Below are 57,671 nucleotides of genomic sequence, written 5' to 3'. Positions count from 1 at the left end.
AACAAATCATTGCGCAGACTCAGCGTGAAGGGTTGAGCGAAGCGGACGCCCGTCAGAAGGTCTATATGGTTGACCGTTTCGGCCTGCTGACGGACGAAATGCCGAATTTGCTGCCGTTCCAGAGTAAGCTGGTACAAAAACGCGAAAACCTGCAAAACTGGGACACCGGCGCGCAAAATGAAGCCCTTTCCCTGCTGGATGTGGTGCGTAACGTGAAACCGGATATTCTGATCGGTGTTTCTGGTCAGACCGGGTTGTTCACGGAAGAGATCATCCGTGAAATGCACAAACACTGCCCGCGCCCGATTATCATGCCGCTGTCGAACCCGACCTCGCGCGTGGAAGCAACGCCGCAGGATATCATTAGCTGGACGGATGGGATGGCGCTGGTTGCCACCGGCAGCCCGTTCTCGCCCGTGCAGTGGAAAGAGAAAACCTACCCGATTGCCCAGTGCAACAACGCCTACATCTTCCCGGGCATCGGTCTTGGGGTTATTTCCAGCGGCGCGTCACGCATTACGGATGAAATGCTGATGGCGGCAAGCGAAACGCTGGCGGAATACTCCCCACTGCTACTCAATGGCGAAGGGTTGGTGCTGCCGGAGCTGAAAGACATTCAGCAAGTTTCGCGCGCCATAGCCTTTGCCGTTGGCAAAATGGCGCAACAACAAGGTCTGGCGGCAAAAACCTCGGCCGAAGCGCTGAAGCAATCCATTGACGAAAACTTCTGGGAGCCGAAGTACCGCAGCTACCGCCGTACTTCTATTTAATCTCCGCACCCGGCGCCGCAGTGCGCCGGGTTTTTCCCTGCTGGTAAAACATTCATTTCCCCGCTAAACTCCTTTTCACCCATTAACTTACTGAATATAAAAAAGGAGGCTACTTATGCTGTATTGTGAATTGTTTGACTATTCACATGCCTTTGGCGATCGCGCCAGCTCAAGCGTTATCGGTTTCGTGCTGCGATAACTTCGGCTTGAGCGAAGACAACAATCCCTTCCCTTGGGCTTACCAGGTTATCGTCAGCGATGTTTGACGAGGCACGCTCGTGCCTGTAACTCTTGAGTAAGCAATGAGCACATTACTATCTGCACAATCCATCCGTGTTGAAACGGCGTTTGGTCCGTTATTTTCCGATCTCTCCTTCACCCTGAAAAAAGGCGATCGCCTCGGGCTAATTGGCGACAATGGCTGCGGCAAAAGTACGCTGCTAAAAGTGCTGGACGGTTCGCTGTCGCCGCTTTCCGGCAACGTGACGGTGGCAAACCAGTGCCTGCTGGCGCGCGTTGAGCAACATCTGCCCGATGCCCTGTTATCGATGACGCTGCTTGATGCGGTACTGGCGCAGCTCCCGTCGACGGAGCGCGACAGCCAGCGCTGGCGCGGCGAAGCATTACTGGCCAGCATGGGACTGAGTCCGCAGGAAATCGCCTTAACGGCCGCCACGCTGAGCGGCGGGCAACATACCCGCTTGCTGCTGGCGCGGGCGCTTATCCGCGAACCGGATCTGCTGCTCCTGGATGAGCCGGGCAACCACCTCGATCTGCCCACATTGCTGTGGATGGAACAGTTTCTGCGAAGCTGGTCCGGCAGTTTCGTGATGGTGTCGCACGACGCGGCGTTACTGGATGCGGTGACCAATGGCAGCTGGATCCTGCGTGACCATACTCTGCACAGCTTCGCACTCCCCTGTAGCGCGGCGCGGCAGGCGCTGGAAGCGCGGGATGAGAGCGATGCCCTGCGTCACAAAGCGGAGCAAAAGGAGATCGACCGCGTTACCGCCAGCGCCAAACGGCTGGCCACCTGGGGGCGCGTCTATGACAACGAAGATCTGGCGCGCAAAGCGAAGCAGATGGAGCGCCAGGTTGAACGCCTGAAAGAGAACCAGACCGAACTGACCGAGGGCAGCCAGTGGCGGCTGGCGCTGCATGGCGAGGAACTCAGGGCGGATCGTCTGCTGGAGATGGAACAGCTCGCTGTTCCGCCTGCGCCCGGATTACCGGACTTGTTCCGGGTGCCGGTTGCGCGGCTGAAAAGCGGCGATCGGGTCGCCATTGTCGGGCGTAACGGCTGCGGGAAATCCTCGCTGCTGCGTCTTATCTGGCGGGCTTACCAGCAGGAAAGCGCATCCGGGTTGCGTCTGCATCCCCGGCTGAACGCCGGTTACTACGACCAGACGCTGCATCAGTTGCCGGATGACGCCACGCTGTTTGACGCGCTAGAGCCGTTTGCCCCCACGCCACAGGATCGCAAAATGGCGCTCATCAGCGCCGGTTTTGCCTGGGCGCGTCACGGGCAACGCGTGGCGACACTCAGCGGCGGTGAGCGCTCCAGGTTATTGTTTGTCGGTCTGTCGCTGGCGCACTTTAACCTGCTGATGCTGGATGAGCCAACCAACCATCTGGATATGGCAGGCAAAGAGGCGCTGGCGCAAACGCTGCAACAGTTCAGCGGCGGTGTGTTGCTGGTCAGCCACGACAGAGCGCTTATCAGCAGTAGCTGTAACCGCTTCTGGTTGGTGGAAAACGGTGAACTGAGCGAATGGCATGATGCTGAGGCGGTGTTTGAACGCCTGCGCGAAAGTGTCCGCCACGAGCAGGCAGCGCCGGAGGCGCTTAGCGTCGCCGCTGAGCCAGAGGATATTGATGCCCTTCTGGAGCGGTTAATCAAGCTTGAAACCCAACTGGCAGAAGACCTGGCGCGTAAAGCGAAGCACCAGAAACCGCAACTTCAGGCGCAGTGGCGCGAGGAGATTGCCCGCCTGCAACAAAGGTTGTAGTACCACAGCAAACAGGCGCCGTAAGGCGCCTGTTTTTTAACACCAGCCTGTGCTGCGGGTCAGCAACAGGTGCTGGTTTATTCTTTTCGCGCGGAGGAGACACCTCGGATCGACATCGTGCAGAACCGGCAGAGACTTTTTAGTGAGGACGTCACTCAAAAGCGCAGCCCATGCCAGCAGTATGCAGGCGGTTTCTTACTGCTGCGGTTTTTTCGCTTTCCAGGCCTCCCATGCCTGTTTGATTTCCTGCTTTGCGGTTGCCGCGTCGTTAAAACCGTTCAGCTCCACTTTTTTACGTCCGTCCGGCAACTGTTTGTAAACGCGGAAGAACGCTTCCAGCCGTTGCTGCTCGATTTTAGGCAAATCGGTGATGTTTTTAATGTCGTCATAGGTCGGGTCGATTTTGCTGGCCGGTACGGCAACAATTTTGTCGTCCGTTTCGCCGCCATCAATCATTTTCAGCACGCCAATCGGGCGCAGTTTAATCAGCGTTCCCGGTGCCAGCGGCGCGCGGGTGTAAAAAATCACATCCAGCGGATCGCCATCCCCCGCCAGCGACTGGGTGAGCGAGCCGTAGTTCGCCGGGTAAGCCACCGGCATTGACTGGAAGCGGTCTGCCACGATAAAGCCGGTTTCGGCGTCCGTTTCATACTTAATAATGCCGCCCGCCGGGATTTCCGTTACCGCGTAGAACTCTTCCGGGTTATTTTCCGGCTGCGGAAACGCAAGGATATTGTGTGCCTGAACCGAGGCGGATAAGAGAATGCTGACGGCCAGCAGCTTTTTCACCAGATGCATTGTTAATCACTCTTTTGTTATAGAAAGCAACAATTTGGCGGCAATTGATGACAGTAGCATGACATTGATGCTGCTAACTCTATAACCTTATTAACAGCGTGGTTACTGATTATTTACCCTACCTAAACCAGGGGAAAGGCGCTGAAAGTATTACAGCATGTTGCCCTGCTCTTGAATGTCCCTCCTAAACCATTAATTCTAAAGACGTATATTACGGATGAAGCCATACGCCACACCCGGATCTCAGTTCCATGCCTCATCACAGGAGAAACACCATGAAGGCTGCTGTTGTTACAAAAGATCATCAGGTTGAAGTGACTCAAAAAACATTACGCCCGCTGAAACATGGCGAAGCGTTACTGAAAATGGAGTGCTGTGGCGTTTGCCATACGGACTTGCACGTGAAAAACGGGGATTTCGGCGACAAAACCGGTGTGATCCTCGGACACGAAGGCATTGGTATTGTCACCCAGGTGGCCGAAGGCGTGACCTCGCTGAAAGTGGGCGATCGCGCTTCTGTGGCGTGGTTTTTTCAGGGCTGCGGCCACTGCGAATATTGCAACAGCGGCAACGAAACCTTGTGCCGTGAGGTAGTAAACGCGGGTTACACGGCCGATGGCGGCATGGCGGAAGAGTGCATTGTGGTCGCGGATTATGCGGTGAAAGTGCCAGACGGTCTGGACTCCGCCGCAGCCAGCAGCATCACCTGCGCGGGCGTGACCACCTATAAAGCGGTGAAAGTTTCGCAGATTAAACCGGGCCAGTGGATTGCTATCTACGGTCTCGGCGGGCTGGGTAACCTGGCGCTGCAATACGCCAAAAATGTGTTTAACGCCAAAGTCATCGCCATCGACGTAAATGATGAGCAGCTTAAACTCGCTGCCAGCATGGGCGCAGATCTCACCATCAACTCGCGCAGCGAAGATGCGGCAACAGTGGTGCATGAAAAAACCGGCGGTGCACATGCCGCCGTAGTTACCGCGGTGGCAAAAGCAGCCTTTAACTCGGCTGTTGATGCCGTGCGTGCCGGTGGTCGCGTGGTGGCCGTGGGTCTGCCGCCAGAAGCAATGAGCCTCGATATTCCGCGCCTGGTGCTGGACGGCATTCAGGTCGTTGGTTCGCTGGTCGGTACGCGTCAGGATCTGCACGAAGCTTTCCAGTTCGCCGCCGAAGGCAAAGTGGTGCCGAAAGTGGCGCTGCGCCCGCTGGAAGATATCAACGCCATCTTTAAAGAGATGGAACAGGGCCAGATCCGTGGTCGTATGGTGATCGACCTCCGCCATTAATCACCGGGCATTGCCTATAATCGGGGGGCATTACTGCCCCTTTTTTTCTGACACAGAGGTGCTTATGACCCCCACTATCCCCGGGCTTGAAGTGCTGTTTATCGCCGGTTTCGGCCCCATCCCGCAAAACGTTGCCGACAGCCAGGCGTTTTACCAGCACACCCTTGGGCTGCCGTTGAAACCGATGGAGGGCGCGAGCGATTACCTCGTCGCCGACCACGATGCGCTCGACGGCGCAAAACACTTCGCCCTGTGGCCGCTGCATCACGCCGCCGCGTCGTGCTTTGGCGCAGAGAAGTGGCCGGATTCCCACCCCGTTCCGCAAAGCTGGGTTGAATTTGAAGTGCAGGATTTGGCTACCGCTACCGATGTGTTGGTCAACAAAGGGTATCAACTGCTGGTTGCCAACCGTCTGGAACCCTGGGGGCAGAGCGTCACGCGCCTGCTTGCGCCTGAAGGGGTACTGGTCGGGCTGACCATTACGCCCTGGCTGCGTTAACGCGCTGTCTTAGCGGGGCGTGCCCCGGTTTTGCGCTTTTCTGAAATGCTTATCTCAATTCCTTTGTTCCCTTGTTATAGCGCGCACCGGATGATGAATCCGACGTTAAGACCATAGATAACAAAGGAATTCACCATGCACATCCCTTTTCGCTTGCCGCTGCTGACGGTGCTGATAACGGCCGCTTCCGTTCAGAGCTGGGCGGCACAGACGCCGGTTAAAGGTGGCACGCTAATTTATCTTGAGCAGCAGGCGCACACCAATTTATACCCTCCAGCCGGGGGTTTTTACCCCAACGGCGGCATTCTTAATCAAATCACCGACAAGCTGACCTGGCAGAACCCCAAAACATTGCAGGTGGAGCCGTGGATTGCTGAAAGCTGGAGCACCAACGCCGATAAGACCGAATACACCTTTAAAATTCGCCCGGGGGTGACCTTTTCCGACGGCACGCCGCTTGATGCCAACGCGGTAGCGAAAAACTTCGACACCTACGGCCTTGGCAACAAAGCGCAACGCCTGCCGGTATCGGAAGTGATCAATAACTACGATCACAGTGAAGTGATCGATGCGCAGACCGTTAAATTCTACTTTAAAAAACCGTCGCCGGGCTTCCTGCAAGGCACCGCTACCATTGGCTCTGGTCTGGTATCGCTCAGTACGTTACAGCGTAACTTCGAACAACTGGGCGACGCGCGGCAGATTATTGGTTCCGGGCCGTTTGTCGTCAGCGATGAAAAACTGGGGCGTGAAGTCACCCTCACCGCGCGTAAAGATTATCAGTGGGGGCCGAAAAACCTTACCCAGCAAGGCCCGGCGAATCTTGATGGCATAAAAATTATTGTCACCCCGGAAGACAGTGTGCGCATCGGCGCGTTGCTGTCGGGTCAGGCGGGCTTTATTCGCCAGGTGCAGGCATACGACGAAAAGCAGGCCACCGATCAGGGTTTCAACATTTATGCCGCGCCGACACGTGGCGTGAATGACAGCATAAGTTTCCGCCCCGATAACCCGCTGGTTGCCGATGTGCGGGTCCGCCAGGCGCTGCTGCACGCCACCGACGCTAAACAAGTTGTCGATACCCTTTTCTCGCCTAATTATCCGCAGGCAACCTCTGTGATTGCTCATTCTGCCGCCGGTTACGTCGATCTGCGCGACAAACTGACATTCGATCCGGCGAAAGCGAAGCAATTGCTGGACGACGCGGGCTGGAAAACAGGCGCGGACGGTATTCGCAGCAAAGACGGACAACGACTGGCGCTGGCAGTGTATGAATCCTTGCCGCAGCCGCAAAACAAAGAGGTGCTGCAACTGGTGGCGCAGCAGTGGCGACAGGTTGGCGTGGCGTTGAGCGTAAAAGCCGGCGATGCGGGTAGCCATACGCTGGATAACCTCGACCCGCTGAAAACACCGCTCACTGTTTCCGAAGTCGGGCGTGCCGATCCAGATGTAGTGAAAAGCATGTTCTATCCGGCAAACCGCGACGCGCTGCTGCAAAAAGGTGGCTCCAGCGACAAGGTGAAAAATTTCCGCGACGACAAACTTAACGACCTGCTGGTGAGCATTTCCGCCGAAGTGGATGGACAAAAACGTCTGCAACTGACCGGTGACGCGCAGCGTTATCTGCTGGATAACGCTTATGTGATCCCGATTTTTGAAGAGCCGCAGGTCTTTGCCGGCGCGCCATGGCTAAAAGGCGCAAGCTTTGAAGCCGTAGGTCGCCCGTCGTTCTACGGCGCGTGGATTGAAAAACACTGAGGAGGCAGGCGATGAGCCACTATCTTCTGCGGCGCGCCGGGCAAGGTCTGCTGGTGTTATGGGCCGCGTTTACTCTCTCCTTCGTGCTGCTTCAGGTGCTGCCGGGCGACGCGGTGCTGATTAAGTTTCAGAACCCGGATCTGGGCCTCAGCCCGACGCAAATCGAAGAGATGCGCGTGGCCTATGGCGCAAACAGTCCACTCTGGCAGCAATATTTTCATACGCTGCTTGCCATGGTGCGCGGAGATTTTGGCTATTCGGTGCAAGCGGGTGTGCCGGTCAGCGAGCTTATCGCCAGCAATTTGCCGGACACGCTCCAGCTGGCGCTCCCCGCCTTTGCGCTCGCGGTAGCACTGGCCTTCACGCTGGCGTTTGCCTCCCGACTTCCGGCGCTGCGCGGGCTTAGTAATGCGATTCAGTCTGTTCCGGTGCTGCTGATCTCCCTGCCGACATTCTGGCTGGGGATCGCGCTGATTCAGCTGTTCTCATTTCACTGGCGGTTGATCCCGGTGATTAACCCTTCGCCACTACAGGGGCTGATCCTGCCGATTATTACCGTTGCCATTCCGATTAGTGCACCGCTGGCGCAAATTTTCATGCGCAGTATCGATCAGGTTGCCGCGCAACCCTTTGTTGCGGTAGCACGCGCGAAAGGCTTTAGCGAAACCGGCGTGCTGTGGCGGCATGTGACGGGCAACGCCCTGCTGCCGGTGCTGAACATTGCCGGGTTGCTGCTGGGTGAATTGATTGCCGGGGCGCTAATTACCGAAACCGTGTTTGGCCGTTCCGGCTTAGGCCAGCTTACTCAGCAGGCGGTAAATAATCAGGATATCGCGGTGTTGCAGGCGGTGGTGATGATCTCCGCGCTCGGCTTTGTGCTGATCAACCTGCTGGTTGATTTACTGATGCCGTGGTTTGACCCGCGGCTGCAAACCGTTAGCGGAGGGGCGTTATGAGCCTGGTTGATTACGCTATCGCCGCACGCAAGCGGGTTCCTGTCTGGTCGGGGTTGCGCTGGCAGCCAGGATTATGGCTGGCGTGGACGGTGATTATTCTGGCGGTTCTGGCCGCGTTATTCCCTGCGTTGTTTACCGCGTATAGCCCGACAGAAGGTATCGCCGGCGCGCAGCGGTTGGCGCCACAAGCCGGTCACTGGCTGGGCACCGACCAGCTAGGACGCGACCTGTATGCGCGCATTGTTTATGGCGCGTCGCATTCCCTTTCGGCTGCGTTGGCGGCGGTGGCGATGGGGTTGATTGTCGGCACGCTGACCGGCGTTATCGCCGGAGCGCTTGCCGGACGCGTCGAATCGGTACTGATGCGTCTGGTGGATGTTCTGCTCTCAATTCCTTCGCTGTTGCTGTCGCTGACGGTCATTATTTTGCTTGGCTTTGGTACGGTGAACGCGGCAATTGCCGTCGGCGTGGCTTCGGTCGCCAGTTTTGCCCGCCTGTCGCGCGGCGAAGTGGTGCGCATTCGCCATACCGATTATGTCGAAGCGGCCAGAGGCAGCGGCGGCACCTTTCTGGCCGTGCTGTGGCGACACATTTTACCCAACTCGCTCACAGCGGTGCTGGCGTTCGCCACACTGCAATTCGGCCAGGCGATCCTCGCCCTTTCCACCCTCAGTTTCCTCGGTTACGGCACCCCGCCGCCGGTGCCGGAATGGGGCTTACTGATTGCGGAAGGACGCAATTATTTATCCACTGCCTGGTGGCTGACGACCTTCCCGGGTGTAGTCGTGGTTGTGGTGGTGCTGGCGGTAAACCGCATCAGCCGCCAGTTTAGTGGAGGTCGCGCATGACAGTGTTATCGGTAGAAAATTTACGCGTCAGTTATCGCACCGGGCGAGAATGGCGCGAAGTGGTGCATCAGGTCAGTTTTACTCTCCAGCGTGGTGAAATGCTGGCATTTGTCGGCGAGTCGGGTTCCGGTAAAACCACCACAGCGCAGGCGATTATTGGCCTGCTCGCTGAGAATGCCCGGCGCGACAGTGGCAACATTGTGCTTAACGGCGAAGTGATAAGCCAGTGGTCGGCCAGGCGGCTGAACAGCTTGCGCGGTGCGCGCATCAGTCTGGTGCCGCAGGATCCGGGAAATTCGCTCAACCCGGTCAAAACGATCGGTGCGCAGGTGGCGGAAGTGCTCCATCTGCACAGCAAACTCACTGCCCGACAGCGCGACGCGCAGGTGCTGGCGCTGTTGAGCAAAGTGGGACTTAGCCATCCAGAGCAACGCATCAAACAGTATCCGCACCAGCTTTCCGGCGGCATGAAACAGCGTGTCCTGATCGCCATGTCTATCGCTCTGCAACCGGATGTGATTATCGCCGACGAACCGACCAGCGCGCTGGATGTCACCGTGCAGAAACGCATTCTCGATCTGCTGGACGTGCTACGTCGCGAATCCGGCACGGCAGTGCTGTTTGTGACGCATGATTTGGCGCTGGCCGCCGAGCGCGCCGATCGGCTGCTGGTTTTCCGTGACGGCGACATTCAGGAACAGGGTAAGACGGCGGATATTTTGCGCGCGCCGCAGCATGCCTACACCCGCCAGTTGCTCAGCGATGTGCACGGGCAATCACTGACTATCGCGCCGGTTTCCGGCCAGCCGCACTCCTCACCGGCAATCCGTTTGCTGGATATCGATAAACGCTTTTCGCTCGGTAAAGGCCACACGTTACAGGCGCTTGACGCCGTGAGCTTTGAGGTACGCCGCGGCAGCACCCACGCGCTGGTGGGCGAATCCGGTTCCGGGAAAACCACGCTGGCGCGCATTCTGCTGGGCTTTGAACAAGCGGATAGCGGCAGAGTGATCATTGATGATATCGATGCCACGCAGTTGCGCCCGGAGGCGCACCGGCAACTGCGGCGCAAAATCCAGTTCGTTTATCAGAACCCTTTCGCCTCGCTCGATCCGCGCCAGACGCTGGCGCAGATTATCGAAGAGCCGTTAAAGAACTTTGAGCGTATTGAGAAAGCGGAACGCATGGCGCGCGTGGAGGCCGTTGCCCGCCGGGTCGCGCTGCCGCTGTCGCTACTTGAACGCACGGCGCGGGAGCTTTCCGGCGGGCAGCGTCAGCGCGTTGCGATTGCCCGCGCACTGATCCTTGAGCCAGCCATTCTGGTGCTGGATGAGGCCACTTCTGCGCTGGATGTCACGGTACAGGCGCAGATCCTCGCCCTGCTTCAGCAATTGCAGCAGCAACTGGGTCTGACTTATCTGTTTATCACCCACGATCTGGCGACCGTGCGCCGTATTGGTCACAGCGTCACGGTGCTGCGTAATGGTCGCGTTGTCGAACACGGTCCGGTTGAGCAACTGTTTGCCGCGCCGCAGCACGACTATACCCGCGAATTAATCAACGCCATTCCACATTTTTCACCCGCTACGGAGGAGTTCGCATGACGCGAAAACGCCTGGGCTTTTTTACCCGTCTGCTTGATAACGCCGCGCCGAAAGAGCGCTACCGGCTGGCGACGGAACAGATCCGCCATGCCGAACGCCACGGTTTCGATACGGCGTGGATTGCGCAGCACCATTTCCATGAGCACGAAGGCGGTTTACCGTCGCCGCTGGTTTTTCTGGCGCACGTTGCCGCGCACACTGAACGCATTCGGCTCGGCACTGCCATCATCACTCTGCCGCTGGAAAACCCGCTGCGGGTGGCGGAAGACGCGGCGGTGCTGGACTTGCTCAGCGACGGACGGCTGGAAGTGGGCTTTGGCTCCGGCGGGACGCCGACATCCTTTCTGCCGTTTGGTCTGACGATTAACGAACGTGCGTCAGCCTTTGCCGACGGTCTGCATCTGATCCAGAGTGCGTGGCGCGGGGATTCGCTCACTCACCCGGATAACCACCTCTACCCGCCTGCGCCGCAGCTGGCGGAGCGCGTGTGGATCGCCACCTTTTCGGTGGAAGGGGCTATCCGGGCAGCGCAAGGCGGTCACGGATTGATGCTATCGCGCACCCAACCGCGTCCGGCCGATGAACCCTTCCTGCCGCTGGATGCTATCCAGAACCCGATGATCGATGCCTACCTTGCCGCGCTGCCATCCGGTGTAGCACCGCGAATTCTGGCGTCGCGCACCGCGTTTGTTGCCGACAGCGTTGATTACGCGCTTCACGTCGCCGCACCGGGTCTTACGAAGCAAGCGCAGCAGCACCGCGCGGCGGGCTATCGCGTAAATGGTGACAACGTCACTGATTATATTCAGCAATTTGATGCCCATATCGGTGATGCGAAAACCGTTCTGGATTCGCTCGGCAAAGACAGCGTGCTGGCGCGCGTCACCGATATCTCTTTCCAGGTGCATTCGGTCGAACCTTCGCACCAGGACACCCTGCGTTCCATCGAACTGATCGCCGGGCGGATCGCCCCGCAGATTTTATAAGGAGTGGTTATGGCGTTTACTCAGGACATTCTTGCCGAACTGGCGGAGATCGCCCCCGGCTCTCCTGTGGCTCAGGCGCGTGACACGCGTGATGCCGCAACGCAGCATGCGCAAGGCAGTTACCAGGCGCTGTTTGATATTCAGGAAGAGGCGTTCACCGCCGATGAGCGCTATAGCGTGGCGGCGAAAGTGGCGAAATGGCACAACGCCAATGAACTGGCGGCACACTACGCCGGTTTTGGCCTCGCCGACCCGACTTCGGCACGCTTAACCCCGGCGCTGGAATTCGCCCGCTTACTGACTTTTTCGCCGGTGAAAGCGACGCCTCAGGCGCTCAACACACTGGTTGCCGCGGGCTGGAAGAAAGAGAGTATTGTCACGCTGGCGCAACTGGTTGCATTTGTCAGCTTCCAGAGCCGGTTACTGGCCGGATTGCGGCTGTTAAACGGAAAAACGGTAGCTGACAGCGATATTCCGGTGGTGGCCGGTGCCTGGCACACCAGCGCGAAAACGCAAAGCGGCAAAGCTGCGCCGGTACAATTTACGCAACAGGAATTAGGCTGGGAGCCGTGGCTGGCGGCAAAACCGCTGGCGGAATTCACGCCTGACGAACAGGCGATCCTGGCGAAATTTGGCCATACGGATTCCGACTATTTCCGCCTGCTGGGCCGTAACCTGCCGGTGCTGGAGCAGCGCACCTTAACCGATAAAGGCATTTTCTATACGCCGGGTGGTTTACCGCGTGCGGAACGCGAGCTGGCGGCCACCGCGGCCAGTAAAATTAACGGCTGTATCTACTGCGCTTCGGTCCATGCGCGTAAAACCAGCCAGTTATCGAAGGATGATAATGCCGTGGAAACCTTGCTGGCCGTGCAGCCGGGCGGGATTCTGAGCGAGGGACAATCGACGCGCTGGCAGGCAGAAATTGATGCCGCTGCCGCGCTGTCGGTAACGCCGCCTGCGCTAACGGTGGCGCATCTGGAAAGACTCAATGCTCAGGGGCTGGATACCTTGCAGCAACTGGATCTTATCCAGTCTGCTGCGTTTTTCGCATGGGCGAACCGCTTGATGTTAACGCTTGGCGAGCCGTATTTGCCGTGAGTGATTGACCCGGTGGGCACAAGGCTCACCGGGTGGAGGACGAGTGCTGAACAGCCTGCTGCGGTTGATGCTTTGTTTTTCGGTGACCATAGATCAGAAGCGAGGTCATGGCGGCAAACGTCAGCACCGCTGCCGGTAACGTCAGGTAGCTGTAAGTGAAACCAAACGCAATAATCAACCCGCCAAACCAGGCACCGACCGCGTTGCCGAGGTTAAACGCCATCTGTCCCCCTGCCGCGCCGAGCATTTCACCGCCCTTCGCATTTTGCAGCAGCATGATTTGCAGCGGCGCAGAGAGCGCAAACAGCCCGGCGCAGCAGACAAAACCAAGCGACAACGCCCCCACTTTGCTTTCACCGGCGACAAACAGCGCCAGCATCGCCAGCATAATCAGTAATTCCGTTACCGCCGCGATGCGCACTGGGCTGAATTTCACCGAAAGCCTGCCGCTGAACATATTGCCCAGCACCATACCGAGACCCATCAGCATCATGATCAGTGTCATCGCGCTTTCGCTGAAACCGGAAACATTGACCATAAACGGCTTCACATAGCTAAACCAGGCGAATACGCCCGCGTTGCCGAACATGGTGGCGGCAAAAATCAGCCACGGTTCTGGTTTCTTCAGGAAGTGAAACTGCTCGCGCAGGCGACTTTCGCTGGTATCAAACAGCGACGGCACCCAGGCAATCACCGAGACGATCACCAGCGCGAAAAAGACGGCGATCAGCAAGAAGGTGTAGCGCCAGCTGAACGTGTGTCCGATCCACGTGCCGAGCGGAATGCCAATCAGATTGGCGACGGTCATTCCGGCGATCATCCCGGCTACCGCCATGGTCACTTTTCCCGGCGGCGCGATTTTAGAGAGGATTATCGCCCCCACGCCAAAAATCGCCCCGTGCGGGAAACCGGAAATCAGGCGCGCGATAATCAGCATGGTGTAGGAACTGGAAAAGGTAAAAATGGCGTTACCGACGAGACACAGCGCCACCAGAAACAGCAGCGTGTTTTTCAGCGAAAAGCGGTTCGAAAAGAGCGCCATGATCGGTGCGCCAATCACCACGCCAAAGGCGTAAGCGGAGATCATGTGCCCCGCCGAAGGAATTGAAATGCCGACATTGTTCGCGAGTTCGGTCAACACGCCCATAATGCCGAACTCCGCCATGCCCAGACCAAAGGTCGCAAGTGCCAACGAAAAAACGGTTTTTTTCATACCACTAACCACTTGTTAAAAGTTTGCGACAGGCATTATTGACTATTCATGCCACAGCGACCAGTTGAAATGGCCGGGCTGGCATATAAATCCATGCATTCGGGCAGATTAATGAATAAAGCGCAAAAGGTGGGAAACGCAGGTGTGCGGAAAGATAAAACCGCTCCGAACGGTTATCCGGAGCGGTTTGCAGATTATTTAATGCCTTCGGTGCTCTCTTTTTTTGCTTCCAGACGCTCCACATCGCGATACCAGCGCGGGTGGTGTTTCTGCGCCCAGCGGCGGCTCACTTTCCCTTCAACCATCCCTTTGATGGAGCCTTTCACCCAGAACGCCATATACATATGGATCAGGATAGCGTGCAGCAAAATGATCGCCGAAGTGGCGTGCAGCAGCAGGCTGTAGCGGATCACCTGAATCGGGAAGTAGTGCGCAAAGTACGGGCGCCAGATAATCACCCCGGTTACCAGCAGCACAAAAATCATGCTCATGATTGACCAGAACATCATCTTTTGCCCGGCATTGTATTTGCCGACTTTCGCCACCTTGTGCTCGTTGCCTTTCAGCACTTCGACAATGTTTTTCAGCCACGGCAGATCCTGCTTGTCCGGGATGTTGTGATGCACAAAACGCACAAACATAAACATCAGCGCGAGGAAGACAACCACGCCAAAGAACGGGTGCAAAATGCGCCCCATCTGCGGTGTGCCGAAAGTTTCCGTTAGCCATTGCAGCGTCGGGAAGAAAAACGAAATGCCGGACAGCGCGACCAGGAAAAAGCAGATCACCACCGTCCAGTGACAGGCGCGGTCGATAAACGTGGTGCGCACAATCATTTTTGACTTACTCATGGTGCTCCTCTTCATCGTCATCCACCTCTTTGTTCGGCCCGATGCCGATGTAGTGGTAAATCAGCCCGGCGAAGGTGGCGAGGAAGCCCGCCGCCGACAACGGTTTCAGTACCCCTTTCCACAGGTTGACCGAGGTATCTATCTGCGGATCTTTCGGCAGGTTGTGGTACAGGCCCGGCTGATCGGCATGATGCAGCACATACATCACATGCGTACCGCCCACGCCCTGCGGGTTGTAGATGCCCGCACTGGCATAACCGCGCGCCTTCAGCTTTGCCACGCGCTGCTCGCCAAGCTCCAGCATCTCGGCTTTGGTGCCGAAATGGATAGCGCCGGTCGGGCAGGTTTTCACACACGCGGGCTCCTGGCCGACGCTGACGCGATCGACACAGAGCGTGCATTTGTAAACGCGGTTATCCTCTTTGTTGAGGCGCGGCACATTAAACGGACATCCGGCGATGCAGTACCCGCAGCCGATACAGTTCTCCTGCTGGAAATCGACAATACCGTTGGCGTACTGAATAATCGCGCCCGCCGACGGGCAGGCTTTCAGGCAGCCCGGTTCCGCGCAGTGCATACAGCCATCTTTGCGGATCAGCCACTCCAGTTTGCCGTTCTGCTCGGTTTCGCTAAAACGCATCACCGTCCAGGATTTGGCGCTCAAATCGGCCGGATTATCGTAAACCCCGACGCAGTGCCCCACTTCATCGCGAATATCGTTCCACTCCGAACAGGCCACCTGGCAGGCTTTGCAGCCCACACAGGTGGAAACGTCGATAAGTTTGGCGACTTCCGCTTTGTAATCACGCGCCCGCGGGGGCGGCGTGACCGGGTTGGTGGCGGAGCGTTTCAGAATGTCCTGCGTTTCCATAGCCATTATTTCGCTCCTTTACGCCTTCTCGATATTGACTAAAAACGCTTTGTACTCCGGCGTTTGCGAGTTTGCGTCGCCCACGTTCGGCGTCAGGGTGTTGGCGATATAACCTTTTTGCGCCACCCCTTCAAAGCCCCAGTGCAGCGGAATACCAATGGTTTCCACCTGCTGACCATGAACCTGCAAAGTCCGCAGACGATGCGTCACCACCGCGACCGCGCGAATAAAGCCGCGCTTGCTGCTCACCGTCACGCAATCGCCGTTGGCGATGCCTTTTGCCGCTGCCAGCGTTTCGCTGATTTCGACAAACTGCTGCGGCTGGGCGATGGCGTTGAGACGCGCATGCTTGGTCCAGGTGTGGAAATGCTCCGTCAGGCGGTAGGTGGTGCCGACATACGGGAACTGATCTTTTTTCCCCATCCGTTTGGCATCGTCCTCGAACAGACGCACTACCGGGCTGGAGATCACGTTCGGGTGCAGCGGGTTGGTGCCCAGCGGTGTCTCCACCGGCTCGTAGTGTTCCGGGAATGGCCCTTCCGCCAGCTTGTCGAGGGCGAACAGCCGACCCAGCCCCTCCTGCTGCATGATGAATGGCCCGGTATTGCTGCCCGGCGGCGCGGTGTTGAAGTCCGGGATGTCGTTGCCGACCCACTTCGTCCCGTTCCACTGGATCAGCATCCGTTTCGCATCCCACGGTTTACCCTGCACATCCGCCGACGCGCGGTTGTAGAGCACGCGGCGGTTTAGCGGCCACGCCCACGCCCAACCGAGCGTATTGCCAAGCCCGGACGGATCGGCGTTATCGCGGTTCGCCATCTGATTACCCAGCTCCGTCCAGCTCCCGCTGTAGATCCAGCACGATGAGGCGGTGGTGCCGTCATCGCGCAGCAGCGCAAAGCTATTGAGCAGTTGGCCTTTTTTCGCCAGCAGTTGCCCGTTGGCGTCATAGAGATCCGCCAGCGCGTAGCCGTTGTTCTCTTTCGCCACTTCTTCCGAGTGCGGGTTGTGCGGCTGACGGTAGTTCCAGGACATCTTCAGCAGCGGCTCCGCGCCTTTGCCGCCTTCGGTGCGGTACATCTCGCGCAGGCGGTGGTAAATCCCGGCGAGGATTTCGCCATCGTTCAGCGCTTCGCCCGGCGCGTCCTGGCCTTTCCAGTGCCACTGTAACCAGCGGCCGGAGTTGGCGATCGAGCCATCCTCTTCGGCAAAGCAGGTCGATGGCAGACGGAACACTTCGGTCTGGATATCCGCCGGGTTGACGTCGTTCATCTCACCGTGGTTCTGCCAGAAGGTGGAGGTTTCAGTCACCAGCGGATCGATAACCACCAGGTACTTCAGCTTGCTCAACGTGCTGACCACTTTGTTTTTGTCCGGGAACGACGCCACCGGGTTAAAGCCCTGGCAGATATAACCGTTGACTTCGCCTTTCGCCATCTTGTTGAAGTACTTGATCACATCCCAGGCCTGATCCCACTTCGGCAACCAGTCAAAGCCCCAGTTATTCTCTTTCTGCGCCGCGTCGCCGTAGAACGACTTCATCAGGCTGACAAAGAACTTGGGATAGTTGCTCCAGTAGTTCACCTGGTCCGGCAACAGCGCTTTTGGCGTATTCGCCGCCAGGTACTGCTGTAAATCGGTCTGTTTTTCCGACGGCAGCGTCAGGTAACCCGGCAGGCTGGTTGATAATAGCCCCAGATCCGTCAGCCCTTGAATGTTGGAGTGCCCACGCAAGGCGTTTACCCCGCCACCGGCCATCCCCATGTTGCCGAGCAGCAACTGGATCATCGCCATGGTACGGATGTTCTGCGCACCGACGGTGTGTTGCGTCCAGCCCAGGGCGTACAGGAAGGTAGTGGTTCTGTCCGCCGCGCTGGTTGAGGCCAGCACGTCACACACTTTCAGGAAGTCCGCTTTTGGCGTACCGCAGATGTTTTCGACCGTTTCCAGCGTATAGCGGGCCACGTGCTGTTTCAGCAAGTTCCACACGCAGCGCGGATCGGTCAGCGTGTCATCACGTCTGGCGTAGCCGTTTTCATCAAACTGGTAGTTCCATGAGGTTTTGTCGTACTGGCGTTTTTGCGCGTCGTAGCCGCTGAACAAGCCGTCTTCAAAGGCAAAATCGTCCCGCACCAGCAACGCGGCGTTGGTGTAGTGTTTGACGTATTCGGCGTTGATTTTGTTGTTTTCGATCAGGTAGCGCAGCACGCCGGAGAGGAAAGTGATGTCCGTCCCGGAACGTATTGGCGCATAAATATCGGCAACTGATGCCGTGCGCGTAAAGCGCGGATCGACGACGATCAACGTGGCGTCGTTATTGTTTTTGGCTTCCATCGCCCAGCGGAAACCGACCGGGTGGGCTTCAGCGGCGTTACCGCCCATCACCATCACCACGTTGGCGTTTTTGATATCAACCCAGTGGTTGGTCATCGCACCGCGACCAAATGTTGGAGCAAGACTTGCTACCGTTGGTCCGTGTCAGACGCGCGCCTGGTTATCTACCGCCAGCATGCCGAGAGAGCGCACGAATTTTTGCGTCAGCATGCCGGTTTCATTACTCGCTGCTGAGGCACACAACATGCCCGTTGACAGCCAGCGATTGACTTTTACGCCTGCGGCATTGTTTTCAACAAAGTTGGCGTCGCGGTCGTTTTTCATCAGACGGGCGATGCGGTTAAAGGCGTCATCCCAGCTAATGCGCTGCCATTTGTCAGAGCCTGGCGCGCGGTATTCCGGGTAGCGCAGGCGGTTTTCACTGTGTACGTAATCCAGCAGACCGGCCCCTTTCGGGCACAGCGCGCCGCGGCTGACCGGATGATCCGGGTCGCCTTCGATATGATAGATGGCCTCTTTCGCGTTTTTCGCACCATCGCCCAGGCTATACATTAATAACCCGCACCCCACGGAGCAGTATGTACAGGAATTTCGCGTCTCTTTGGCGCGCAGTAATTTATAATTTCGCGCCTGCGCCAGCGCCATTTCGGGAGCAAATCCCAACGCGGCCGCCGTGGTTCCTGCCATTCCGCCCGCGCAGATTTTAAAAAATTGTCTGCGGCTGACGTCCATTGTTTTCCTCAATTATTGTCTTTGACTGCGGCCGGAAAACTAAACACTCCACGCAGTGAATTAATTGCGGTAAATCAATAACGCCTGGCGCTTGATACCTAATAGTCTCGAGCGTTCTCTTTTCATGACTCGAAAGGAGTAGATGGCATGCGATTCATTTCGTTTAGGCATTCACGCGTGTTATACATTGAGGCTTTGTTTCAGGCGGTTAAGTGCGGTAATGAATAAAAATAAAGCAACGCTGATTGGTTTACTGGCGGTATTACTCTGGAGCACGATGGTCGGTTTTATTCGCGCCGTCAGCGAAGGGCTTGGCCCGGTTGGCGGTGCGGCGATGATCTACACCTTAAGCGGGTTGCTGCTGGCTGTCATCGTTGGTATCCCGGATTTACGCCGTTTTTCAGCTCGTTATCTTATTGCCGGAAGCGTGCTGTTTGTCAGTTATGAACTGTGTCTGGCGCTCTCGCTGGGCTTTGCCGCGACGCGACAACAGGCGATTGAAGTGGGCATGGTCAACTATTTATGGCCGAGTCTGACGATTCTTTGCGCAATATTATTCAACGGTCAAAAAGCCAGTTTATGGGTTATTCCCGGTTTATTACTGGCGTTATTGGGCGTGAGCTGGGTGCTCGGCGGCGAAAGCGGCCTTAATATCTCTGAAATCCAGCACAATATTATCTCCAGCCCGCTGAGCTATGCGCTGGCATTTGCCGGTGCGTTTATTTGGGCGATTTATTGCACCGTTACTACCAAATACGCCAACGGCGCGAACGGCATTACGCTGTTTGTATTGCTGACAGCCGCGACATTATGGGTGAAATTCGCGCTCACACCGCAGCCGGAAATGGTTTTTACGCTGCCGGTTGTGGTGAAATTATTGATGACCGGCATTGCGCTCGGTTGTGGTTATGCCGCGTGGAATATTGGTATTTTGCACGGCAACGTCACCGTGCTGGCAGCCGCGTCCTATTTCACGCCGGTGCTCTCTTCCGCGCTGGCGGCGGTGGTGTTAAGCGCCCCGCTCTCGTTCTCTTTCTGGCAGGGCGCGCTGATGGTGTGCGCCGGATCGCTGCTCTGCTGGTACTCAACCCGCCAGCGCGCGTGATCCGGCCAAACGCTACGCTTTTTCCACTCGCGCCAGGCTAAACCAGATCCCTACCGCCAGCAGCATTAACAGTGCGCTGGCGGTGCTCAGTGCAATGCTGTGCGAACCGGTAAACGCCGTTTTCGCCGCCGAGATGATCCCTTCAGCAAGTGCAGGTGGTGCTTCCTGCGCCAGGCGGAATGCTTCACCAATGGAAGATGAAGCCTGCGCGGCGGTCTCGCTGCTTAACCCCTGCGGAAGCTGGATCGAGGCGGAGAAACTGCGGCTCAAAATCAGCCCAAACACGGCAATGCCCAGTCCGGCGCCCAGTTCGTAAGACATCGCTTCTATCGCCCCGGCGGCTGCCGCTTTCTCTTTGGGCGCTGCGGCCATAATCGCCGCCGTTGAAGCCAGTAACGCGCTCGCCGCACTGAAACCGAGCAGCGCCATCAATACTCCGGCCTGCCACGGCTGGGTGGCAAAATTGGTCGCGGAAAGACCAAGAAAACTCAGCGCGCTGAGCGCCATTCCGCCTGCGGCGACGCGGCGTAAGCCCAGTTTTGACACCAGAACCCCGGCAATCGGCCCGCTAAACCCGCTTGCCAGCATCACCGGCAGCATAAACACCCCGGCGGCAAATGGCGTGAAACCGTGGACAAATTGCAGCTCCTGCGCCATCAGCAGTTCAAAACCGACCAGCGTGACCATCGAGGTGATCGCCATCAATACACCGCTCAAAATCACGCGATGCGTAAACAGACGCATATCGATCATCGGCGTGCTGGCGGCCAGCTGAATGCGGACAAATCCGGTCAGCAAGGTGGCACCAACCAGTAACGTGCTCGCTACGATCCACAGCGGAAGCGTGCCTTTCATTGCCGTTTTGGCACTCCACACCAGCAGTAAGATGGCGACAATTAAGCTCAACGCCTGGTTCAGGTGTAACGGCTGATCGGCGCGGCCCTGCTGGCGCGGTACAAAGCGTGCGGTCAGCGCCATCACGACAATGACGATCGGCACGTTAATTAAAAATACCGACCCCCAGTAGAAATGCTCCAGTAACATACCGCCAATTAATGGGCCGAACGCCGCGCCGCCGGAACCAATTGCCGCCCAGACGCCGAGCGCCGTATTGCGTTGCTGTGCCTGCGAGAAGGTATTACGGATCCCGGCAAGCGTTGCCGGCACGATCATCGCCGCGCCCACAGCTAACAGCGCGCGCGTGGCAATCAGCCAACTGGCGCTCGCGGCAAAGGCCGCCAGTAACGAGGCTGCGCCAAACAGGCCGCTGCCGACAAGCAGCAGCCGCTTAAAACCAATTCTGTCGCCCAGCGCGCCCATCGGCAGCACCATACCGGCCATCACTAGCGAGTAAATATCAATTATCCATAACAGTTCATTTCCGCTGGCATTTAACTCCGCGCTCAGTGTGGGCGCGGCAACATGCAGCACCGTCGCATCAATCGCGACCGGAATATAAACCAGCACAATGATGACCAGCGTTAACCACTGACGAAACATACTCCTCTCCATCGTTTTTTCATTCCTGGACAGATGTCCAGAATCGCGATTCTACGTAAAGTTGAACGCATGTCCAGCTTTTTGTTAAACTCCGTTGACGCTCTATTTAACCGAGGTTGTATGCGCTATCTGAACAAGGATGATCGCCGGGAGGTGATCCTGAAAGCCGCGATGCGCGTAGCGCTGGCGGAAGGTTTTTCCGCCATGACCGTTCGCCGCGTGGCGAGCGAAGCCGGGGTTGCCACCGGCCAGGTCCACCACCATTTCACCTCGGCGAATGCATTAAAAGCCGAGGCGTTTATCCGCCTGATTGCGGAACTGCTGGAGGTGGAAGTAGTACCCGCGACCGCGCCATGGCGCGAGCAGTTGCACGCGATGCTGGGCAGCGATGAAGGCGGTCTCGAACCCTATGTGCATTTGTGGCGTGAAGCGTTACTGCTGGCGAGTAAAGAGCCGGAATTCAAAGGCGCGTACCTGCTGACCATGGAGATGTGGCACGTCAAAGTGGTGCAACTGATTGAGCAAGGCCGTGCGGCAGGTGAATTCACGGATACCGATACGGCGGCAAACATTGCCTGGCGCCTGATGGCGCTGGTCTGCGGGCTGGACGGGATTTGCATGCTGGGCATGCCAGATGTCGATGAAGCTGCCTTCAATCGCCATCTGGCCGTCATGATTGACAACGAGCTCCGTTAAACTTTTTCGCCGTGCAAATCGAAACCGGCCATCACCGTTTCCAGCTGTTGCAGGCTAAAGCCATACTGTGCGTCGTTCACACCAAGCCCAAAGCGCTGTTGCAGCGCGTCATACAGCGCCGGAACATCTGCAAAGGTCACCTCTTCCAGCACCTGACCGTTTTTCCAGTGGGTAAAATGGAAGTTGGTTAACGTCAGTTTGACGCCGTCCGGCAGATGGCGGCACATCAGCAAGTGATGGCGAAAATGGGATGCCGGCCAGTGTGCGGAGTGAAAATTCCCCATGACAAAATCGGCCTGGTACTGCTGACCCATCTCAAACTGATACATCGACTGCCAGCGTTCGTGGTGACGGAACTGGAGCACCCAGTCTTCCCCCTTGCGCTGCAAGCGGTAGACGCCATGCGGCGTGGCCTGCTCAATATCCTCCTGTAAGCGGATTGGCGCGGTCAGTGTCTGCCCGCCAAATCCGACATCGGCGATCCACGGCTCGCCCGCAATCTGCACCAGCAAAATACGGTGCGTGCGCGGTGGCATCTGGTGTGGATTAGCAATCACCACCCGTCCTAACAGGCTGCGCACCGTAAAACCCACCTCTTTCAGCACGCGCTCAAATAGCCCGTTCTGCTCAAAACAGTAGCCACCGCGACGGGCAACCACCAGTTTATGGAAAATCGCCTCATCGCTCAGTTCAATTTCGCGCGGCAGTACCACATCGAGGTTTTCAAAAGGGATAGCGCCGTTGTGATGTAAATGCAGCGCCCGCAGCGTTTCCAGTGAGACATCGGGCGTTTGCTCCCAGCCAATACGGGCCAGATAAGCGGTCAAAAAAGGGGTCATACAGGCTCCTTGCGAATGGTGTCCCGTTGTTATAGCGCATTTTTTTCGCGTTACCGTCGATTTCGTGCCCTCGATTTATCCCTTTGTGCTGCGCTGCATAATGCCGAGCGCGGTGAGCATCAATACCAGCCCGGTGAGCAGCGTCAGTGTTGCCATTGCCATCCCCTGACCTACTGAGCCTTGCTCGAATTGCCGCCAGATAAATACCGCCACGGTTTGTGTGCCCGCCGGCGCCAGCAACAGAGAGGTGACCAGCTCGCGCGAGGCAATGGCGAACACCATTAACATGGAGGCGAGCATCGCCGGGAAAACCAGCGGCAGCACAATCAGACGCAGTGCCTGGAACGCGCTGGCACCGTGAACCCGGGCGGCAGGCTCCAGGTTGCCGCCTAGCTGACGCAGGGCGCTGCCGATATAACGCACCGGCCACGGCAGCAGCAGGCAACAGTAAGAGATAAGCAAAATTGCCCAGCTGTTGTAGGGCGAAACCGGCCAGAAGCTGCGGTTCCACAGCAAAATCAACCCAACGCCAACCACCACGCCGGGCAGCGCGGCTGGCATCAGCGATAACGCATCAATTACCGAGCGCCCTTTTATCTTCTGCATCACCACCAGCCAGGCGGCGCACAAGCCCAGCGCGCCGGTAATCAGTGCCGCGCCGAATGCCAGCGACAAACTGGTGCCCAGCGCGGGTAGCGCATCACCGCGCTGTTCGAACAGCGCCGCAAAATGCTTCATGGTGAGATTATCCAGCGACACGCCGCCGGAAAGCGTAGAGCTAAAGCCGGTGAACGCCATCGATAACCCCGGTAGCACCACGGCGAGAAAACCGACCGCCGCCATCACCAGCAGCACCGGTAAAGTGGCAAAACCGAGTTTCGCCCCGACAAGCTCGGTCGGTTTCCCGGAAACACTAGTGACGTCTTTATCGCCGGTCAGTTTGCGTTGCAGCCACCATCCGCACAGCGCAATGGCGATCAGCACTACCGACAGCAGCGCCGCGCCGGGCAAATCGATCGGCCAGTCGGCGAGTTTCTCTTCGATACCGACCGTCAGCATCACCACACCGGAACGGGTACCCAGCGCGGCGGGCACGCCATACTCTTCCACCGCCAGTGTAAAGGCCAGCAACATACCTGCCGCCAGCGCCGGGGAAAGTAACGGCAAGGTGATATGGCAAAATGCGCGCCACGGCGTGGCGCCATGAACGCGGGCGACTTGTGCCAGGCGCTGCCCGCTGGCAAGCAAACTGCGCGATACGGCAAAGTACACCACCGGGAAGATATTCAGCGTCATCACCAGAATGATGCCGCTCTTGCTAAACAGCAGATTGTTGAGATCCAGCCCGGTGAGCTGCATCAGGTAGCCCTGGGTTTGCAGCACCAGCATCCACGACAGCGCGGCAATATAGGGCGGAGTTAAGAACGGGATCAAAAACAGCAGATCCCACAATTTCGGCCACGGTAAAGTAAATAACCCGCGCGCGACGCCAAGCGGCAAACCAATCAGTGCGCTGCAAAGCGCCACACCGCAGGCTATCTGTAGTGTCCCGCCGAACATGGCCGGCAGTTGCGGCTCTGACAATAAGGCGGGCATGGCGGAAAATGCGCCGCTGAATTTTCCGGCGCTAAAGTGCGGGAATACCGCCTGCAACACAATAAATAGCAACGGCAGCGCCACCAGTATCAGCAGCAGCGCCAGCGTCGCTTGCGCAATCAATCTCTGGTTCACAACGGGTATCCTGAAAGCGGGGTTACCCCCGCAAAGATCGAAAGGATTACTGAGCAAAGAGCGCGTTAAAGCGCTTCAGAACCTCGCCACGTTCACTGGTGCCGCTGCTCTGGGTTGGCAGCACTTTCAGTTCGGTAAACAGCGGGCGTTTCGCTTCCACGTCGGTGCGGGCAGGCATCAGCCAGGCGTCGGCGACCATTTTCTGCCCTTCCGGCGACAGCACATAATCGATAAACGCTTTAGCGTCATCGGCGTGTTGGGTGGTTTTGAGGATCATCATCGGGCGCGGCGCGATAACGGTGCCGCTGGCAGGGAAGATCACTTTCAGCGATTCGCCCTGCGCGATATTGCCATAGGTGACATAGTCGACCGCGCCAAACACCGCCGCTTTCGCCCCTTGCATCACCGGCGTTACCGCCTGGGCGTTCGGGCCGCTCACCACCATGCCGTTCTTTTTCAGCGCCCCGAACAACTGCCATGCGCGGTCGCCCATGCCATTTTGCAGACCGATCAGCAGATCAAGCGAGGCGCCGGAAAGTGACGGATCCGGCGTAGTCACTTTGTCTTTAAAGTCTGGAGATGTCAGATCGTTCCACTCTTTCGGCTCCGGGGTGCCGCTCTTGGTGTTCCAGACAATCCCCAGCGCGGAGATGCCCTGCGCCACATAGTCAGCGCTTTTCAGTGTCTGCGGGACATTTTGGGCATTGGCACTGGTAAACGGCAGCAACCAGCCGCGATGATGCAGATCTTCGGCGGTATCCCACGAGGCAGAAATCAGAATGTCGGCCTGCGGATTGGCCTGCTCGGCTTCGAGTCGCGCCATCACTTTGCCGGTGGTGGCCTGGAAAATATTAACTTTAACGCCGGTTTTTTGCTCAAAGCCGCTGGCCAGGCTTTTTGCCAGCGAGCCAGGACCTGCGGTGTAAACAGTCAGCGCGTGCGCGCTGGAGATCATCATCGACGACAGCACCATGGCTAAAGCGACTCCTTTTTTCACGGACAGTAAGGCTTTCATGCAATTTCCCCTGAGGTTGAAGTAACGGTTCGTACAGATTCAACGGTCCCGGACGCTAAATGCACAATGCGATCGGCAAGAAGCTGTGCTTCGCGGTGGTCATGAGTGACATACACGGCGGTGGTGCCGAGCTGGCGCAGCAGTCGCGCCATCTCAAGACATAAGGATTCGCGCAGCGCGGTGTCGAGATTGGAGAGTGGCTCGTCAAACAGCAGGACGCCGGGTTCGGCGACAATGGCGCGTGCCAGCGCGACGCGCTGCTGCTGCCCGCCGGAAAGGCCTGCCGGTTTGCGCCCGGCAAATTCCGCCAGCCCAACCCTTTCCAGCGCCTGCGACACGCGCTGTTCGCGCTCTGCGCGCGGCACGTTGCGCATTTTCAGCGGGAAAGCGACGTTTTGCGCCACGCTCATATGCGGCCACAGCGCGTAATCCTGAAATACCATGCCGATATCGCGCGCTTCCGGCGGCAGCGTCCAGCCCGCTTTCGCCACCAGGCGATCGCCAAACCAGATCTCACCTTCCGCCGGTTCACTCAGCCCTGCCAGCAAGCGCAGCAACGTGCTTTTGCCGCAGCCTGACGGGCCGAGCAGCGCGACAATGCTGCCAGGTTGAATATGTAAATCGATGTGATTAAGAACGGTATGTGCGCCAAAGGCGTAGGAAACGCCTTGTAAGCGGATGTCTGTGAATGCGCTCATTCACGCCCTCCCGTAACAGAAAGTCGTGACGTACCCGCGGTCTTCATCCGACGGGGCGCATCCACCTGCACAAAAGTCAGGGGAGCAAACATATTGTTATCCTCTTTGGGATTTGATTGCGGCTGACTATAGGCAGCGAATATGACGAAGAAATGACGTCAATATTGCGCATTGATTTTTAACTGAATGTCTAAACTGATAGGCATATTCCCGCACTCACGTCGAAAAGGATCCCCCGTGCGCATCGCTACGATCACCAATTTTGCTTATACCGCGACCGTGGTATTGACGCTGACCTCCGGCGTGGCGCTGTTTATGGCGTCGAATGCGGAACGCGCCGAGCGTGACGCCGTGGCGCAAAATCGCGTTTTCGATACGTTGACGGACGATCTGGAAAAAGAGGCTTATGCGCTGAGCGAACTGGCGCGTGAAGCGGTGATCAAGAAGCAGCCGGAAGTGATTCAAAGCTGGAAAACCCGCCAGCAGCAGGATATCGCTCTGGAAAATCATCTGGTCGCCCTGCGTGACCGTGGCGCTTCCGATGAAGAGTTACTGATCCTGCGCGATGGGCTGTCGACGCTGGACCAACTCGAAGATGAGCAGCGCATCGCCATCGCCGATATCGAAGCCGGGAAAACGGACGAGGCGATGAATCTGTTGTACAGCGCCAGCTATGAAGAGCGACTTTCCGAAGCGGAGTACCGTTTCGCCCACTTCCGCAGCTTGTCGGATCAGCGTGTCCAGAGCGCGATAAGCGAAGCAACCGATCGCTCTTTACGTTTACGCACGTTATCAGAAATTATGGTCGGGCTGACGGCGCTGCTGTTCCTGTTTGTGCTTGGTTTTATTATCAAACACCGCATTTTGCGCCCGGTGGTGACGTTGAGCGATGTGGTTAACCGCCTCGCGACCCAGGATTACAATGTAGAAGCGCCGGTACTGGCGCAGGTGGATGAAATTGGCGATATGGCGCAGGCCATTCGCATATTTCGCGAAAACGGCCTGACCCGGCAGCGGCTGGAACAGGAGCGCGACGCGGAGTGGGCCACGCGCACGTTGCTGGCGCGAATGACGCAACGACTTCAGGGGTGTGATTCTCATAGCGCGATTTTTCGCGTGGTCAGCCGCTTTGCGCCACAAATTATCCCGGATATGGGTGGACGGTTGTTTGTACTTAATCCCCGCACTAAGCGCATGAAGTGCGTGGCGCGCTGGGGGTTGCCGCCGGGCGAAGACGCCCCCTTCCCGGCCGAACATTGCTGGGCACTGAAACGCGGGCAGTTGCATAGTCCCGCCAAAGGTGGCGTTGATATGCCCTGTGAACATATCAAGCCAGAGCTCGCGTCACGCGCGATTTGTGTGCCGCTTAATGCGCAGAATAAAAGCATTGGTTTGCTCACTTTCGATAATTACACGCCGGGCAAAGAGCCGCCCTATATCTACCTTGAGCTGCTGGCGGAAACGCTGGCCCTGGCGCTGGCCAATCAGATCCTGCGCGATACGCTGACGGAACGCGCCATGCATGATTCGTTGACCGGCCTGCTCAACCGCCACAGTCTGGATGAGACGCTGCGCAATATGCTCGACCAGGCGATGGTGGAAGGCACGACGCTGAGCTGTCTGATGGTCGACGTGGATTATTTCAAGAAACTCAACGACCAGTACGGCCACGACGCGGGTGACAAAGTGCTGCGCGAGCTGTCACGGTTGATCACCGAAACGCTGGATGACAACAGTGTTGCGTTCCGTTATGGCGGCGAAGAGTTCCTGCTTGTTCTGCCCGGTGCGGATGAAGTGCAGGCGAAAAAAGTGGCTGAGACGCTGCTGCACAATGTCCTCAATCACCACATGCTGTATGAATCACAGGATATTGGCCCGGTATCGGTTTCCATTGGGCTGGCGACCTGGCCGCGCCACGCGCGCGCGGATAATCTGGTCCGGGCAGCCGACCTGGCGCTCTATCTGGCGAAAGAACAAGGCCGCGGTCAGATTGTGGTGGCAAGGAGCACCGGATAATGCGCCACGTCTTGATTTTGCCGCCTGTTCGGCCATTTAATGGCAGAAACGTTTGCACAGAGGAACCGCTATGAGCTATTTCCGTCCGGTGGCGTTAGAACATGCCAGCCGCCTGCTAAACCACGGTCCGACCATTCTGATTACCAGCCGCGATGAGCAGATCGACCGGCGCAATATCATGGCGGCGGCGTGGTCAATGCCGGTGGAATTTTCCCCGCCGCGAATTGCGATAGTGGTGGATAAAAGTGCCTGGTCGCGCGAGTTGATTGAACACAGCGGCATGTTTGGCATTGTGGTGCCAGGCGTTGCGGCAACGAACTGGAGTTACGCGGTCGGCAGCGTCACCGGTCGCGATGAAGATAAGTTTAATTGCTATGGCATTCCCGCTTTTGCCGGGCCGGTGCTCGGCCTGCCGGTGATCGAAGAGAAGTGCCTGGCGTGGATGGAGTGTCGTTTGCTCCCGCCGACCGCCGCGCAGGAAAAATATGACACGCTGTTTGGCGAAGTGGTTTCCGCCGCCGCCGATGAACGTGCGTTTATCAACGGGCGCTGGCACTTTGATGACGATAAGCTGAACACCATTCATCATCTTGGCGGCGGCACGTTCGTCACCAGCGGCAAGCGCATTACCGCTGGCGAATAACGAAGCATTTACTCAGGCAGCGCCTCGATCCAGTTCATCGCCAGTTCTGGCCAGACCGCTGCCGGCAGGTGTTTTACACCGCGTACGCCAAACCCATGTTGCCCCTTGCTGAACAGATGTAATTCAGTGAGCACCTGATGCGCGTGCAGCGCGTTGAACATCACCAGCGAGTTGGCCACCGGCACCGAAGGATCGTCCGCGGCATGCAGCAAAAAGGTTGGTGGTGTTTGCGCGGTCACATTCTGTTCCGGCGAGTAGTGTTTAATCTGCTCCGCCGTTGGCGTTTCACCAATCAGCGCTTTTCGCGAGCCGGGATGGGCAATCGACTGATCCATTGAAATCACCGGGTAACCCAGCACTACAAAATCTGGCCGTGCGTGCTGGTTATCAATGTCGTCCACCGGTGTGTACACCTCCTCGTCATAGCGTGTTTCCAGACTTGCCGCCACGTGCCCACCTGCGGAGAAACCCATCACACCGATTTTTTTCGCATTGAGATGGCGTGATCCTGCCTGCGCGCGCAAGGTGCGCACAGCACGTTGTGCATCCGCCAGCGGTGCGTTTGAACCTTCGGCGTGACCATCTTCCGGCATGCGGTAGGTCATTACAAACAAGGTGTAACCACGCGCATTGAATGGCGCGGCTAAATCACTGCCCTCTTTATCCAGCACCACGCGTTTATAGGAGCCACCCGGGATCACGAGGATGGCGATACCGTTGGGTTTTTGCGGTTTGTAAACGGTGATTTGCGGCGCTCGAATGCCGGTTACGGCGCGGTCGGGAAGCGCAGGATCTGTACTGCGCTCGGTTAATACAAAACTGACCGGGCTACTTTTGGCGCCTGGCGCATCGCCTTGCGGCCAGACGGGAAAATGCTCTGGTGCGGCAACGGAAGGGTGCGAAAAAAGGAGCAGCGCGAATGTCAGTGAACTGAGTTTCCGGAACATAATCATCTCCATGTCAAAGATGCTTATGTAACATTAACCCGGTAAATGAAATTCGAGCCGCTCCACAGAACAATGTTTTACTAAAAATGAAAACCACTTCAGGGTAGCGCTAACAACAAACCACTAATAAATCGCCACAGGGTTGATGTTGACCTGTGTTGAACCGGTGTACAGCGGTTGGCCAAGGACGAACAAGAATTCCCAAACTTGCTTGCTGACCAGTGGACGTGTATCGATCAACTCCAGGTTGTAGATACCCCGCTTCGCTAACAGATAGTGATTGATCGCGAATTCCTCCTTAGTTGCCGGGTTTGGATACACTTCAGACGCCCAGGTATCACCGCCAAACGCGACGATCTGCTGGTCCGCCAGCCATTTTGCTGCTTCCATGCCAATGCCAGGCTCCTTTTCCAGAAACTGTTTATTGTCTTTACCAACAAGTTCCAGCCATCCGGTATTGAATAAAACGATATCGCCCTTCTTGAGGGTTAATCCCTGGTTTTTTAATACCGACTGAATATCCGCGACGCTAAACTCTGTACCGCCGGGAACAATCTTTTGTTGATAAAAAGCGGTCATATCTAATACCACACCTCGCGTTACCATCGGCGGGACTTTTTCAATGCCTAATTTTTTAACCCCATCGATAGTGACAAAATCTGCCGCTTTATTACCGTTGTAATAGATATTATTAATGTCGATATGGCCAATATCATTTAACAGCATGCCCACGCCTGTCCGTGTATTAACCTGTTCGTCACTAAAGGTGGATGTATTCGGGCCATGTGTATTCCCATCCTGCTGGCCGGATTGAATATTGTAGAGATGAAAACAACAGTGTTGAAACGCCGGGAAATTCTTATCAACCGCTACCGACAGCGGCACCACAATGCCCTGTTTTACAAGGCGAATAGCTTGTAAAACACCCTCAGGCGTGAGCAAGTTGGCGGCACCTGTTTCGTCATTTTCACCATAAACAGAGGGATACCAGTTTTGTGATTTCGCAGCGGGTTCTGTGGCCTGTAACGGCAGTGCTGCAAACAAGGGCAATAATAATATGAAAGAACGAGATGGCTTCATGAATGACGTTCCTTGTTTAGTGCGTTGCTGCCGCAATTTATCCAACCAGCGCTTTCCGTGAAAATTATATTGCTCTGTTCTTTAATCCGAGCCAGATAATAAAAACTCTAGAGTTGTATTTAAGAACGCGCAAATATGAATTTTCTGAAAGCGAAAATAATGAAAAAAGTGATGTGCTTACATTCACAATCAGAATGCTGCGTATTATATATTCCGGGAGGTTGTTCAAAAAAATAGGATCTTTTTTACTTATTGGTAAAAAAAAGCCTGCGCAACAGGCGCAGGCGACAGGAAATTTACAGTGAATAGCCAGGCTTCTTGATAAGCGTGTCGATATGCGGCGCAATGTCGGTGTCCCACACCTGCGCTTTCCAGTCGTCCGGCGTGACTTCGTTAAGGGCGACGCTGACAGCGCTATCTTTGCTGTTCAAATGGCGAATAATTACCTCAGCGATATCGCTCGCCAGTGCGGTTTTTTGCTCCTCAGTCAGATCGCGGGGAAAACATTTGATATCAACGTGCGGCATAGCAAACTCCTTGTTTTATAAAGAGAGTGACAGTAGCACAAGTTACTGCTCATTGCGCCGCATTCAGGTTATCAAAGTGTGACAATTCTGGCAGTTATCTTTGATCTTTTCAGCAACGCACAGAGGCCATATGCCAGGATAAAAGCCAGCAAGGAGTAAGCAATGATATAAAGATAACTCTTCGCCCCCGGGATGCTTCCTAACAGCTTTTCATGAATAAACACGCTATGTACTTCCACCACAAAAATGTTATGTACAAGGTAGATCCCTAACACACTGTCACTCACATTACTCACCCAGCGCGGCAAGGCGTTAATATTCAGGTTAACCACAAATAAAAACAAACCGACCGATGTGATAAGTAATAATAAGTTATAAAACTTGCCATAAAAGATGGCGATCCCCGCGCCGGACGAAATGAAGGCCAATATTAACAATGCGGCAATCGCCATTATTAACGTCATAATATGCGCCACGGAGAATGGCCTGAGCGCTGGTTTAACCAGCCCGAGATAGCCGCCAATTAAAAAACAGATCAGCCCTTCCGGTTGAAAGGGAATAAGTAAGTTAAATGCAAATAGCGAGAAATGGAAACTGGCTTCAGTCCATGCATTGATTAATGTCAGATTGGCGATAATTACCATTAACATAACCACTTTCAGAATTTCACCCGCGCGCTCTTTCTTAAACGCATGGCGCATTAAAGGCGTGAAAATGTACAGCGGGATAATGGCAAATATAAACCAGAGTGGCGTTGCTTCTGTAGTGGCTTTGCTGACATTCAGGTAATTAAGAAGATTTATTTCCGGCACATCGGTAAATCGGCTTATCCACCAGGTGTCATAGGCGTAATAAAAGAGTAACCAGAAAATCAATACGCCAACGATGCTTTTAATCTTGGCAATAACATAGTTCGCTTGATTTTCGTGTTTGTTATTTAATAAAAAATAGCCGCTACAGATAAAAAAAAGGGCAACACCAGATAGCCCCGCCTGTCTGAAAAAGCACAACACGACATCGCTTTCGTCGCGATTCAGAAAAAACAACGTCACGTGCGCCAGGATGACAAGAAAGATCGCGAGTATCTTGAGAAGGTCGATGGTTGCAATTCTCATAGCCACCTCTCCTACAGCGATAAGATAAAGTGCGTAATCTTAGTCGCCAGCCTTTCCATGCCTAATTTTGAAGGGTGCAAACCATCGGGAATCACGCCAGCTGTATTACTGGTCATAATATCCATATTGAGTTCGTTGAAGCCGGAGTTCTTTTGTAGGTCGAGATAAGGTATGGAATATTCCTCACACTTTTCTCTGCTCACGTTGCAATAATCGGCCAGATAATATCCTTTGGCATTTTTTTGTCCATGACCACGCGCAATTGAAACAGGTGTCGTAACAACAAACCCTACTCTGGCCAACGGATATTTTTTTATGACGCCAGTAAGCAGCAGATCCATTGCGCCATAAAAAGTCAGTGACGTTTTATCGTGTTTATCGCCTATTTCAGTGCCGCCTTCCGAGCCGAAGTTAAAACCGAAATCGTTGCCACCGCCCCAGATAGTAATAAGATCAGGATTTTCCCCCATGGTTTTATAACGTAAACAGATGGCTGAATTATCTTGCTCATTTTTTTGTGCGATACAGGTTCCACCAATTCCGTAGTTTGTCCATTGCGCCAGCCCTAAATTCTCTGCGACGATAGGTTGATACCATCCCCGTTCTGTTATGCTGTCGCCAAGCGTAAACCATGAACCACCTTTCAAATACGAATGAATATACTCCATCATTTTCACCCTGTTAAATTACTATTCCGATTTTGCGATAAAAATGCAATATTGCGTCAACGACGAAAATTCGCCAAATGTTGTCTCATATAAACGGGGCGATTTCAAATTATTTTTTCCTCGCCCCAATTTTATATACCGCTTCAACTTATGCGAGATACTAAGAATATTAAAATAATCCGAAATAAGCGGTTAACGGATAATTTCATTATTACGCAGCACAGTCTGTAATTGCGGTAACTGACATACCGCATCCGCGATGGCGGTAATATTTGGCGTGTGCCCGGCGAACCACGCATGACGCGGCCCCCATGTGCGCATGACGCAAAGATAAATATCCAGCAGCGTCAGTTGTTGGCCAAAAGCGTACGGTGCTGCCTGCAATTGTGTGTCGAGCCACAGATAGAGCGATTTACGGTACTTCTGGCAATTTTCTACTAATTGCTCCGGCGCATCCGCTGCCCAGCGTTCCGGGTAATCGGCGTAGGTAAAAGTGGGATAGACATTCGCGACGAGCCATACCAGCAGCCGCCAGAACTGCTGGCGTTGCGCGGTGCCTGCGGCGGGCGCGAAATCCGGACGCTGGTCGAGGATCATCAGCGCCACGGCGGCGGATTCCGTCATCACGCTGCCATCGTCCAGTTGCAACGTTGGTACCTGGCACAACGGGTTTAATTTGCGCAGGGTATCTTGCTGTGGGCCAGGTTTGTCGAAGCCATCAACATTGACGAAGCGATAAGGGATCTCGGCCAGCGTCAGCATCACTTCGCTGATGGCCGATCCCCAGCCGGGAACACCATAAACCGTAATCATAAGGGCTCCTTATGTTCAGGATGAGCCTTAAGCTTAGGTCAGACTGGCGAGAAATTCGTCAACTTGTTGCGGCGTGGTAAGGCGGACAAAGCGCAGATGCTGATAGCGCGGATCGGCCATATCCTGCGCATAACGTTCGCGGTTTTTGCGCCAGGTCTTTAACGACCAGAGGATGATCGACTCGCGGCTCAAAAAAACACGACGCAGGCTTTCGCGATTACCGGTTCCCGGCCATAACTCCTGTTGACTTCTGGCGCGAGCAATAGCGCGCAGCGTCACCTGGCGCAACGTGCGCCAGAATCCGTAATCGACCCATACCACCAGATCAACGTGCCGCCATTTAATATCGCGGCTGCGGTTATAGTTGCCATCAAGCACCCAGCCGGGTTGTTCAAGCAATTTTTCCAGGCGCGCATACAACTCTTCATCCGGCGTCCCCTGCCAGTTGGGGCGCCAGTAAAGCAGATCCATTTCGATATAAGGCACATTGAGCTGGCTGGCCAGACGTTTTGCCAGCGTCGATTTTCCGCTGCCGCTGGTGCCAATAACGTTAATTCTCATGAGATCACGCTGATTCCCGTTCAATAAAATGAAAACCGATATCCACGATCTCCTCCCCGGAACGTGTTCCTTCGATGCGTTCCATCAGCAGGGTTGCCGCGCGCTGGCCGATGATTTTCCTGTCGACGCTTACCGTGGTGATGGCAGGGTTATTCCCGGCGGCGAAATCGAGATCGCCAAAACCAATGAACGCCAGATCCTGCGGTACGCGCATGCCACGCGCCTGCGCCTCGACAATAGCCCCCTGCGCCAGCGTGTCGGAGCTGCAAACAATGACATCGGACTCACCCAGCGCCAGCAACTGCGATAACCCTTCGCGCCCTGAGGTAAATCGTGCCGGCAGCGCCACATCCACACTGAGCGGATCGGTAATGCCATGCCGCGCCAGCGCTTCACACAGCCCGGCTTTACGCTGTGAGGCGCGTTTATCCACCGTCCACAGCAACCCCGGACGGCGATACCCTTTGCGCAACAGATACTCTGCGGTAGCCTGCCCCACTTTTTCATGCGAAAAACCGACCAGCATATCGAGCGGTGTGGGCGTTAAATCCCAGATTTCCACTACCGGCACACTGGCGTTGAGGATCACCTTTTTCAAATCGGTTGAGTGGTGAATACCGGTCAGCACAATGCCATCCGGGCGGCGCGACAACAGCGCAGCGACCAGCTCCGCTTCGGTTTGCTGGGTATAACCGGCGACACACAGCAGCATATGGTAGCCGCGCATCGCCAGTTCATCGCTGATGGCCTGAATCGTATCGACAAACATATTGTTGTTGATCTGCGGGACGACCACGGCAATCAATTTACTGCGCCGCGATGCCAGGCCACCGGCCAGCGCGTTCGGGATATAACCCGTTGCTTTAACGGCGGCGAGCACTTTTTCCACCGTTTTCGGGCGTACCAGTTGCGGCGTGTTAAGCGCCCGACTTACGGTCATTGAGGAAAGCCCCGCAGCACGAGCAACATCTTCCAGCGTGGGCGCGCGCGGTAGTACAGGACGGGCGGTTTTCGACATGTTCACTCACAGAGAACCAGACGGTTATTGGCGATGATTAGTTTCAGTGTTTGTATTATACCCCTTTCTTCTTTCATTGCCTGTCTGCCCTCATAAATCAGTGAGTTAACTCGCATACCATCCTGTAAATGTTATCGCTATCATTTTGTTGCGTGAGACGATCTCACTAACGGGGAAATGTGATTAAGGTAGCAATAACACCCCTTTTTAGCGCCGGGTTTGTGATCGATTGTACAAAATCCCCTCCTTTTTCTGGTGAATATTTTCCTGTCGATCTACAAATGTTAGCGCAAACATTATTGTTGTTCACAGGAGCAAAACCATGACCGTAAGTGCTAATTCCGATGCCGTAACCTACGCCCGCGCGTCCAGTGTCAAAACCGCTGCTGAAACCGGCGACCGCATCGAGTGGGTAAAACTCTCCCTCGCCTTTTTACCGCTGGCGACACCGGTCAGTGATGCGAAGGTGCTGACCGGGCGGCAAAAACCACTGACAGAAGTGGCGATTATTATTGCCGAAATCCGCAGCCGCGACGGTTTCGAAGGCGTCGGTTTTAGTTACTCCAAACGCGCCGGCGGCCAGGGGATTTACGCCCATGCCAGAGAGATTGCCGATAACCTGCTCGGTGAAGATCCCAACGATATCGACAAGATTTACACCAGGCTGCTGTGGGCGGGTGCCTCCGTGGGGCGCAGCGGCATGGCGGTGCAGGCCATCTCCCCTATCGATATTGCGCTGTGGGATATGAAAGCCAAACGCGCCGGTTTACCGCTGGCGAAGCTGCTCGGCGCGCACCGCGACTCGGTGCAGTGCTACAACACCTCGGGCGGTTTTCTGCATACCCCGCTGGAGCAGGTGCTGAAAAACGTCATTATTTCGCGTGAAAATGGCATCGGCGGCATCAAAATTAAAGTCGGCCAGCCGGACACCAAAGAGGACATTCGTCGTCTCACCGCCGTGCGCGAAGCGCTGGGCGATGACTTCCCGCTGATGGTGGATGCCAACCAGCAATGGGATCGCGAAACGGCGATTCGTATGGGACGCCAGATGGAAAAATTTAACCTTATCTGGATTGAAGAGCCGCTCGATGCCTACGACGTTGAAGGCCACGCCCAGCTTGCTGCGGCGCTGGATACTCCGATCGCCACCGGCGAGATGCTCACCAGTTTCCGTGAACATGAACAACTGATCCTCGGCAACGCCAGTGATTTTGTGCAGCCGGACGCACCGCGCGTTGGCGGGATCTCGCCGTTCCTGAAAATCATGGATCTGGCGGCCAGACACAACCGCAAGCTGGCACCGCATTTTGCCATGGAAGTGCATTTGCACCTGTCTGCCGCCTACCCGCTGGAGCCGTGGCTGGAGCACTTCGAATGGCTCAATCCGCTATTTAACGAACAGCTTGAACTGCGCGATGGCCGGATGTATGTCTCCGACCGCCACGGTCTGGGCTTCACGCTGAGCGAACAGGCACGCGCCTGGACTCAGCAAAGCTGCGAATTCGGCAAACGCCCATAATCATCGATTGCGGACGGGAGGCCCCTTCCGTCTTTTTTGTACCCTACACCCGACATTCAACCCTGTTAAAGGAGTTGTGATGAATACAATAATTAAACGCACCAATGTGCGTTACGGCATTCTGTTATTTTTATTTCTTGCTACGGTATTTAATTATGCCGACCGCGCGACGCTTTCGGTTGTCGCGCCAATAATGAGTAAAGAGTTAGGTTTTGATCCCGAAGCGTTAGGTCTCGCATTTTCCGTATTTGGTATCGCCTATGTGGTAATGCAAATTCCCGGCGGCTGGCTGCTGGACAAATATGGTTCACGGTTAGTTTATGGTGCGGCGTTGATTGGCTGGTCAATCGTCACGATGTTTCAGGGTACGATTTATCTCTATGCCAGCCCGCTTATTGTGCTGGTTGTGCTGCGCCTGATGATGGGGGCCATTGAAGCGCCCGCCTTCCCGGCCAACAGCCGTCTTAGCGTGCAGTGGTTTCCTGATAAAGAGCGTGGTTTCGTCACGGCGGTTTACCAGGCTGCGCAATATATTTCATTAGGTATTATCACTCCGCTGATGACGATTATTTTGCACACCCTGAGCTGGCATTATGTTTTCTATTATATTGGCGCGACTGGCGTAGTGCTGGGGATATTCTGGTTAATTAAAGTGCGTGACCCGTTATCCCATAAGGAGATTAACCAGCAGGAGATTGATTATATTCGTGATGGCGGCGGTGAGCCGGAATTAGGCAGTAAAAAAGGACCGGCGAAAATCAATTTCGCGCAACTAAAAAGTGTCTGCGTGAATCGCATGATGATCGGCGTTTATATTGGTCAGTTCTGCGTGACGTCAATTACCTGGTTTTTTCTCACCTGGTTTCCCACCTACCTTTATCAGGCCAAAGGGATGTCGATTTTAAAAGTGGGCTTTGTCGCCAGCATTCCGGCTATTGCCGGGTTTATCGGCGGCCTGCTGGGCGGCGTGGTATCCGACTGGCTGCTGACGCGCGGTTACAGCCTGACTACTGCGCGTAAATTCCCCGTTATCTGCGGCATGCTGCTCTCCTGCGTGATTGTGCTCGCCAATTACACTGATTCAGAAGTGGTGGTGATTGCCGCCATGAGCGTTGCATTCTTCGCCAAAGGGTTTGGCAACCTTGGCTGGTGCGTGCTCAGCGATACGTCGCCAAAAGAGGTGCTGGGAATAGCCGGTGGCGTATTCAATATGTGCGGCAATCTGGCGAGCATTGTTACACCGCTGGTGATTGGTGTGATCCTCACCAATACCCATTCCTTTGATTACGCGATCCTCTATGTCGGCTCAATGGGGCTGATTGGTCTCTTCTCGTACCTGTTTATTGTCGGTTCGCTGGAGCGAATTACGCTTACGCCGACCACAGCCTGAAACTGGCGACCCGATGCGCCACGCTGTTCCGCAAGTTGTACTCCCGGCGGAACAGCGTTTTTTGTTTAATCGTAGGTGATCCCCGGCGGGTTGACCTGCGAATGTTCGACCGCTTCCCCCTGCTCTCCCCAGCGCGCCAGCACCTGTTGATATTCACCGCGCGCGATTGCGCCATCCAGCGCCGCCTGCAAGGCATACACCAGACCGTTCCCTTTTTTCGTGGTGGTCGCCACCCACGCTTTTTTCGGCCCCAGGCCGACAACTTTTGTGTTGCCGTTAAGCGCCGCTTTGTAGGCTGCGACGGACTGCGGGCCAAACACCACATCCGCGCGACCGGACTGAATATACAAATTCCCCGAGGCGTCATCAGTCAGATAAATTGGCTGCGCTAACGGGCGACCGGCGGCCTGGTTCTCTTCATTCCAGCGCAGCAAAATACGCTCCTGATTGGTGCCGGAACCAACAATCACTTTACGCCCGGCGAGATCGCCTGCGGAGCGGATGGCCTGAATTGCGCTGGAGGATTTCACCGAAAACGCCAGTGAATCCGCGCGGTAGGTGGCGAAGTCAAACTTCTGTTTGCGCGCTTCGGTAACCGCGATATTCACCAGCGCGACATCATAACGCCCGGAAGTAATGCCCAGCGGCCAGTCTTCCCATGCGGTTGGCACCAGCCTGAGCTTTAAACCGAGGCTTTGCGCCAGTAAACGGGCGATATCCGGATCGCTGCCGATGCGTGTGCGATTATCGCTGGCGACCAGCGCCAGTGGCGGTGAGTTAAGCGCCGAGATCGCCACGGTTAACGTTCCCGGTTCGACAAAGCGATAATTCGCCGGGATTTTCGCAATCGCCGCGGCGTTGCGCTGCACGGTAACCGGCTGTTCATTAGCCTTTAAATCCAGTTGTCCGGCGGCGAAACTGCCCGTGCTGACCAGCAGCAGCGCCAGTAATCGTTTCATGGTGGCTCCTTATAAGACCTTCGATAAAAACTGGCGTGTACGCGGATGCTGCGGGTGATTCAGCACCTCGTCGCTGCTTCCCTGTTCAACAATTTTGCCCTCGACCATAAACACCACCTGATCGGCGACTTCGCGGGCAAAGCCAATTTCATGCGTCACCACCACCAGCGTGGAACCGGCGCGCGCCAGCTTTTTGATCACATCCAGCACCTCACCCACCAGTTCCGGATCCAGCGCCGATGTCGGCTCATCGAATAACATCACCCGCGGGCGCAGCGAAAGCGCGCGGGCAATGGCGATGCGCTGCTGCTGTCCGCCGGAAAGATGGCGTGACCAGGCATCGGCTTTATTACGCAATCCCACCACATCCAGCAGATCGTATGCCTGTTCGATGGCCTCTTTGCGGCTCAGCTTTTTGTGCGCAATCGGCGCTTCAATCAGGTTTTCCAGCACCGTCAGGTGCGGGAATAAATTGAAATTCTGAAACACATACCCGACGTTAACGCGCTGGCGCAAAATCTCCTTCTCTTTCAGCTCATACAGTTTGTCGCCGTGCAGGCGATAACCGATGTATTCGCCATCAATGCGTATAAACCCTTCATCCACGCGCTCAAGGTGATTAATGGTACGCAGCAGCGTCGATTTCCCGGAGCCGGATGGCCCCAGGATCACCGTGACCGAACCGGGCGGGATCTCCAGCGACACCTCATCCAGCGCTTTATGGCGACCAAAATATTTGCTGACGCCGGTAATCGAAATATGACCATTAAGAGAGGTTGGCATGAACAGCCTCCCGCGGTTGCGCCACGCGGGCGGTGGAATATGCACGAATCCGCGAGGGTGAAATGGCTGAACGCCGTTCGCTGCGCGCCAGCCAGCGTTCAACCAGATACTGAATGGCCGACAGCACGCTGGTGATCACCAGATACCACACTGCGCCAACCATCAGCAGCGGGATAACCTCCTGCGTGCGGTTGTAAATCATCTGAATGGTGTAAAACAGCTCCGGCATCGCCAGCACATAAACCATCGCTGTGCCTTTGGCGAGGCTGATGATCTCGTTAAAACCGGAGGGTAAAATCGTGCGCAGCGCCTGCGGCAGAATAATGCGCAGCGTGCGCCGCCAGGCGGGTAACCCCAGCGCGGCCGCCGCTTCGTACTGCCCGTGATCAACCCCAAGAAAGCCGCCGCGAATAATCTCGGCGGTATAGGCACTTTGCACCAGCGTCAACCCGACAACCGCCGTGGAAAACTGCCCAAGGACATTGATGGTTTGATAGCTCGCCCACTCAATGCCGGTAAACGGAATGCCGAGCGATAAGGTGTCGTACAGATAGGAGAAGTTATAAAGAATGATCAGCACCACAATCAGCGGCAGCGAGCGAAACAGCCAGATATAACTCCACGCAAGGCTACTCAGCAGCCACGATGACGAAAGCCTGGCTAGCGCCAGTAAACCGCCGAAAATCACGCTCAACGCCGTGCCGAGCAAGGTCAGCAACAGCGTCTGCCCTAACCCTTCGAGGATCACCGGGTCGAAAAACCAACGGGCAAACACTTTCCATTCCCAGCGCGGGTTAAAAGCCACGGACTGAACAATCGCCGCCAGCACAAACAGGGCGACAAGTGCGCCGACCGTACGCAGTGGGTAGCGCGCGGGCACCACCTTGATGGTTTCTGTATTCTTCATGGTCGCTCCTCAGGCGGTTTTGCTTAAACGCTCAACCGACAACGCTTTGCTAAAGCGCAGCCGACCGTCGAACGGCGGCTGGCTGTACTCTTCCGGATCGCGATGGATATCAAACTGCGGCTGATAGCCCTGGCTGAGATACAGCCGCACCGCTTCCGGCTGGCGAAAACCGGTGGTCAGGTAGATGTGGCTGTAACCGGCCAGTACCGCGCGCCGCTCCAGCTCCTGCACGATTCTGGCCGCCAGCCCTTGCTTACGCAGTGCATGTTTCGTCCAGATACGTTTGATCTCCGCCATATGGGCATCAAACGGTTTGTAGGCACCGGTCGCGATAATTTCTCCCTCACGCTCCAGCACAATAAACAGCCCCTGCGGCGCCAAATACCACTCGGTGAGTTCCACTTCGGCGCTGCGGGAAAAATAGTCGCCATAGCGTGCAGCGTATTCGCCAAACAGCCCGTCTAAAATCGGCTGCAATTCCGGTGCGTCTGGCGAGACATCGCGGAAACGTTCACTCATGACTGCCTCCTTAATCGCCAAGCCCCGCCGGATTCACCTCCGACGCCGGAATACGCTCGACGCCCTCGCCCCAGCGATTGAGCACCTTGTCGTAGTCGCCGGTTTTGATCGCGCCATTGAGCGCCGTTTGCACCGGTTCAACCAGCCCGCTGCCTTTACGCAGGGTGACCGCGATATGCGCCGCTTTCGGCCAGCCGCCGTCCACGCTGCCAACCAGTTTGGTTTTACCGGTCAGCGCCGCTTTCCATGCGCCGATGACGTTCGGGCCAAAATAAGCGTCGGCGCGACCAGATTGCAGCGCCAGCGTTTGGGCGGCGTCATCTTTGGTGTAGACCGGCGTAAAGGGTTTCAGCCCCTTTTTCACGTTTTCCGCGTTCCACGCCAGCAGGATCGCCTCCTGGTTCGTGCCGGAGCCGACAATAATGCGCAGTCCGGCAATGTCTTCCGCTTTCGCAATCGATGTCAGCGGACTGGTGGATTTGACGTAAAAACCGAGGGAATCCTTGCGGTAAGTGGCGAAGTCGAACTTCGCTTTGCGCTCCTTGGTGACGGTAATATTGCTGATCGCTGCATCATATTTGCCGGAGGTGACGCCGAGCGGCCAGTCCTCCCACGATGTCGGCACCACGTTCAGCTCCAGGCCTAAGCTGCTGGCCACCAGGCGGGCAATGTCCACTTCGCTGCCGAGCAGGGTTTTATTGTCATCCGCAAAGACCGTCAGCGGCGGCGAGTTGAGCGCTGCCACGGCGACGGTCAGTTTTCCCGGCACGACAAAGTGGTAATCCTTCGGCAACTGCGCAATGGCTTGCGCGTTTTTCGCGGTGGTGATCGGCGTTTTGTTGGCTTCCAGGCTCACGCCCGTCCCGTTGATATTGACATCTTCGGCCCAGGCCAGTGGTGTCAGGGCCAGCGTTGCCGCCAGCAATAGTGATGTTTTCTGCATAGCGTTTTCTTCTTTTATTGTTGTGAGGACGGATGAACAGGCAGCGGTAAACCTAAACTCTCGCGCAGCGTCGTGCCGGGGTATTCCGTGCGGAACAGGCCGCGAGCCTGCAGCAGCGGCACCACTTTTTCGACAAAGCGCGGGAACGTATCCGGCGTACCGCCCTGGATGATAAAGCCGTCGGCGGCGTAGCTTTCGAACCACTGTTGCAGGCCATCGGCCACTTGCTGCGCCGTGCCGGAAAAGCGTGGGCGCGGCGAGGCGCTCTCCAGCGCCACCTGGCGCAGCGTTAACTGACGCTCGCGCGCATTACGCTTGATCTCATCGGTGGTGCTGCGAAAACTGTTTTGCCCCAAATCGCCGATATCCGGGAACGGCTCGTCGAGCGGGTACTGGCTGAAGTCATGGTGTTCGAAATAGCGCCCGAGGTAGTTCAGCGCATCCGTAATGGAGACCAGCGCGGCGGTGGTCTGGTACTGCTGTTCAGCATCTTCTTCGCTGTCGCCGACAATCACGCTGACGCCCTGGAAAATATGCAGGTCATCATGGCGGCGGCCATATTTTTCCAGCTGATTTTTCACATCGCGATAAAACGTTTTAGCTTCATCAAGCGTCTCCTGATGCGTAAAAATGGCGTCGGCGTGACGGGCGGCCAGTTGTTTTCCATCGTCTGAAGCACCGGCCTGGAAAATAATCGGTCGCCCCTGCGGTGTGCGGCCAATATTAAGCGGCCCGGCAACCTGGAAAAAATCACCGTGGTGATTCAGCGGGTGTAATTTAGTGGCGTCAAAGAATTGTCCGGTCGCTTTATTGCGCACAAACGCGTCCTCTTCCCAGGAGTTCCATAACCCTTTCACCACATCGAGATATTCATCGGCAATGCGGTAACGTAAGGCGTGATCCGGGTGCTGCGCGCGGGAGAAGTTTTTCGCCGAACCTTCCAGCGGCGAAGTCACGACGTTCCAGCCCGCACGGCCATTGCTCAGATGATCAAGGCTTGCGAACTGGCGCGCGACGGTAAATGGCTCGCTGTAGGAGGTGGAAAGTGTGCCCACCAGACCGAGGTGCGAGGTCACGCTGGCGAGCGCGGATAATACTGTAATAGGTTCAAAACGATTTAAAAAATGCGGGATCGATTTTTCGTTGATATATAAGCCGTCGGCGACAAAGAGAAAGTCCAGTTTCCCCTGTTCGGCAATACGCGCGGTTTCCTGCACGAAGCCAAAATTAATGCTGGCATCGGCGAGCGCCGCCGGATGTCGCCACGCGGACATATTTCCCGACGCGCCATGTAATATGGTGCCAAGCCGCAGTTGTCGTGCTGTAGACATAAACGATCCTCATATTCAGGCAACAGGTGGCCCGGAGCGTGCGCCCCAGGCAGACAAATTTCACATCAGGATTGCAGCAGTGCTTTTTCTGCCAGCAGCGCGAAATAACGCGCCGCCTCTTCGATTAACGCTTCATCGGGGTTAAACGCCGGGTGGTGCAGGCCGTAATCGCTGTCGCTGCCGATGCTGACAAACGCGCCGGGAATATGCTGCAAATAGACGGCGAAATCCTCGCCCCCCATGTGCAGATCCGCCTCCTGCGTCTGGTAACCGTGCCAGTCGGCGACATCGCGGGCGAACGTGGCCCAGCGATCGTGATTGACCAGCGCGGCAGGTCCTGCAAACCAGCGCACCGTGATATTGGCGTCAAACGCCTGCGCCAGACCGGCGGCAATATCGTCGACGCGGCGTTTCACCGTGTCGCGCACCGCCGTCTGGTGAGTACGCAGTGTGCCTTCCAGCTCGACATGTTCCGGCAGCACATTCCACGTATTGCCCCCCTGAATGCGGGTGACGCTCAACACCACCGACTCCAGCGTATTGACGTTACGGCTGGCAATGCTTTGCAGCGCGACCACCAGTTGGCTGGCGAGCAAAATGGCGTCGTTACCTTCGTGCGGGCGTGCGGCGTGCGCGCCTTTGCCGGTGACGGTCAGCGAAAAACGATCCACATTGGCGTAAAACGCGCCGCCGCGCGTGGCAAACGATCCGACCGGTAAGCCGGGTTCGTTATGCATGCCAAAGATGGCGCTAACGTTGTCCAGTGCGCCGGCGTCGATCAGCCGTTTCGCGCCGCCAAAATTCTCTTCTGCAGGCTGGAACAGAATGCGTACTCTGCCCGGCAGTTGCGGCTCTTTCTGTTTCAGCAGCAGCGCCGCGCCGAGCATGACGCTGGAGTGAATATCATGCCCGCAGGCGTGCATCACGCCAGGGTTGCGCGAGGCAAACGGCACGTCGACCGCTTCTTCTATCGGTAAAGCATCGATATCGGCGCGCAGGGCGATCACTTTTTCACCGCTGCCCACTTCCGCAACCACGCCTGTCGGCAGGCTTAACGGCAGCAATCTCAGCCCGGCGCTCTCCAGCCAGTGGCGAATGCGCCGGGTGGTTTCAAACTCCTGCAACGACAACTCCGGGTGCTGGTGTAACTCGCGTCGCCAGTCGATCAGTTGTTCCGCAAAGCTCATCCCGCCACCTCCTGCGTTGCTTTGGTGTTGGCGTGGGCCTGCGCCAGCCGCAATACAGAGGTCAGCCGCGCGCTGCCTTCGCTGATCGGCGTATCGATAATAAATTCATCAATAGCGAACTGCTGGTGCAGGTGATCCAGCCCCGCCAGAACCTGCTGTGGCGTGCCGGCGATCAATGACGGTTCGCGTTTTGCGATGCGCACTGCCGGGCTGCCTGCCTGGCGGGCAAACGCCTGACCTTGCGCCTCGCTGGCGACGCTCACCCGCTGGCCGTTTGCCAGCTCAACGCCCCAGACTTCAACCTGTTGCGCCAGCGCATTCGCCTGGGCTTCGGTTTCCGCGACGATCACCTGCACGGCAACCAGCGTGTCGCGCTGGCTCTGCTGCTGCCACTGCGTGACAACGTCACGCAAAAGGGCTTTGTCCCCGTTGAGATGGGCGGCAAAAACGAAATTCCAGTCCAGCTTTGCCGCAAGCGCCGCGCTTTCGAGGCTTGCGCCGAGCAGAAAACTGTCTGCACGCTGCGGGGGTAACGGCGTTGCCAGCACGGTTTCTTCGGCGTGGTCATTTTTTGCCAGGGATAACCAGTTATCCAGCTGCGCCAGTTGATCGGCAAAACTGCCCTTTTCGGCGCTGTTTATTCCTTGCTGCAGTGCGCGGGTGGAGAGCGGCAAGCCGCCGGGGGCTTTGCCAACGCCAAGATCAACGCGGCCCGGCGCAAGGGTTGCCAGCAGGTTGAAGTTTTCTGCGACTTTGAACGGGCTGTAATGTTGCAGCATCACCCCGCCGGAACCGACGCGAATTCGCCGCGTTTGACCCAGTATCCAGGCGATAACCAGCTCCGGCGACGGGCTGGCCAACTGGGTGGTGTTGTGATGTTCGGCAATCCAGAAGCGGTGATAGCCCCAGTTTTCCGCCTGCTGCGCCAGTTGCAGCGTGCGGGCCAGGGCGTCCTGTGCGGTTTCGTGCTCCGCGATGGGGCTTTTATCCAGCAAACTCAGGCGATAAGACATGCAATAGACTCGCGTTAGAGAAGATAACCCCATTAATAGGGCGACGCGCGCATGCTGTGAAACAATTAATTTACATTAAATAAGCAAAAAATTTGCAAAGACGTTGTTCCCCTGCGCTGCACTTACTTTCTGTGCGAAAGACAATCCGGCAATATGTTTGCAAATTTGTTACATATTCGTATTACTGATGGTGGTTTTTTCTGTTGCATTTTTCAGCAAGTTGAATCATTTGCACTGCTTGTCCCTGCCAACCTCACAATTTCCGCTAATAGTCGGCTGCGATGGCACTGGTATGTTTTGCGTCGTATATCGATTGCGGTTACGATGCTGCGCCATGTTTGGTCTTATCCATACGAAGAAACACTGGAAAGACAGAACATTTTCCCGCGCCAGGCAATCGATTGGTTTTCTGCCTGCCGGGTTGAGGAATTCCGCAAGGTTCAGACAGGTAAACAGGTAACGCAATGAAAACAGACAACAACGTCACGGATCATCACGCCGCGAAACGACGCTGGCTCAATTCTCACGAAGAGGGCTACAACCGCGCGATGGGTAACCGCCAGGTGCAAATGATTGCTATCGGCGGCGCAATCGGTACGGGTTTATTTCTGGGCGCAGGTGCCCGACTGCAGATGGCGGGGCCGTCGCTGGCTATCGTTTATCTGGTGTGTGGTATTTTCTCCTTCTTCATTCTGCGCGCGCTGGGCGAACTGGTATTACACCGCCCTTCCAGCGGCAGCTTCGTCTCTTATGCGCGTGAGTTCCTTGGCGAAAAAGCCGCGTATGTCGCCGGCTGGATGTATTTCATCAACTGGGCGATGACCGGTATCGTGGATATCACCGCCGTTGCGCTTTATATGCATTACTGGGGCGCGTTTGGTGATGTGCCGCAATGGGTATTCGCCCTTGGCGCGCTGGCGATTGTCGGCACCATGAACATGATCGGCGTGAAGTGGTTCGCAGAGATGGAGTTCTGGTTTGCGCTGGTCAAAGTGCTGGCGATTGTGGTGTTCCTGGTCGTCGGGACGATTTTCCTCGGCAGCGGTAAACCGCTCGATGGCGGCGCGACCGGCTTCCATTTGATCACCGATAACGGCGGTTTCTTCCCGCACGGTCTGTTACCGGCACTGGTGCTGGTGCAGGGCGTGGTGTTCGCATTCGCCTCTATTGAACTGGTTGGTACGGCGGCGGGCGAATGTAAAGATCCGCAGACCATGGTGCCGAAAGCCATTAACAGCGTTATCTGGCGTATCGGTCTGTTCTATGTCGGCTCCGTGGTGCTGCTGGTTCTGTTGTTGCCGTGGAATGCTTACCAGGCGGGGCAAAGCCCGTTTGTCACCTTCTTCTCCAAACTGGGCGTGCCGTATATCGGCGACATTATGAATATGGTGGTGCTGACTGCCGCGCTCTCCAGCCTCAACTCCGGGCTTTACAGCACAGGGCGTATTCTGCGCTCGATGTCGATGGGCGGTTCCGCACCGAAATTTATGTCGAAAATGAGCCGCCACCACGTACCTTACGCGGGCATTCTGGCGACCATTTGCGTCTATATTGTTGGCGTGTTCCTGAACTACCTGGTGCCATCGCAGGTGTTTGAAATCGTGCTTAACGTTGCCTCGCTGGGGATTATTGCTTCCTGGGGCTTTATCGTGGTGTGCCAGATGCGTCTGCGCAAAGCTATCCACGAAGGCAAAGCGGCGGATGTCAGCTTTAAAATGCCTGGCGCTCCGGTGACCTCATGGCTGACGCTGCTGTTCCTGCTTAGCGTGCTGGTGCTGATGGCGTTCGATTATCCGAACGGCACGTACACCATCGGTTCTATTCCGCTGATCGCGGTGTTGTTGGTTGCGGGCTGGTTTGGCGTGCGTAAGCGCGTTAATGAGATCCATAGCACCGCGCCGGTTCACCCGGATTCTGCACAGAAGACACGTTCGTAACACGTCATAAAAGCAAAAAGCCGCAGCGGAAACGTTGCGGCTTTTTTGTTGGCGCGAAAGTTACGCCTGCGCTTGTTTAAAACGTTGCCAGGCGGCAGTAATCTGCGGTGCAATCAACGCATAGTTTTCCTGGGTATTATCCACGTGGTAGATCGTTGGCAGCCCTGTCGCCAGCACGCGCTCGTAATCGTCAAAATACCCTGCCGTCTCAGTGGTGTAGTAATAGTCAGTGAAAGCCTGACCCTCTGCGTTTAAATCCTCTTTCCAGAATTTTTCATCACACATATTGATGAAAAAATCGCGACCCGTGATCGCGCGGTTGCGCACCGCGGCCAGCTCATCAGCAGACTCTTCCCGGTGAAACTCCCCTTCGAGCTGGTTGTCGATAATCCACGTCAGGTAAAAGCCGATATGGGTACCGGCGTTCTCCATCGGCAGCTCGTCCGGATATTGCCCGCCATAGTGCCAGTCCATTCTATCGATAGCCATCTGATCCCCTTGGGAATGGTGTTAATCGGGACACGCGCCATTGCGTATCCAGCCTGAAATCATGTCCAGCGCGCCGGCTGCATACGCCTTACGCCCTGATAACAAAAATACCCCTTGTTTCCACGCTGGCCACTGGGACGCTAATTGATAATCGTACCAGCGGCTGTTGAGCAGCCCGTGCGTGGCCGCCGGGATCAGGCGCAGGCAATGTGGCGTTTTCAGCGGTAACTGCGCCTGCCAGACAGCCAGCGTTTCCTTTGAATCAACATTGCGATCGTCTTGCCCCATCAACACCATGACCGGCGTTTGCATGCTGCCAATGGCAACACGCGCATCGGCAAGCGCGTTACGGCGTTCAAAGTCGTCGCGCGTACAGGCTGCGGCACACGGGCGGGACGTGATTTCTTGCGTATAGTGCGCATCAAACGCGGCGGTATCGTTCGCCACCGCCCGGGTAATTTCACTCGCAGGTTGACCGGCAAGCTGCAAACGCTGGCGCAAATAATATGCTCCCTGGTTACGCCAGTTTATTGCCGGGCCCACCAGAACGGCAAAATCGGCCTGCGCCAACTGGCTGGCCTGCGGCACCACCCAGCCCGCCTGAGAAAAGCCAACAAAACCTAACCGGCTGTGCGCCAGCGCCGGTTGCTGTCGCAATTGTTGCAGTATAAAAGCGGCTTCCAGCGCGCGATCGTCCATGGTTTGCGCCAGCCAGTTTCCTGTGCTCTCACCAACACCGGGTTTATCCCACGAAAAGACCGCAATCCCCTGCGAGACAAGATGGTTCACCAGCGGCAGATAGCCACCATCCGACCAGCGATCCTGCGCGCCATCGCCATGAACCAGCAGCGCCACCGGCGGCGACGAGACACCTGCGGGCAGGATCAACGTTCCAGCCAGTGAATCGCTACCGTGAGTGATGCGCAGGGTTTGCTGCCCGCCCGCATCGGGGACGTCAAATTCGCTCAGGCGGAAAAAGAGAAAAAGCGCCAGCAAAAGAGCGGTCACGACCGTGGCAAGCAATGTACTGCGCATGGTATTTCCTTGCTGTAAAAGAAAAAGCTCCCCGCAGGGAGCTTAAGGTATCAAACGATTACAGCGCAATACGTATCACATCATCTGGCTGCGTGGCCTCTTTCTCGCGCGTTGAAGCCTGTTTCACACTGACATACAGCGTGTTGCCGTCCGCTGAAAGCGCCAGGCTGTTCGGATGGGTTGGCGTGGCGAAGGTTTTCACTACGCTATAGGTTTTGGCGTCGATAACGCTTACCTTCCCCGCCTCGCGGTGCGTCACGTAGACTTCATTGCGCGCGGGATTGAACAGCACCGCCAGTGATTCTGGTACCGCGATTTTCTCCACTACCTTGCCGTTACGGGTATCGACAACCAGCACTTCCGGCGCTTTTGAGTCGGTGATAAATGCGCGATGACCGGCGATATCGAGGCTCAGGTTGAGATAGAAGTGCTCTTTGCCGTCATCCTGCAATTTTTTGCGTTCCAGGATGCGATTGTTGCGGGTATCAATGGTGATTAGCTCACCGTCAGCATTGGTGGTGTAGAGACGTTTTGCCGCAGTATCGATGGCAAGGCCGGTGCTGTATGTCCCCGTACTGGTAATAGTCGTTTTCAGCTTCAGCGCAGCACCATCCACCACCCATATCGCACTCTCCTTCCCGACGCCGGTGATGTAAACGGTATTGGTCTCTTCATCCACCGCCAGCTCGCGCGGGCTGAGCGGGCGCACCGTTTCCGAACGTTTACGCGCATCCAGCACCACGCGGCCTTTAATGACGCCGGTTTTAGCGTCTACCGCCGTTACGCAACCGTCCGTGGTGTTGCCGAACCACAGCGTCTGCGTGCGGTGATTAAGCGTTGTGCCGAAGGGTTTTACGTCGCTGTGAATAGCTTGCGTAATGGCAAGCGTGGTCGGATCAAGACGGTAAATCACCCCGCCTTTATCCGTTTTGCGGCTTTGCGCAGTGGCCAGCCACAGCGCGTTTTCCTGCTGGCTGATGGCCATTTCATAGGCACCTTTGCCGACGGCTTTGCGCAGCATCTCCTCTGCGGCGTGGGTGTTAAATGAACCCGCCAGCAGTAACGATCCCAGAAGCAACGTACGGCGCAAGCGCGGTGAGCATAATTGGCGTAAAGACATGACGACTCCCTTTGTTCAACTTAATGGTTACGTTTTCACATGCGTCCAGTGCACGAAACGGCGGTTTCGCTTATTGTTGTAGTTGAGAATAGTAATCATTAATGACAAGAAAGTGGAGTGTTAATCGTCGCGACGCAGGATCCCGTTTCCTCCGTTACACTAATCATTAACGTAATGTGCGTTTAAAGTTTTCAAATAATTTACATACGCTTTAACATATTGGCGTATTTCCTTTTTTTGGTTCGTCTTTTAACTTGGTTCCGTCATGAATATCATTTCCGCCACAAAGGCCACCCTGCCGGTGTTATTGCTACCGGCTGCGCTCTCCACCTCCGCTTATGCGGCCGACAACGAACAAACCATGATTGTCAGCGCCACGCCGCAGGCGGTTTCCGAACTGGACAGCCCCGCCGCCGTGAGCGTCGTGCAAGGCGACGACATCCGCCAGGCTGCGCCGCGCGTCAATCTCTCGGAATCGCTGAACAGCGTTCCCGGTTTACAAGTGCAAAACCGGCAAAATTACGCGCAGGATCTGCAACTGTCGATTCGCGGCTTTGGTTCGCGTTCTACTTACGGGGTACGCGGCATTCGCCTGTATGTGGATGGCATTCCTGCGACCATGCCGGATGGCCAGGGGCAAACTTCGAATATCGATTTAAACAGTGTGGAGAGCATTGATGTGCTGCGCGGCCCGTTCTCGGCGCTGTATGGCAACGCATCTGGCGGGGTAATGAATGTCACCACGCAGACCGGGCGTGAACCGACAACCATTGAAGCCAGCAGCTATTACGGCAGCTTTGGTAGCTGGCGCTACGGGCTGAAAGCCACCGGCGCAATGGGTGACGGGACGCACGCGGGCGATGTTGATTACACCGTGTCCAGCACCCGTTTTGTCACCCAGGGGGATCGCGATCGCAGCGGCGCACGGAAAAATCTCGCCAACGCGAAACTCGGCGTGCGCATTGATGACGTCAGTAAACTGAGCCTGATTTTTAACAGCGTTGACATTAAAGCGAACGATGCAGGCGGGTTAACCGAGTCCGAGTGGAAAGATAACCCGCGCCAGTCACCGCGGGCGCAGCAATACGATACGCGCAAAACCATTAAGCAAACCCAGGCGGGCCTGCGTTATGAACGCCAGATGAGCAGCCAGGATGATTTAAGCGTGATGATGTACGCCGGTGAGCGTGAAACCACGCAATATCAATCGATTCCGCGCGGCCCACAGCTCAACCCCACCCACGCGGGCGGCGTGATTGATTTAACGCGCCACTATCAGGGCATTGATACCCGCTGGACGCACCGTGGCGAGCTGGGCGTACCGGTGACCTTTACCGGCGGTCTGAACTACGAAAACATGAGCGAGGAGCGCAAAGGTTACGAAAACTTTGTGATGAATGGCACCACGCCGGTGTATGGCGAAAAAGGCAGTCTGCGCCGTAACGAACGCAATCTGATGTGGAACGTCGATCCGTATCTGCAAACCGCCTGGCAACTCACCGATAAGCTGTCGCTGGATGCGGGCGTGCGTTACAGCTCCGTCTGGTTTGATTCCAACGATCATTACATTACAGCGCGAAATGGTGATGACAGCGGCGAAGCCAGTTATCACAAATGGCTGCCTGCCGCGTCGCTGAAATATGTCATGACCGAGGGCTGGAATGTGTATGCCGCTGCCGGTCGCGGTTTTGAAACGCCCACGATTAATGAACTCTCCTACCGCGCGGATGGCAAAACTGGTCTCAACTTCGCGCTGAAACCATCAACTAACGACACCGTGGAGATCGGCAGCAAAACGCGTATCGGCAATGGCCTGCTGACCGCCGCGCTGTTCCGTACGGATACGGATAATGAGATCGTGACCGATACCAGCACTGGCGGGCGCACCACCTATAAAAACGCCGGGAAAACCCGTCGTCAGGGCGCGGAATTATCCCTCGATCAGCAATTCGCCGGGAACTGGCGGGCAAAACTGGCGTGGACCTATCTTGATGCAACGTATCGCAGTGACGTATGCGATGGTGCATGTAATGGCAACCGTATTCCGGGTATCGCGCGCAATATGGGCTTTGCCTCGCTGGCCTGGATCCCGGATCAGGGCTGGTACGCGGGCGCAGATGTGCGCTATATGAGCGATCTGATGGCCAATGACGAAAACAGCGCCAAAGCGCCTTCTTATACCGTCACTGGGCTGAATACCGGTTATAAATTCAGCTATGGCAACTGGATGATGGACGTGTTTGGCCGGGTCGATAACCTGTTTGATCGCAAATACGTCGGTTCCGTTATCGTTAACGAAGGCAATGACCGTTATTACGAACCGGCCCCGGGGCGTAATTACGGCGTCGGCTTATCGGTCGCGTATCAGTTTGAGTGATAAAAAGCCCCTGTTAGCAGGGGCTTTTTTATAGCGATAACGATCAGGCGTGGGACAACCAGGCGTGTGACAACTAGGCATGTGACAACAGTGGGAACATCACCTGATGGTCGCGAAACACATTCTCTTTGCCGCTGAACAGAAACAGCGTGTCCTCATCGTCGATTAACGTGCATTCGCATTCGCCGGATTCGTTGGGCGTAAAACCTAACACCACACGCTGGGTTTGTTGATTGGCTAATGCATTAACGATTTGCGTTAATGTCGTGCCCGGTTCGGCAAAAATATCGAAGCACAGCAGCGTGCCTCTGTTTTGCGTGGCAATGGCGATAGCCTGATGTTTTTCTGAAAAGTAGACGCACGCTTTTAAATATGATGCACAGTAAAACATCAACAACCCTACGTTGTTATTCATCGGCAGCGCCGAAAAGGGGTTGGATTTCGCGTAATAGCGCAGCAACTGCTGCCTGTCGGCGTCGTCGTCCATATCCAGCCGGCGAAAGTCACTCGCCACCGGCGTGGCGCGCAGGGTGTATTGATATTCCCGCGCTTTCTCAAAGCCAAACTTCGGATAAAAATCCCGCACGGTGGCGTTTGCGTACAAATAGATTGCATCGGCCCGATGTTGCCAGTCCCGGATGATTTCCGTCAGCAGGTAACGGGCGAGTCCGTTATTGCGATAGCGCTTATCGGTCATTACCGTGCCTATCTGGATATAGCGTTTTTCGGCGCCCAACCAGCGTGTATCGATAACGTTAACCGAGGCATTGGCGATAACCTGGTTGTCATCAACCAGCGCGTAGGGAATGTAGTTTTCCGTCCAGAATCCCGCCTGATACCATGCCTCGAAGGATAAATCGAAGGTATCTACGGCTAAATCAATAAAGCTTTGGCGCAACGTATCGTGCTGTTTTAGTTGTTTTACCAGAGGGTATTTCATACCGCCGTTTCCCATAAAAAAGCCCGGTTGCATCGCGCTTCCGGGCTGCTACTGATGCGCGTATCAAAAGTTAAAACGTAGTCCAGCCCTCATCGCTCGTGGCGGTTTCACGCGGTTCAACGTTCTGCTTCACAGCGGGCCTGGCGGTCGGTTTACCTGTTTTGGCGACCGGTTTTGCGCCATTCTGATCGAGACGGAACGTAGCGACCAGTTCTTCCAGCAAACGTGCCTGCTCTTCCAGCGAACCCGCCGCCGATGAGGATTCGCTCACCAGCGAGGCGTTCTGCTGTGTGGTGCTATCCAGCTCACCCACCGCGCGCGCGATTTGTTCAATACCGCGGCTCTGCTCTTCGGAAGCGGAAGAGATTTCGCCCATGATATCGTTAACACGAGTGACAGACTGCACCACCTGATCCATGGTTTCACCGGCTTTCGCCACCAGTTCGCTACCGACATTAATGCGTGATACAGATTCGCTAATCAGCTGTTCAATATCTTTTGCCGCCTGCGAGCTGCGTTGCGACAGGCTGCGCACTTCGCTGGCGACTACCGCAAAGCCACGGCCTTGTTCACCGGCGCGTGCCGCTTCTACGGCGGCGTTCAGTGCCAGAATGTTAGTCTGGAAGGCGATGCTGTTAATCACAGCAGTAATATCGGCAATTTTGTTCGAACTGTTATGAATATCGCCCATGGTGTTCACCACTTCGCGCATCACCGTGCCGCCTTCGCTGGCGGTTTTCGACGCCTGAGCGGCCAGGCTGCTGGCATTGCGCGCGTTATCGGCGTTGTTTTTCACCGTGGCGGTCAACTCTTCCATACTGGCGGCGGTTTCAACCACCGCCGCTGCCTGCTGCTCGGTGCGGGAAGAGAGATCGGTATTGCCTTCGGCAATCTCCGTCGCTGCACGCGAAACCTGGCTCACGCTGTTGCGCACTTCAAAAATCATATCGCGCAGCGTGTCGTTCATCCGGCCCATCGCACCGGTTAATTGCCCCAGCTCATCGGTGCTCTGCGCACGAATTTGTGAGCTGAGATCGCCACTGGCGATACGTTCTGCCAGCGCCAGGTTGCGATCGATAGGACGCGTAATCTGGCGGATAACCCACCAGGAGACAATCACACCGAGCAGGATAGCGATCACACCGATAATCGACGCAATGGTGCTCGAGGTGTACGCCAGTTCATCGTTGTGCACTTTCACCAGCGTAATGATCTGTTTGAGCGAGGCGCTGCTCTCGTCCCCACCCACTTTCACTTTATCTTCCGCGGCTTTTAATGCCTGGAAAGCGCTGAGATAGTTGAGGCTTAAATCGCGGTATTTCACTGTGTCATCCCACAGGGATTGCAACGGTGATTGCAGCTCACCCGGTAACTGGCTTGCCAGTGCCTGAACGCTCTTTTGCGTTGCGCCAAAACGGGCATCCAGCGCCTCTTTCGACTCTTTACCCGGGCTGTAACGCACCACCAGTGCGGCGTCGCGCACCGTGCTGATCGCAAATAACTGTTCGTAAATTTGCGCCATCAGCGCCGTGTCGGCAACCGGTGTGCGCACCAGCGTGGTATAGCGCGCCGAGAGATCTTGTGCGGCCAGTTTATCGAGCGAATCGCGCACGGTTTTGATGTCACCAGTGGCTTTTTGCATCTCGCCAATCGCGCTCTGGAACTGTTCCAGGTGGCGGGCGACATCGTTAATAATTTGTTTTTCGTTTGCAGACCAGGACATATCGTCGGCGCTGGCAGTCAGCTCGGAAGCGTGACGCACATAGTTGGCCATCACCTGCCCTGATTTATCATCGCCATAGAAGTATTTCAGACGGTTAATTTTGGCCTGAAATACTTCAATGTTGATGTTGTACATAAGATTGGTTTTTTCGTAGACGTCGCGTATTTCTTTGAAGCGCAATACGCTCAGGACGGTGGCAATAGCAACCAGAAAGAGAACTAATCCAAAACCGACTGACAGCTTCCTACTAATTTTTATGTTGCTTAACCGCTGGCTAAATGACATTCCGGACTCCTTGCTAAACCCCAATGTTAGCGCCCAACAACTGCACGCACACATTGTTATCGGCAATGAAACCAGGGAGTTCAGGTATGAGCTGGTCTTATCAGTGAAAAACGTGATATTGATGCGCCCCATTCGCAAATTTTTGCCGGGGAGCATCAATATAGAGAGAAAGGATTATGTTGTTGAATTATAACTTATCGATAGAATTGTTTGTGAACGATGTTTGCGCCCTCATCAATCGCACGCCATAACGCGCGTTCGCTAGCGAAAGCGTCTCCCTCTTCTAACGCGGCCAACAAATCGCTGTAATTTTCGACGCGCGTTAGATCCTCAGAATTTGGATAAAGATAATTGTAACAAGGCCCAATACGAACCCATAACTGCTCAATCAATGCGGTTAGCGTCGGCATCCCGGCGTGGTTGTAAACACTAAAGCGAAACACGCGGTTAGCCTGCAGTCCCTGCTCCGTGTTACCGCTTTTCATTGCTTCATGAAAATTCGCCGCCAGGATACGCAACTCACGAATTTTCTCCTTCGTCATATGCTGGCTGGCAGCGCGTGCGGCCATGCCCTCAAGATTTTTACGAATCTGGTTAATTTCGTTATAGCGATCAAGGCTGACTTCCGGAACCAGAAAAGCCTGCGCCGGCGCGGCATGCAGCGCACCTGCGGAGACCAACCTCAGTAACGCTTCCCGCACCGGTGTAATACTGGTGCCTAATTGATCTGCTATTTCCTTTGTGATGAGCCGCGCGCCCGGTTTAAGCGCACCAATAATAAGCGCACTTTTAAGACTCGCCTCAACTTGCATGGTGAGACTGGTCCGCTGCGCTTTTTCCAAATCAAGCATGTTTGTATCCCGTATAATTTCTTATTTATTCTCAGCCTGGTAGCGTGTCCGTAATTTGTGTCAATGAATATATTATATACACATGCCTGGTCTTGGATGGTCGCGTAAAAGTTAAAGCAATTTGTATTTATTATGCACAACTACCAGGAACCGCCTTCACAAGGTCATCAGTTCCTTATGCTTATCTAATTAAAGACGTTTCTCAAAAATTTGCACGATTTCTGATGGCGGTTTTTCACCGCCATCATTCTTTTAGCTGAGAGGCCCGATTTGCACTACGACTTTACCGAAATTTTTCCCTTCCAGCAGGCCGATAAAAGCGTCTGGCGCATTTTCCAGCCCTTCGATCAATTGCTCACGGTACTGAATTATTTCCTGTCGTATCCATTGTTCCATTTCTTGCTGAAATTCATGAATACGGTGCCCGTAATCCTGGCCAATAATAAAGCCCTGCAAACGGATTCGTTTTTTCAGCAGGGTTGCCATTAATAACGGAATACGATCCGGACCGGCCGGAAGATCGGTGGCGTTATAGCCGCTGACTAACCCACAAAGCGGAATTCGCGCGGAGGTATTTAATAACGGCAGCACCGCATCAAATACTTTTCCGCCGACATTTTCGAAATAGATATCGATCCCCTGCGGACAGGCCGCAGCCAGTTGTTCGGCAAAATCCTCTGCGTGATGATCAATGCAGTGATCGAACCCCAGCACGTCAACCGCATGCCGGCATTTCTCGCTGCCACCGGCCACGCCGACCACGCGGCACCCCTTA

General features: G+C 55.6%; 50 protein-coding genes and 1 pseudogene (2 of these 51 cut by a window edge). 19 read left to right on the top strand and 32 right to left on the bottom strand.

All coding sequences use genetic code 11. The annotated features are described in order from the left end of the window. Nucleotides 1-770 carry the 3' portion of an NAD-dependent malic enzyme gene (locus DFO56_RS05180; protein WP_016496057.1) on the top strand. Its footprint begins 934 nt before the window's first position, so 770 of the gene's 1,704 nt are visible here — the last part of the coding sequence; the start codon falls outside the window, past its left edge; it ends in the stop codon at nt 768-770. 302 nt (nt 771-1,072) lie between these two features. After that, nucleotides 1,073-2,779, top strand: a complete 1,707-nt coding sequence (locus DFO56_RS05175) for an ABC-F family ATP-binding cassette domain-containing protein (RefSeq protein WP_045508379.1) — start codon at nt 1,073-1,075, stop codon at nt 2,777-2,779. 195 nt (nt 2,780-2,974) lie between these two features. Here DFO56_RS05175 and DFO56_RS05170 read toward each other — a convergent pair whose 3' ends face one another. Beyond that, nucleotides 2,975-3,577 (bottom strand): inorganic diphosphatase, encoded by a 603-nt coding sequence (locus DFO56_RS05170; protein ID WP_045508377.1) that lies wholly within the window; start codon nt 3,575-3,577, stop codon nt 2,975-2,977. A 275-nt stretch (nt 3,578-3,852) separates the two neighbouring features. Here DFO56_RS05170 and adhP point away from each other — a divergent pair, with 275 nt between their 5' ends. From adhP to DFO56_RS05130, 8 genes are all read left to right on the top strand, one after another. Continuing rightward, nucleotides 3,853-4,863, top strand: a complete 1,011-nt coding sequence (gene adhP, locus DFO56_RS05165) for an alcohol dehydrogenase AdhP (RefSeq protein ID WP_016496054.1) — start codon at nt 3,853-3,855, stop codon at nt 4,861-4,863. A 64-nt stretch (nt 4,864-4,927) separates the two neighbouring features. Beyond that, nucleotides 4,928-5,362, top strand: coding sequence for a glyoxalase/bleomycin resistance/dioxygenase family protein (locus DFO56_RS05160; protein WP_045508375.1), 435 nt, complete (start codon nt 4,928-4,930; stop codon nt 5,360-5,362). Nucleotides 5,363-5,497: 135 nt separating this feature from the next. Continuing rightward, nucleotides 5,498-7,120: a TIGR04028 family ABC transporter substrate-binding protein gene (locus DFO56_RS05155; RefSeq protein WP_016496052.1), complete on the top strand. Its 1,623-nt coding sequence runs from the start codon at nt 5,498-5,500 to the stop codon at nt 7,118-7,120. 11 nt (nt 7,121-7,131) lie between these two features. Then, entirely contained in the window at nt 7,132-8,076 is a 945-nt protein-coding gene (locus DFO56_RS05150) for an ABC transporter permease (RefSeq protein ID WP_045508373.1), read from the top strand. Beyond that, nucleotides 8,073-8,924: an ABC transporter permease gene (locus DFO56_RS05145; RefSeq protein WP_045508371.1), complete on the top strand. Its 852-nt coding sequence runs from the start codon at nt 8,073-8,075 to the stop codon at nt 8,922-8,924. Before DFO56_RS05150 ends, DFO56_RS05145 begins: the two co-directional genes overlap by 4 nt. Then, a complete protein-coding gene (locus DFO56_RS05140; protein WP_045508369.1) occupies nt 8,921-10,528 on the top strand; it encodes an ABC transporter ATP-binding protein in 1,608 nt (535 codons plus the stop codon). Before DFO56_RS05145 ends, DFO56_RS05140 begins: the two co-directional genes overlap by 4 nt. Then, complete coding sequence (locus tag DFO56_RS05135) at nt 10,525-11,514, top strand: putative FMN-dependent luciferase-like monooxygenase (RefSeq protein ID WP_045508367.1); 990 nt, start codon at nt 10,525-10,527, stop codon at nt 11,512-11,514. Before DFO56_RS05140 ends, DFO56_RS05135 begins: the two co-directional genes overlap by 4 nt. Before the next feature lie 9 nt (nt 11,515-11,523). Next, the gene (locus tag DFO56_RS05130; protein WP_045508364.1) at nt 11,524-12,615 is read left to right on the top strand and encodes an alkylhydroperoxidase domain protein; all 1,092 of its coding nucleotides are present in this window, start codon (nt 11,524-11,526) and stop codon (nt 12,613-12,615) included. Between the two features lie 25 nt (nt 12,616-12,640). Here DFO56_RS05130 and araJ read toward each other — a convergent pair whose 3' ends face one another. The 4 genes from araJ to fdnG all read right to left on the bottom strand — a co-directional run bounded on the left by araJ (nt 12,641) and on the right by fdnG (nt 18,616). Next, nucleotides 12,641-13,828, bottom strand: a complete 1,188-nt coding sequence (araJ, locus tag DFO56_RS05125; RefSeq protein WP_045508361.1) for an MFS transporter AraJ — start codon at nt 13,826-13,828, stop codon at nt 12,641-12,643. A gap of 194 nt (nt 13,829-14,022) precedes the next feature. Beyond that, a complete protein-coding gene (fdnI, locus tag DFO56_RS05120) occupies nt 14,023-14,679 on the bottom strand; it encodes a formate dehydrogenase-N subunit gamma (RefSeq protein ID WP_045508358.1) in 657 nt (218 codons plus the stop codon). After that, nucleotides 14,672-15,556 carry a formate dehydrogenase subunit beta gene (gene fdxH / locus DFO56_RS05115; protein ID WP_016496044.1) on the bottom strand — a complete coding sequence of 295 codons (885 nt, stop codon included), beginning with the start codon at nt 15,554-15,556 and terminating at the stop codon, nt 14,672-14,674. Before fdxH ends, fdnI begins: the two co-directional genes overlap by 8 nt. Before the next feature lie 12 nt (nt 15,557-15,568). Next, nucleotides 15,569-18,616, bottom strand: a complete 3,048-nt coding sequence (gene fdnG, locus DFO56_RS05110) for a formate dehydrogenase-N subunit alpha (protein WP_147271664.1) — start codon at nt 18,614-18,616, stop codon at nt 15,569-15,571. Nucleotides 18,617-18,836: 220 nt separating this feature from the next. On the opposite strand from fdnG, the gene yddG reads away from it, so the two are divergent. Next, on the top strand, nt 18,837-19,721 hold the full coding sequence (gene yddG / locus DFO56_RS05100; RefSeq protein ID WP_045508349.1) for an aromatic amino acid DMT transporter YddG: 885 nt from the start codon (nt 18,837-18,839) through the stop codon (nt 19,719-19,721). A 12-nt stretch (nt 19,722-19,733) separates the two neighbouring features. On the opposite strand, the gene DFO56_RS05095 is transcribed toward yddG, so the two are convergent. After that, nucleotides 19,734-21,221 (bottom strand): SmvA family efflux MFS transporter, encoded by a 1,488-nt coding sequence (locus DFO56_RS05095; RefSeq protein ID WP_045508346.1) that lies wholly within the window; start codon nt 21,219-21,221, stop codon nt 19,734-19,736. Nucleotides 21,222-21,341: 120 nt separating this feature from the next. Between DFO56_RS05095 and DFO56_RS05090 the strand changes: the two genes are divergently transcribed. Then, nucleotides 21,342-21,917: a TetR family transcriptional regulator gene (locus DFO56_RS05090; RefSeq protein ID WP_045508343.1), complete on the top strand. Its 576-nt coding sequence runs from the start codon at nt 21,342-21,344 to the stop codon at nt 21,915-21,917. Here DFO56_RS05090 and nhoA read toward each other — a convergent pair. From nhoA to DFO56_RS05070, 4 genes are all read right to left on the bottom strand, one after another. Next, nucleotides 21,914-22,756 carry an N-hydroxyarylamine O-acetyltransferase gene (gene nhoA, locus DFO56_RS05085; RefSeq protein WP_045508340.1) on the bottom strand — a complete coding sequence of 281 codons (843 nt, stop codon included), beginning with the start codon at nt 22,754-22,756 and terminating at the stop codon, nt 21,914-21,916. The two genes, DFO56_RS05090 and nhoA, sit on opposite strands and share 4 nt — an antisense overlap. Before the next feature lie 75 nt (nt 22,757-22,831). Further along, a complete protein-coding gene (locus DFO56_RS05080) occupies nt 22,832-24,487 on the bottom strand; it encodes an iron ABC transporter permease (protein ID WP_045508337.1) in 1,656 nt (551 codons plus the stop codon). A 46-nt stretch (nt 24,488-24,533) separates the two neighbouring features. Continuing rightward, nucleotides 24,534-25,502: an ABC transporter substrate-binding protein gene (locus tag DFO56_RS05075; RefSeq protein ID WP_045508334.1), complete on the bottom strand. Its 969-nt coding sequence runs from the start codon at nt 25,500-25,502 to the stop codon at nt 24,534-24,536. Further along, complete coding sequence (locus DFO56_RS05070; protein WP_016496035.1) at nt 25,499-26,200, bottom strand: ABC transporter ATP-binding protein; 702 nt, start codon at nt 26,198-26,200, stop codon at nt 25,499-25,501. The genes DFO56_RS05075 and DFO56_RS05070 overlap by 4 nt, the downstream gene beginning before the upstream one ends. Before the next feature lie 237 nt (nt 26,201-26,437). On the opposite strand from DFO56_RS05070, the gene DFO56_RS05065 reads away from it, so the two are divergent. Next, nucleotides 26,438-28,216 (top strand): sensor domain-containing diguanylate cyclase, encoded by a 1,779-nt coding sequence (locus DFO56_RS05065; protein WP_045508331.1) that lies wholly within the window; start codon nt 26,438-26,440, stop codon nt 28,214-28,216. Between the two features lie 70 nt (nt 28,217-28,286). Continuing rightward, on the top strand, nt 28,287-28,859 hold the full coding sequence (locus tag DFO56_RS05060; RefSeq protein ID WP_016496033.1) for a flavin reductase family protein: 573 nt from the start codon (nt 28,287-28,289) through the stop codon (nt 28,857-28,859). A gap of 8 nt (nt 28,860-28,867) precedes the next feature. Here the strand turns inward: DFO56_RS05060 and DFO56_RS05055 are convergent, their stop codons facing one another. The 8 genes from DFO56_RS05055 to DFO56_RS05020 all read right to left on the bottom strand — a co-directional run bounded on the left by DFO56_RS05055 (nt 28,868) and on the right by DFO56_RS05020 (nt 35,588). Then, nucleotides 28,868-29,806, bottom strand: a complete 939-nt coding sequence (locus tag DFO56_RS05055; RefSeq protein WP_045508328.1) for an alpha/beta hydrolase — start codon at nt 29,804-29,806, stop codon at nt 28,868-28,870. A 123-nt stretch (nt 29,807-29,929) separates the two neighbouring features. Further along, nucleotides 29,930-30,886 carry a cyclase family protein gene (locus tag DFO56_RS05050; RefSeq protein WP_045508325.1) on the bottom strand — a complete coding sequence of 319 codons (957 nt, stop codon included), beginning with the start codon at nt 30,884-30,886 and terminating at the stop codon, nt 29,930-29,932. Between the two features lie 296 nt (nt 30,887-31,182). Beyond that, complete coding sequence (pptA, locus tag DFO56_RS05045; protein WP_016496030.1) at nt 31,183-31,413, bottom strand: tautomerase PptA; 231 nt, start codon at nt 31,411-31,413, stop codon at nt 31,183-31,185. A 71-nt stretch (nt 31,414-31,484) separates the two neighbouring features. After that, nucleotides 31,485-32,528: an acyltransferase gene (locus DFO56_RS05040; protein WP_045508323.1), complete on the bottom strand. Its 1,044-nt coding sequence runs from the start codon at nt 32,526-32,528 to the stop codon at nt 31,485-31,487. Nucleotides 32,529-32,539: 11 nt separating this feature from the next. Beyond that, a complete protein-coding gene (locus DFO56_RS05035; RefSeq protein WP_233500374.1) occupies nt 32,540-33,199 on the bottom strand; it encodes an SGNH/GDSL hydrolase family protein in 660 nt (219 codons plus the stop codon). A gap of 189 nt (nt 33,200-33,388) precedes the next feature. Further along, nucleotides 33,389-34,009: a glutathione S-transferase family protein gene (locus tag DFO56_RS05030; protein WP_045508321.1), complete on the bottom strand. Its 621-nt coding sequence runs from the start codon at nt 34,007-34,009 to the stop codon at nt 33,389-33,391. Nucleotides 34,010-34,042: 33 nt separating this feature from the next. After that, complete coding sequence (locus DFO56_RS05025) at nt 34,043-34,570, bottom strand: AAA family ATPase (protein ID WP_016496026.1); 528 nt, start codon at nt 34,568-34,570, stop codon at nt 34,043-34,045. A 4-nt stretch (nt 34,571-34,574) separates the two neighbouring features. After that, nucleotides 34,575-35,588 (bottom strand): LacI family DNA-binding transcriptional regulator, encoded by a 1,014-nt coding sequence (locus DFO56_RS05020; RefSeq protein ID WP_045508319.1) that lies wholly within the window; start codon nt 35,586-35,588, stop codon nt 34,575-34,577. A 322-nt stretch (nt 35,589-35,910) separates the two neighbouring features. On the opposite strand from DFO56_RS05020, the gene DFO56_RS05015 reads away from it, so the two are divergent. Both DFO56_RS05015 and DFO56_RS05010 read left to right on the top strand, forming a co-directional pair. Next, nucleotides 35,911-37,107, top strand: coding sequence for an L-talarate/galactarate dehydratase (locus DFO56_RS05015; protein WP_045508317.1), 1,197 nt, complete (start codon nt 35,911-35,913; stop codon nt 37,105-37,107). Nucleotides 37,108-37,186: 79 nt separating this feature from the next. Beyond that, entirely contained in the window at nt 37,187-38,497 is a 1,311-nt protein-coding gene (locus DFO56_RS05010; RefSeq protein WP_045508315.1) for an MFS transporter, read from the top strand. A gap of 65 nt (nt 38,498-38,562) precedes the next feature. On the opposite strand, the gene DFO56_RS05005 is transcribed toward DFO56_RS05010, so the two are convergent. The 7 genes and pseudogenes from DFO56_RS05005 to DFO56_RS04970 all read right to left on the bottom strand — a co-directional run bounded on the left by DFO56_RS05005 (nt 38,563) and on the right by DFO56_RS04970 (nt 46,139). After that, a complete protein-coding gene (locus DFO56_RS05005) occupies nt 38,563-39,456 on the bottom strand; it encodes a transporter substrate-binding domain-containing protein (RefSeq protein WP_016496022.1) in 894 nt (297 codons plus the stop codon). Between the two features lie 9 nt (nt 39,457-39,465). Then, the gene (locus DFO56_RS05000) at nt 39,466-40,239 is read right to left on the bottom strand and encodes an amino acid ABC transporter ATP-binding protein (RefSeq protein ID WP_016496021.1); all 774 of its coding nucleotides are present in this window, start codon (nt 40,237-40,239) and stop codon (nt 39,466-39,468) included. Next, the gene (locus DFO56_RS04995; RefSeq protein WP_045508312.1) at nt 40,223-41,146 is read right to left on the bottom strand and encodes an amino acid ABC transporter permease; all 924 of its coding nucleotides are present in this window, start codon (nt 41,144-41,146) and stop codon (nt 40,223-40,225) included. Before DFO56_RS04995 ends, DFO56_RS05000 begins: the two co-directional genes overlap by 17 nt. A 9-nt stretch (nt 41,147-41,155) precedes the next feature. Beyond that, nucleotides 41,156-41,665 (bottom strand): GNAT family N-acetyltransferase, encoded by a 510-nt coding sequence (locus DFO56_RS04990; RefSeq protein WP_045508309.1) that lies wholly within the window; start codon nt 41,663-41,665, stop codon nt 41,156-41,158. A 10-nt stretch (nt 41,666-41,675) separates the two neighbouring features. Further along, nucleotides 41,676-43,939: pseudogene (locus tag DFO56_RS24890) on the bottom strand (NtaA/DmoA family FMN-dependent monooxygenase). 65 nt (nt 43,940-44,004) lie between these two features. Next, nucleotides 44,005-45,126, bottom strand: a complete 1,122-nt coding sequence (locus DFO56_RS04975) for an amidohydrolase (protein ID WP_045508300.1) — start codon at nt 45,124-45,126, stop codon at nt 44,005-44,007. Next, the gene (locus DFO56_RS04970; RefSeq protein WP_045508297.1) at nt 45,123-46,139 is read right to left on the bottom strand and encodes an MsnO8 family LLM class oxidoreductase; all 1,017 of its coding nucleotides are present in this window, start codon (nt 46,137-46,139) and stop codon (nt 45,123-45,125) included. Before DFO56_RS04970 ends, DFO56_RS04975 begins: the two co-directional genes overlap by 4 nt. Before the next feature lie 153 nt (nt 46,140-46,292). Between DFO56_RS04970 and DFO56_RS04965 the strand changes: the two genes are divergently transcribed. Both DFO56_RS04965 and ansP read left to right on the top strand, forming a co-directional pair. Continuing rightward, complete coding sequence (locus tag DFO56_RS04965; protein ID WP_045508294.1) at nt 46,293-46,607, top strand: hypothetical protein; 315 nt, start codon at nt 46,293-46,295, stop codon at nt 46,605-46,607. Then, nucleotides 46,604-48,076, top strand: coding sequence for an L-asparagine permease (ansP, locus tag DFO56_RS04960; protein WP_016496014.1), 1,473 nt, complete (start codon nt 46,604-46,606; stop codon nt 48,074-48,076). The genes DFO56_RS04965 and ansP overlap by 4 nt, the downstream gene beginning before the upstream one ends. A 60-nt stretch (nt 48,077-48,136) precedes the next feature. Here ansP and DFO56_RS04955 read toward each other — a convergent pair whose 3' ends face one another. The 3 genes from DFO56_RS04955 to DFO56_RS04945 are packed head-to-tail and all read right to left on the bottom strand — an operon-like array spanning nt 48,137 to nt 50,720. Then, entirely contained in the window at nt 48,137-48,565 is a 429-nt protein-coding gene (locus DFO56_RS04955; RefSeq protein WP_045508292.1) for a hypothetical protein, read from the bottom strand. A 21-nt stretch (nt 48,566-48,586) separates the two neighbouring features. Further along, a complete protein-coding gene (locus DFO56_RS04950; protein WP_045508288.1) occupies nt 48,587-49,600 on the bottom strand; it encodes a S9 family peptidase in 1,014 nt (337 codons plus the stop codon). 58 nt (nt 49,601-49,658) lie between these two features. Beyond that, the gene (locus DFO56_RS04945; protein ID WP_045508285.1) at nt 49,659-50,720 is read right to left on the bottom strand and encodes a YncE family protein; all 1,062 of its coding nucleotides are present in this window, start codon (nt 50,718-50,720) and stop codon (nt 49,659-49,661) included. 265 nt (nt 50,721-50,985) lie between these two features. Here DFO56_RS04945 and pqqU point away from each other — a divergent pair, with 265 nt between their 5' ends. Further along, nucleotides 50,986-53,097: a TonB-dependent receptor PqqU gene (pqqU, locus tag DFO56_RS04940; protein WP_045508282.1), complete on the top strand. Its 2,112-nt coding sequence runs from the start codon at nt 50,986-50,988 to the stop codon at nt 53,095-53,097. Between the two features lie 73 nt (nt 53,098-53,170). Here the strand turns inward: pqqU and DFO56_RS04935 are convergent, their stop codons facing one another. From DFO56_RS04935 to DFO56_RS04920, 4 genes are all read right to left on the bottom strand, one after another. After that, entirely contained in the window at nt 53,171-54,037 is an 867-nt protein-coding gene (locus DFO56_RS04935) for a GNAT family N-acetyltransferase (RefSeq protein WP_045508628.1), read from the bottom strand. Nucleotides 54,038-54,107: 70 nt separating this feature from the next. Further along, entirely contained in the window at nt 54,108-56,045 is a 1,938-nt protein-coding gene (locus tag DFO56_RS04930) for a methyl-accepting chemotaxis protein (RefSeq protein ID WP_045508279.1), read from the bottom strand. A 194-nt stretch (nt 56,046-56,239) separates the two neighbouring features. Beyond that, a complete protein-coding gene (locus DFO56_RS04925; protein ID WP_045508276.1) occupies nt 56,240-56,896 on the bottom strand; it encodes a GntR family transcriptional regulator in 657 nt (218 codons plus the stop codon). 252 nt (nt 56,897-57,148) lie between these two features. Then, nucleotides 57,149-57,671: the 3' portion of an NADP-dependent oxidoreductase gene (locus DFO56_RS04920; protein ID WP_045508272.1), read on the bottom strand. Its footprint extends 515 nt past the window's final position; only the last 523 of its 1,038 coding nucleotides appear in the window; its start codon lies off the right edge, out of view; it ends in the stop codon at nt 57,149-57,151.

It is taken from the genome of Kosakonia sp. AG348, from assembly GCF_003337365.1.
Lineage (GTDB): Bacteria > Pseudomonadota > Gammaproteobacteria > Enterobacterales > Enterobacteriaceae > Kosakonia.
The sequence above is the reverse complement of the archived record's forward strand: the minus strand, read 5'-3'. Positions and strand labels throughout refer to the sequence as shown.

Excerpts from the sequence above, each read along its gene's own strand:
- DFO56_RS05140 (WP_045508369.1), top strand. The coding sequence starts at position 8,921 with ATGACAGTGTTATCGGTAGAAAATTTACGCGTCAGTTATCGCACCGGG.
- DFO56_RS05055 (WP_045508328.1), bottom strand. The coding sequence starts at position 29,806 with ATGTTCCGGAAACTCAGTTCACTGACATTCGCGCTGCTCCTTTTTTCG.
- fdxH (WP_016496044.1), bottom strand. The coding sequence starts at position 15,556 with ATGGCTATGGAAACGCAGGACATTCTGAAACGCTCCGCCACCAACCCG.
- adhP (WP_016496054.1), top strand. The coding sequence starts at position 3,853 with ATGAAGGCTGCTGTTGTTACAAAAGATCATCAGGTTGAAGTGACTCAA.
- DFO56_RS05010 (WP_045508315.1), top strand. The coding sequence starts at position 37,187 with ATGAATACAATAATTAAACGCACCAATGTGCGTTACGGCATTCTGTTA.
- DFO56_RS05175 (WP_045508379.1), top strand. The coding sequence starts at position 1,073 with ATGAGCACATTACTATCTGCACAATCCATCCGTGTTGAAACGGCGTTT.
- DFO56_RS05040 (WP_045508323.1), bottom strand. The coding sequence starts at position 32,528 with ATGAGAATTGCAACCATCGACCTTCTCAAGATACTCGCGATCTTTCTT.
- DFO56_RS04935 (WP_045508628.1), bottom strand. The coding sequence starts at position 54,037 with ATGAAATACCCTCTGGTAAAACAACTAAAACAGCACGATACGTTGCGC.
- DFO56_RS04930 (WP_045508279.1), bottom strand. The coding sequence starts at position 56,045 with ATGTCATTTAGCCAGCGGTTAAGCAACATAAAAATTAGTAGGAAGCTG.
- DFO56_RS05070 (WP_016496035.1), bottom strand. The coding sequence starts at position 26,200 with ATGAGCGCATTCACAGACATCCGCTTACAAGGCGTTTCCTACGCCTTT.
- DFO56_RS05090 (WP_045508343.1), top strand. The coding sequence starts at position 21,342 with ATGCGCTATCTGAACAAGGATGATCGCCGGGAGGTGATCCTGAAAGCC.
- DFO56_RS04970 (WP_045508297.1), bottom strand. The coding sequence starts at position 46,139 with ATGTCTTATCGCCTGAGTTTGCTGGATAAAAGCCCCATCGCGGAGCAC.
- fdnI (WP_045508358.1), bottom strand. The coding sequence starts at position 14,679 with ATGAGTAAGTCAAAAATGATTGTGCGCACCACGTTTATCGACCGCGCC.
- DFO56_RS05095 (WP_045508346.1), bottom strand. The coding sequence starts at position 21,221 with ATGTTTCGTCAGTGGTTAACGCTGGTCATCATTGTGCTGGTTTATATT.
- DFO56_RS05025 (WP_016496026.1), bottom strand. The coding sequence starts at position 34,570 with ATGAGAATTAACGTTATTGGCACCAGCGGCAGCGGAAAATCGACGCTG.
- araJ (WP_045508361.1), bottom strand. The coding sequence starts at position 13,828 with ATGAAAAAAACCGTTTTTTCGTTGGCACTTGCGACCTTTGGTCTGGGC.
- DFO56_RS05155 (WP_016496052.1), top strand. The coding sequence starts at position 5,498 with ATGCACATCCCTTTTCGCTTGCCGCTGCTGACGGTGCTGATAACGGCC.
- DFO56_RS04995 (WP_045508312.1), bottom strand. The coding sequence starts at position 41,146 with ATGAAGAATACAGAAACCATCAAGGTGGTGCCCGCGCGCTACCCACTG.
- yddG (WP_045508349.1), top strand. The coding sequence starts at position 18,837 with ATGAATAAAAATAAAGCAACGCTGATTGGTTTACTGGCGGTATTACTC.
- DFO56_RS04955 (WP_045508292.1), bottom strand. The coding sequence starts at position 48,565 with ATGGCTATCGATAGAATGGACTGGCACTATGGCGGGCAATATCCGGAC.
- DFO56_RS04925 (WP_045508276.1), bottom strand. The coding sequence starts at position 56,896 with ATGCTTGATTTGGAAAAAGCGCAGCGGACCAGTCTCACCATGCAAGTT.
- DFO56_RS04990 (WP_045508309.1), bottom strand. The coding sequence starts at position 41,665 with ATGAGTGAACGTTTCCGCGATGTCTCGCCAGACGCACCGGAATTGCAG.
- DFO56_RS05015 (WP_045508317.1), top strand. The coding sequence starts at position 35,911 with ATGACCGTAAGTGCTAATTCCGATGCCGTAACCTACGCCCGCGCGTCC.
- DFO56_RS04950 (WP_045508288.1), bottom strand. The coding sequence starts at position 49,600 with ATGCGCAGTACATTGCTTGCCACGGTCGTGACCGCTCTTTTGCTGGCG.
- DFO56_RS05020 (WP_045508319.1), bottom strand. The coding sequence starts at position 35,588 with ATGTCGAAAACCGCCCGTCCTGTACTACCGCGCGCGCCCACGCTGGAA.
- DFO56_RS05000 (WP_016496021.1), bottom strand. The coding sequence starts at position 40,239 with ATGCCAACCTCTCTTAATGGTCATATTTCGATTACCGGCGTCAGCAAA.
- DFO56_RS04965 (WP_045508294.1), top strand. The coding sequence starts at position 46,293 with ATGTTTGCAAATTTGTTACATATTCGTATTACTGATGGTGGTTTTTTC.
- DFO56_RS05005 (WP_016496022.1), bottom strand. The coding sequence starts at position 39,456 with ATGAAACGATTACTGGCGCTGCTGCTGGTCAGCACGGGCAGTTTCGCC.
- DFO56_RS05035 (WP_233500374.1), bottom strand. The coding sequence starts at position 33,199 with ATGATGGAGTATATTCATTCGTATTTGAAAGGTGGTTCATGGTTTACG.
- nhoA (WP_045508340.1), bottom strand. The coding sequence starts at position 22,756 with ATGACCCCTTTTTTGACCGCTTATCTGGCCCGTATTGGCTGGGAGCAA.
- DFO56_RS05160 (WP_045508375.1), top strand. The coding sequence starts at position 4,928 with ATGACCCCCACTATCCCCGGGCTTGAAGTGCTGTTTATCGCCGGTTTC.
- pqqU (WP_045508282.1), top strand. The coding sequence starts at position 50,986 with ATGAATATCATTTCCGCCACAAAGGCCACCCTGCCGGTGTTATTGCTA.
- DFO56_RS05145 (WP_045508371.1), top strand. The coding sequence starts at position 8,073 with ATGAGCCTGGTTGATTACGCTATCGCCGCACGCAAGCGGGTTCCTGTC.
- pptA (WP_016496030.1), bottom strand. The coding sequence starts at position 31,413 with ATGCCGCACGTTGATATCAAATGTTTTCCCCGCGATCTGACTGAGGAG.
- DFO56_RS05060 (WP_016496033.1), top strand. The coding sequence starts at position 28,287 with ATGAGCTATTTCCGTCCGGTGGCGTTAGAACATGCCAGCCGCCTGCTA.
- DFO56_RS05135 (WP_045508367.1), top strand. The coding sequence starts at position 10,525 with ATGACGCGAAAACGCCTGGGCTTTTTTACCCGTCTGCTTGATAACGCC.
- DFO56_RS05150 (WP_045508373.1), top strand. The coding sequence starts at position 7,132 with ATGAGCCACTATCTTCTGCGGCGCGCCGGGCAAGGTCTGCTGGTGTTA.
- DFO56_RS05050 (WP_045508325.1), bottom strand. The coding sequence starts at position 30,886 with ATGAAGCCATCTCGTTCTTTCATATTATTATTGCCCTTGTTTGCAGCA.
- DFO56_RS04945 (WP_045508285.1), bottom strand. The coding sequence starts at position 50,720 with ATGTCTTTACGCCAATTATGCTCACCGCGCTTGCGCCGTACGTTGCTT.
- DFO56_RS05030 (WP_045508321.1), bottom strand. The coding sequence starts at position 34,009 with ATGATTACGGTTTATGGTGTTCCCGGCTGGGGATCGGCCATCAGCGAA.
- ansP (WP_016496014.1), top strand. The coding sequence starts at position 46,604 with ATGAAAACAGACAACAACGTCACGGATCATCACGCCGCGAAACGACGC.
- DFO56_RS05130 (WP_045508364.1), top strand. The coding sequence starts at position 11,524 with ATGGCGTTTACTCAGGACATTCTTGCCGAACTGGCGGAGATCGCCCCC.
- DFO56_RS04975 (WP_045508300.1), bottom strand. The coding sequence starts at position 45,126 with ATGAGCTTTGCGGAACAACTGATCGACTGGCGACGCGAGTTACACCAG.
- DFO56_RS05170 (WP_045508377.1), bottom strand. The coding sequence starts at position 3,577 with ATGCATCTGGTGAAAAAGCTGCTGGCCGTCAGCATTCTCTTATCCGCC.
- DFO56_RS05075 (WP_045508334.1), bottom strand. The coding sequence starts at position 25,502 with ATGAAAGCCTTACTGTCCGTGAAAAAAGGAGTCGCTTTAGCCATGGTG.